Origin of the sequence: Caulobacter endophyticus (genome assembly GCF_003116815.1) — a bacterium.
In the GTDB taxonomy this organism is placed as follows: Bacteria; Pseudomonadota; Alphaproteobacteria; order Caulobacterales; family Caulobacteraceae; genus Caulobacter; species Caulobacter endophyticus.
This window is the reverse complement of sequence record NZ_QDKQ01000018.1, coordinates 1-56,861: the sequence shown is the minus strand read 5'-3', so window position 1 is coordinate 56,861 and position 56,861 is coordinate 1. Positions and strand designations below refer to the sequence as shown.

At 68.5% G+C, this 56,861-nt stretch carries 47 protein-coding genes and 1 pseudogene (1 of these 48 running past the window's edge); 30 read left to right on the top strand and 18 right to left on the bottom strand.

All coding sequences use genetic code 11. From position 1 onward, the window contains the following. The 3 genes from proC to DDF67_RS03450 all read right to left on the bottom strand — a co-directional run. Positions 1-59: the 5' portion of a pyrroline-5-carboxylate reductase gene (gene proC / locus DDF67_RS03460; protein ID WP_109099549.1), read on the bottom strand. The gene continues 724 nt to the left of window position 1, outside the view; the window shows 59 of its 783 coding nt (coding positions 1-59); its start codon is at positions 57-59; its stop codon lies off the left edge, out of view. A 161-nt stretch (positions 60-220) separates the two neighbouring features. Beyond that, entirely contained in the window at positions 221-724 is a 504-nt protein-coding gene (locus DDF67_RS03455; protein ID WP_058350607.1) for a type III secretion system chaperone family protein, read from the bottom strand. A gap of 130 nt (positions 725-854) precedes the next feature. Continuing rightward, on the bottom strand, positions 855-1,145 hold the full coding sequence (locus DDF67_RS03450; RefSeq protein WP_109099548.1) for an accessory factor UbiK family protein: 291 nt from the start codon (positions 1,143-1,145) through the stop codon (positions 855-857). Between the two features lie 115 nt (positions 1,146-1,260). Between DDF67_RS03450 and lgt the strand changes: the two genes are divergently transcribed. The 7 genes from lgt to pth all read left to right on the top strand — a co-directional run bounded on the left by lgt (position 1,261) and on the right by pth (position 8,141). Next, positions 1,261-2,166, top strand: coding sequence for a prolipoprotein diacylglyceryl transferase (lgt, locus tag DDF67_RS03445; RefSeq protein ID WP_109099547.1), 906 nt, complete (start codon positions 1,261-1,263; stop codon positions 2,164-2,166). Then, positions 2,163-3,347, top strand: a complete 1,185-nt coding sequence (locus DDF67_RS03440) for a class I SAM-dependent methyltransferase (RefSeq protein WP_233247532.1) — start codon at positions 2,163-2,165, stop codon at positions 3,345-3,347. The genes lgt and DDF67_RS03440 overlap by 4 nt, the downstream gene beginning before the upstream one ends. After that, positions 3,344-4,129 (top strand): peptidoglycan editing factor PgeF, encoded by a 786-nt coding sequence (gene pgeF, locus DDF67_RS03435; RefSeq protein ID WP_109099546.1) that lies wholly within the window; start codon positions 3,344-3,346, stop codon positions 4,127-4,129. The genes DDF67_RS03440 and pgeF overlap by 4 nt, the downstream gene beginning before the upstream one ends. Positions 4,130-4,284: 155 nt before the next feature. Next, positions 4,285-5,223 carry a ribose-phosphate pyrophosphokinase gene (locus DDF67_RS03430; protein ID WP_109099545.1) on the top strand — a complete coding sequence of 313 codons (939 nt, stop codon included), beginning with the start codon at positions 4,285-4,287 and terminating at the stop codon, positions 5,221-5,223. A 336-nt stretch (positions 5,224-5,559) separates the two neighbouring features. Beyond that, entirely contained in the window at positions 5,560-6,678 is a 1,119-nt protein-coding gene (locus DDF67_RS03425) for a hypothetical protein (protein WP_109099544.1), read from the top strand. 160 nt (positions 6,679-6,838) lie between these two features. Beyond that, on the top strand, positions 6,839-7,438 hold the full coding sequence (locus DDF67_RS03420; protein WP_109099543.1) for a 50S ribosomal protein L25/general stress protein Ctc: 600 nt from the start codon (positions 6,839-6,841) through the stop codon (positions 7,436-7,438). Positions 7,439-7,529: 91 nt separating this feature from the next. Continuing rightward, complete coding sequence (pth, locus tag DDF67_RS03415) at positions 7,530-8,141, top strand: aminoacyl-tRNA hydrolase (RefSeq protein ID WP_109099542.1); 612 nt, start codon at positions 7,530-7,532, stop codon at positions 8,139-8,141. A gap of 1,110 nt (positions 8,142-9,251) precedes the next feature. On the opposite strand, the gene DDF67_RS03405 is transcribed toward pth, so the two are convergent. Next, a complete protein-coding gene (locus tag DDF67_RS03405) occupies positions 9,252-12,104 on the bottom strand; it encodes a TonB-dependent receptor (protein ID WP_233247531.1) in 2,853 nt (950 codons plus the stop codon). 351 nt (positions 12,105-12,455) lie between these two features. On the opposite strand from DDF67_RS03405, the gene DDF67_RS03400 reads away from it, so the two are divergent. After that, a complete protein-coding gene (locus tag DDF67_RS03400) occupies positions 12,456-13,193 on the top strand; it encodes a tetratricopeptide repeat protein (protein WP_109099539.1) in 738 nt (245 codons plus the stop codon). A 137-nt stretch (positions 13,194-13,330) separates the two neighbouring features. Here the strand turns inward: DDF67_RS03400 and DDF67_RS03395 are convergent, their stop codons facing one another. Further along, positions 13,331-14,128 carry a DUF72 domain-containing protein gene (locus DDF67_RS03395; protein ID WP_109099538.1) on the bottom strand — a complete coding sequence of 266 codons (798 nt, stop codon included), beginning with the start codon at positions 14,126-14,128 and terminating at the stop codon, positions 13,331-13,333. Positions 14,129-14,301: 173 nt separating this feature from the next. Beyond that, the gene (gene rpsU / locus DDF67_RS03390) at positions 14,302-14,535 is read right to left on the bottom strand and encodes a 30S ribosomal protein S21 (protein ID WP_081612876.1); all 234 of its coding nucleotides are present in this window, start codon (positions 14,533-14,535) and stop codon (positions 14,302-14,304) included. Positions 14,536-14,717: 182 nt separating this feature from the next. Between rpsU and DDF67_RS03385 the strand changes: the two genes are divergently transcribed. Beyond that, positions 14,718-15,377 carry a COQ9 family protein gene (locus tag DDF67_RS03385; protein WP_109099537.1) on the top strand — a complete coding sequence of 220 codons (660 nt, stop codon included), beginning with the start codon at positions 14,718-14,720 and terminating at the stop codon, positions 15,375-15,377. A gap of 135 nt (positions 15,378-15,512) precedes the next feature. Here the strand turns inward: DDF67_RS03385 and DDF67_RS03380 are convergent, their stop codons facing one another. The 3 genes from DDF67_RS03380 to purE are packed head-to-tail and all read right to left on the bottom strand — an operon-like array spanning position 15,513 to position 17,807. Then, positions 15,513-16,214 (bottom strand): aspartate/glutamate racemase family protein, encoded by a 702-nt coding sequence (locus tag DDF67_RS03380; protein WP_109099536.1) that lies wholly within the window; start codon positions 16,212-16,214, stop codon positions 15,513-15,515. Between the two features lie 2 nt (positions 16,215-16,216). After that, a complete protein-coding gene (locus tag DDF67_RS03375) occupies positions 16,217-17,311 on the bottom strand; it encodes a 5-(carboxyamino)imidazole ribonucleotide synthase (RefSeq protein ID WP_109099535.1) in 1,095 nt (364 codons plus the stop codon). 4 nt (positions 17,312-17,315) lie between these two features. Then, positions 17,316-17,807 carry a 5-(carboxyamino)imidazole ribonucleotide mutase gene (gene purE / locus DDF67_RS03370; protein ID WP_109099534.1) on the bottom strand — a complete coding sequence of 164 codons (492 nt, stop codon included), beginning with the start codon at positions 17,805-17,807 and terminating at the stop codon, positions 17,316-17,318. Between the two features lie 251 nt (positions 17,808-18,058). Here purE and DDF67_RS03365 point away from each other — a divergent pair, with 251 nt between their 5' ends. Beyond that, on the top strand, positions 18,059-18,784 hold the full coding sequence (locus tag DDF67_RS03365) for a GGDEF domain-containing protein (protein WP_109099533.1): 726 nt from the start codon (positions 18,059-18,061) through the stop codon (positions 18,782-18,784). Positions 18,785-18,928: 144 nt separating this feature from the next. Then, positions 18,929-19,381: a chemotaxis protein CheW gene (locus tag DDF67_RS03360; RefSeq protein ID WP_058348012.1), complete on the top strand. Its 453-nt coding sequence runs from the start codon at positions 18,929-18,931 to the stop codon at positions 19,379-19,381. 149 nt (positions 19,382-19,530) lie between these two features. Here the strand turns inward: DDF67_RS03360 and DDF67_RS03355 are convergent, their stop codons facing one another. Continuing rightward, positions 19,531-20,829 carry a lytic murein transglycosylase gene (locus tag DDF67_RS03355; RefSeq protein ID WP_109099532.1) on the bottom strand — a complete coding sequence of 433 codons (1,299 nt, stop codon included), beginning with the start codon at positions 20,827-20,829 and terminating at the stop codon, positions 19,531-19,533. Between the two features lie 141 nt (positions 20,830-20,970). Between DDF67_RS03355 and DDF67_RS03350 the strand changes: the two genes are divergently transcribed. From DDF67_RS03350 to DDF67_RS03335, 4 genes are all read left to right on the top strand, one after another. Continuing rightward, on the top strand, positions 20,971-21,378 hold the full coding sequence (locus DDF67_RS03350) for a DUF805 domain-containing protein (RefSeq protein ID WP_158277986.1): 408 nt from the start codon (positions 20,971-20,973) through the stop codon (positions 21,376-21,378). A 151-nt stretch (positions 21,379-21,529) separates the two neighbouring features. Then, the gene (gene ykgO / locus DDF67_RS03345; protein WP_004616427.1) at positions 21,530-21,655 is read left to right on the top strand and encodes a type B 50S ribosomal protein L36; all 126 of its coding nucleotides are present in this window, start codon (positions 21,530-21,532) and stop codon (positions 21,653-21,655) included. Positions 21,656-21,897: 242 nt separating this feature from the next. Further along, entirely contained in the window at positions 21,898-22,167 is a 270-nt protein-coding gene (gapR, locus tag DDF67_RS03340) for a nucleoid-associated protein GapR (RefSeq protein ID WP_058348015.1), read from the top strand. A gap of 51 nt (positions 22,168-22,218) precedes the next feature. Continuing rightward, positions 22,219-22,575, top strand: a complete 357-nt coding sequence (locus DDF67_RS03335) for a hypothetical protein (RefSeq protein ID WP_109099530.1) — start codon at positions 22,219-22,221, stop codon at positions 22,573-22,575. 40 nt (positions 22,576-22,615) lie between these two features. Here DDF67_RS03335 and DDF67_RS03330 read toward each other — a convergent pair whose 3' ends face one another. The 3 genes from DDF67_RS03330 to DDF67_RS03315 all read right to left on the bottom strand — a co-directional run bounded on the left by DDF67_RS03330 (position 22,616) and on the right by DDF67_RS03315 (position 26,990). Next, positions 22,616-23,086, bottom strand: a complete 471-nt coding sequence (locus DDF67_RS03330; RefSeq protein WP_233247530.1) for an SRPBCC domain-containing protein — start codon at positions 23,084-23,086, stop codon at positions 22,616-22,618. Positions 23,087-23,177: 91 nt separating this feature from the next. Then, positions 23,178-24,641, bottom strand: coding sequence for a sigma-54-dependent transcriptional regulator (locus DDF67_RS03325; RefSeq protein ID WP_109099529.1), 1,464 nt, complete (start codon positions 24,639-24,641; stop codon positions 23,178-23,180). Between the two features lie 375 nt (positions 24,642-25,016). After that, complete coding sequence (locus tag DDF67_RS03315; RefSeq protein ID WP_109099527.1) at positions 25,017-26,990, bottom strand: transglycosylase domain-containing protein; 1,974 nt, start codon at positions 26,988-26,990, stop codon at positions 25,017-25,019. A gap of 999 nt (positions 26,991-27,989) precedes the next feature. Here DDF67_RS03315 and recQ point away from each other — a divergent pair. Both recQ and DDF67_RS03305 read left to right on the top strand, forming a co-directional pair. Further along, positions 27,990-29,843, top strand: a complete 1,854-nt coding sequence (recQ, locus tag DDF67_RS03310; protein ID WP_233247529.1) for a DNA helicase RecQ — start codon at positions 27,990-27,992, stop codon at positions 29,841-29,843. Positions 29,844-30,029: 186 nt separating this feature from the next. Then, positions 30,030-30,344, top strand: a complete 315-nt coding sequence (locus DDF67_RS03305; protein WP_109099525.1) for a hypothetical protein — start codon at positions 30,030-30,032, stop codon at positions 30,342-30,344. A gap of 235 nt (positions 30,345-30,579) precedes the next feature. Here the strand turns inward: DDF67_RS03305 and DDF67_RS03300 are convergent, their stop codons facing one another. Then, entirely contained in the window at positions 30,580-38,223 is a 7,644-nt protein-coding gene (locus DDF67_RS03300; protein WP_199229142.1) for a putative Ig domain-containing protein, read from the bottom strand. Positions 38,224-38,634: 411 nt separating this feature from the next. On the opposite strand from DDF67_RS03300, the gene DDF67_RS03295 reads away from it, so the two are divergent. After that, on the top strand, positions 38,635-39,240 hold the full coding sequence (locus tag DDF67_RS03295) for a phage tail protein (RefSeq protein ID WP_199229141.1): 606 nt from the start codon (positions 38,635-38,637) through the stop codon (positions 39,238-39,240). Between the two features lie 89 nt (positions 39,241-39,329). Here the strand turns inward: DDF67_RS03295 and DDF67_RS03290 are convergent, their stop codons facing one another. Further along, the gene (locus DDF67_RS03290; protein ID WP_199229140.1) at positions 39,330-39,656 is read right to left on the bottom strand and encodes a DUF6916 family protein; all 327 of its coding nucleotides are present in this window, start codon (positions 39,654-39,656) and stop codon (positions 39,330-39,332) included. Positions 39,657-39,710: 54 nt separating this feature from the next. On the opposite strand from DDF67_RS03290, the gene DDF67_RS03285 reads away from it, so the two are divergent. After that, positions 39,711-40,235 (top strand): GNAT family N-acetyltransferase, encoded by a 525-nt coding sequence (locus tag DDF67_RS03285; protein WP_109099522.1) that lies wholly within the window; start codon positions 39,711-39,713, stop codon positions 40,233-40,235. Positions 40,236-40,982: 747 nt separating this feature from the next. Then, the gene (locus DDF67_RS03280; RefSeq protein WP_109099521.1) at positions 40,983-44,114 is read left to right on the top strand and encodes a TonB-dependent receptor; all 3,132 of its coding nucleotides are present in this window, start codon (positions 40,983-40,985) and stop codon (positions 44,112-44,114) included. A gap of 194 nt (positions 44,115-44,308) precedes the next feature. On the opposite strand, the gene divL is transcribed toward DDF67_RS03280, so the two are convergent. Next, complete coding sequence (divL, locus tag DDF67_RS03275) at positions 44,309-46,618, bottom strand: cell cycle protein kinase DivL (protein WP_109099520.1); 2,310 nt, start codon at positions 46,616-46,618, stop codon at positions 44,309-44,311. A 121-nt stretch (positions 46,619-46,739) separates the two neighbouring features. On the opposite strand from divL, the gene DDF67_RS03270 reads away from it, so the two are divergent. From DDF67_RS03270 to DDF67_RS03255, 4 genes are all read left to right on the top strand, one after another. Continuing rightward, on the top strand, positions 46,740-47,141 hold the full coding sequence (locus DDF67_RS03270) for a metallopeptidase family protein (RefSeq protein WP_109099557.1): 402 nt from the start codon (positions 46,740-46,742) through the stop codon (positions 47,139-47,141). Then, positions 47,138-47,548, top strand: a complete 411-nt coding sequence (locus DDF67_RS03265) for an SWIM zinc finger family protein (RefSeq protein WP_109099519.1) — start codon at positions 47,138-47,140, stop codon at positions 47,546-47,548. The genes DDF67_RS03270 and DDF67_RS03265 overlap by 4 nt, the downstream gene beginning before the upstream one ends. Positions 47,549-47,811: 263 nt before the next feature. Then, complete coding sequence (locus tag DDF67_RS03260) at positions 47,812-48,003, top strand: hypothetical protein (protein WP_233247528.1); 192 nt, start codon at positions 47,812-47,814, stop codon at positions 48,001-48,003. Between the two features lie 25 nt (positions 48,004-48,028). Continuing rightward, the gene (locus DDF67_RS03255) at positions 48,029-48,922 is read left to right on the top strand and encodes a LysR family transcriptional regulator (protein WP_109099517.1); all 894 of its coding nucleotides are present in this window, start codon (positions 48,029-48,031) and stop codon (positions 48,920-48,922) included. 698 nt (positions 48,923-49,620) lie between these two features. Here the strand turns inward: DDF67_RS03255 and DDF67_RS03250 are convergent. Beyond that, positions 49,621-50,325, bottom strand: a complete 705-nt coding sequence (locus DDF67_RS03250; RefSeq protein ID WP_109099516.1) for a Sir2 family NAD-dependent protein deacetylase — start codon at positions 50,323-50,325, stop codon at positions 49,621-49,623. A gap of 168 nt (positions 50,326-50,493) precedes the next feature. On the opposite strand from DDF67_RS03250, the gene DDF67_RS03245 reads away from it, so the two are divergent. From DDF67_RS03245 to DDF67_RS03220, 6 genes are all read left to right on the top strand, one after another. Further along, positions 50,494-51,618, top strand: coding sequence for a ferritin-like domain-containing protein (locus DDF67_RS03245; RefSeq protein WP_109099515.1), 1,125 nt, complete (start codon positions 50,494-50,496; stop codon positions 51,616-51,618). A 149-nt stretch (positions 51,619-51,767) separates the two neighbouring features. Continuing rightward, positions 51,768-52,292: a lipocalin family protein gene (locus tag DDF67_RS03240; protein WP_109099514.1), complete on the top strand. Its 525-nt coding sequence runs from the start codon at positions 51,768-51,770 to the stop codon at positions 52,290-52,292. Between the two features lie 2 nt (positions 52,293-52,294). After that, positions 52,295-52,849 (top strand): lipocalin family protein, encoded by a 555-nt coding sequence (locus DDF67_RS03235; RefSeq protein WP_199229139.1) that lies wholly within the window; start codon positions 52,295-52,297, stop codon positions 52,847-52,849. Between the two features lie 68 nt (positions 52,850-52,917). Then, complete coding sequence (mmcB, locus tag DDF67_RS03230) at positions 52,918-53,376, top strand: DNA repair putative endonuclease MmcB (protein WP_109099512.1); 459 nt, start codon at positions 52,918-52,920, stop codon at positions 53,374-53,376. Between the two features lie 253 nt (positions 53,377-53,629). Beyond that, positions 53,630-54,154, top strand: a complete 525-nt coding sequence (locus DDF67_RS03225) for a hypothetical protein (RefSeq protein ID WP_109099511.1) — start codon at positions 53,630-53,632, stop codon at positions 54,152-54,154. 26 nt (positions 54,155-54,180) lie between these two features. Continuing rightward, a complete protein-coding gene (locus DDF67_RS03220) occupies positions 54,181-56,208 on the top strand; it encodes a TonB-dependent receptor plug domain-containing protein (protein WP_158277985.1) in 2,028 nt (675 codons plus the stop codon). Positions 56,209-56,474: 266 nt separating this feature from the next. Here the strand turns inward: DDF67_RS03220 and DDF67_RS25465 are convergent. Then, a pseudogene (locus tag DDF67_RS25465) lies at positions 56,475-56,861 on the bottom strand (hypothetical protein); the annotation flags it as partial.

Below are 56,861 nucleotides of genomic sequence, written 5' to 3'. Positions count from 1 at the left end.
CAGCCCTCGATCAGGGCCCCGCCCATGCGGCCCGCGCCGAGAAGGAGGATGGGGGTCATGGATGCGGCTCCCGCGTGTCTGCTGTCGCAGGGCGCTTAGCGCGACGGGGAAGCGGCGTCACCTTATTGGTGTATGCCAAAAATGGAAAAGCCGCCCGCCCCGGAACCGGAGAGGACGGCTTTCGAAGATCGCAGGGGCGACAGATCCTGCGCCTGGAACCCTACGCCTGGCCCACCGTCTCGAACATGCAGGCGGCCATGGCCTCGTCCGGGGTCTTGGCGCCGTGCAGCAGGAAGTCGAAGGCCGGGTAGAAGCGGTCGGCGGCTTCCACCGCCGCATCGATCATCGAGGCCGCCTGGGCCATGGTCGGACGCTCGCCCGAGGGCAGGGCCAGGGCGTGGCGGAACACCACCTCGCCGTCGTCGGTCCAGACCTCGAAATGGCCCAGCCAGACGCGCTGGTTGATCATCGACAGCAGCTCGTAGGCGCCCGAACGCTTGGTCTTCGACGCCCGCAGGTCGAGCGAGAGGCACAGCTGCAGGCAGTCGGCCTCCGGACGCCAGGCGAACCAGAGCTCGTAATCCTTCCAGTCGCCGGTCAGGGCGAAGGCCAGATCGCCGTCTTCCGTCCGGTCGAAGGTCAGGTTTTCGGCGGCCAGCACGTGCTCGACTACCTCGAGGGGATCCAGCGCCAGCAGGACGTCGTCGTCGGGTTGGGTGTCCATCAGAACCTTTGGCCCCCAGGGGCGATGACGGGCGTGGGACCCGCCGGGTGTCGCCCACGAAAGGAGAGTCTAAGCTGCTTCGCGCGTTTGGCCACAACAGCGTTCACGCTCGGAGCGAGCAGTAAACCTTTTATTCGCCCTTTTCGGCAGGTTGATCGGCCTTCGGAGTCGCCTTCCTGGCGGCGGGCTTCGGAGCCGCGGCCTTTTCGGCCTTCAGGGCGGCGACCTCGGCCTGCAGCGCGGCCACCTGGGCCTTCAGGACCTCCAGGTCGTCGCGACGCACCAGGTCCAGCTCGGCGGCCCAGCGGTCGGCCTGGGCGCGGAACGCCGTCTTGGCTTCGTCGCCCGCGGTCTGGGCGATGCCCATGGCGGCCTGGGTGAACTTGGCGAATTCGTCGAGGAAAGGATTCTGGCTGTGCATCGTCGTTCCGGCCGGGCGCAAATCGCCCACAGGTCTTTATATGGTGAGCGGGGATGAAAGCGAACCACGAAGCAGGTATCCCTGCGACCATCTGTCCCGAACGGAGCCGCGCGGCGTGATCTTTCCCGACATCGACCCCGTCGTTCACATCGGCCCCTGGGCCCTGGAATGGGGCCCTCTGGCCCTGCGCTGGTACGCTCTGGCCTACGTCGCCGGCATCGTGCTGGGCTGGCAGTACGCCGTCCGCCTGGTGAAGTCGGCCGCCCCATGGGGCGGACACCGGCCCACGGCCACCACCGAGCAGGTCGACGACCTGGTGCTGTGGATCACGCTCGGCATCATCCTGGGCGGACGGATCGGCTACATCCTGTTCTACATGCTGGTCAACGACGGCCAGCGCGCCGACCTGGCGGCCAATCCGCTGAACGTGCTGAAGATCTGGGAAGGCGGCATGTCGTTCCACGGCGGCTTCCTGGGCGTCTGCGCGGCCGTGGTCTATTTCGCCAGGCGCAACCGCATCGACCTGCTGAAGCTGGGCGACCTGGTCGCGCCGGTGGCCCCGATCGGCCTGTTCTTCGGTCGCTGCGCCAACTTCATCAACGGCGAGCTCTGGGGCCGGGTCACCGACTCGCCGCTCGGCGTGATCTTCTGCAACGACACCATCCGCCAGGCCCACTATCCCTATGGCTGCCCGGCCGGCGAACTGCCGCGCCATCCCAGCCAGCTCTATGAAGCCGCGCTGGAAGGCGTGCTGCTGTTCGCGATCCTGCAGGTGCTGGTCTGGCGCTTCAAATGGCTGCAGCGCCGCGGCGCGCTCGTGGCGACCTTCCTGATCTGCTACGGCCTGTTCCGCTTCTCGCTGGAAGGCGTGCGCAACCCCGACCAGGGCATGCCCGAGTTCCCGCTGGGCCTGACCATGGGCATGATGCTGTCGCTGCCGATGCTGCTGATCGGCGTCTGGCTGCTGTGGAAGGCTCTGAAGACGCCGGTCGCGGCGCCGCCGGAGCCGGTCCAGCCTTGAGCCTGCGAGAACCCGCGCTGCTGGGCCGCCTCAAGGCTCAGATCGCCCAGGACGGCCCGATCAGCGTCCCTGAATACTTCACCCGCTGCCTGCATGATCCGCGCGACGGTTACTACGCCAACCGCCCGGCCCTGGGCTCGGAAGGCGATTTCATCACCGCGCCGGGCGTCAGCCAGATGTTCGGCGAGCTCATCGGCCTGTGGCTGATGGAGACCTGGGACCGCATGGGCCGCCCCGCGCCGTTCCGCCTGGTCGAGATGGGCCCCGGCGACGGGACCCTGATGAGCGACGTCCTGCGCGCCGCCCGCCTGCTGCCCGCCTTCCTGGAGGCCGCCGACCTGTGGCTGGTCGAGGTCTCGCCGGTGCTGCGCGCGGCGCAGAAGGACAAGCTGGCGGGCGTTTCGGTGAGCTGGGCCGGACGGCTAGAAGAGGTGCCGGCCGACGCCCCCCTGCTGCTGGTCGCCAACGAACTGCTCGACTGCCTGCCCGCCCGGCAGTTTGTGAAGACCGAGGGCGGCTGGGCCGAACGGGTCGTGGGCCTGGGCGAGGACGGCGAACTGGCGTTCGGGCTGCGCTCGCTTTCTCCTCCCCCTCTGGGGGAGGCGGCCCGGAGGGCCGGAGGGGGGGCGGTTTCAGCCGCCGCGTCGGACATTCTGAAGTCACTCCCCCCTCCGTCGGCTTCGCCGACACCTCCCCCATGGGGGGAGGACCTTCCCGCCGGCGCCATCCTCGAATCCTCGCCGGCCCAGGCGGCGCTGGGCTCGGAACTCGGCCATCGGCTGGCCCGTGACGGCGGGGCGGCGCTGCTGATCGACTACGGCCGGGCAGCGCCCGAGGCCGGCGACACCCTGCAGGCCTTGCGCGCCCACCAGAAGGAAGGGCCTCTCGATAACCCCGGCCAGGCCGACCTGACCGTCTGGGCCGACTTCCCTTCGGTGCTGGACGCGGCCCGGCAGGCCGGCGCCGCCGCGCCGCCGGTGATCGGCCAGGGCGACTTCCTGCGGGCGCTCGGGATCGAGGCGCGGGCCCAGGCCCTGGCCGCCGCCCGCCCCGATCGCGCCGACACCCTCGCAAGACAGCTTGATCGCCTGACCGGAGCGGCGCAGATGGGCGATCTGTTCAAGGTCGCGTGCCTGAGCGCGCCGGGGCTCAATCCCCCGCTCTTCGAGGACGAGGCATGACCAAGCCCAAGCTCCCCACCGTCCAGTCGCCCCTGCTGGCGTCCGTGCCCGGTCTGCGCCACGCCTTCTTCACCCGCAACGGCGGCGTCTCGCGGGGTCTGTACGACAGCCTCAACGTCGGGCGCGGCAGCCAGGACGAACCGGCCGACGTGATCGAGAACCGCGCCCGCGCCGCCGGCTGGTTCGGCGTCGACCGCGCAGACCTCAACACCTGCTTCCAGATCCACTCGACCATCGCCATCGTCGCCGACGGCTCATGGGGCGACGCCCGCCCACAGGGCGACGCCGTGGTCAGCAAGACGCCGGGCGTGGTCTGCGGCGCGCTGCACGCCGACTGCGCCCCGGTGCTGATCGTCGATCCGGAGGCGCGCGTGGTGGCCGCCGCCCACGCCGGCTGGCGCGGGGCTCTGGACGGGGTGGTGCAGGCCGCCGTCGATTCCATGGTCGAGCTGGGCGCCCGCCCCGAACGCATGGTCGCCGCCGTCGGCCCCTGCATCGGCCCGGACTCCTACGAAGTGGGCCTCGAGTTCTTCGCCAGGTTCGAGGCCGACTGCCCCGGCTCCAAGCGGTTCTTCAAGCCGGGCAAGAGCGACGACAAGCGCTATTTCGACCTGCCCGCCTTCGTGCTCGACCGCATCGAGACGGCCGGCATCGAACGGCGCGAATGGATCGGCCGAGACACCTGCGCCGAGGACGAGCACTTCTTCTCCAACCGCCGCGCGGTGCTGAACGGCCAGAAGGACTACGGCCGGCTGCTATCGGCGATCATGCTGGAGGGGTGAAAGAGATCCTCCCCCTGAAGGGGGAGGATCCTGAAGCTGCGGCCTGAACGACACGAAACGTTCACGAAGCGCAACCTGGGGCCTTAAGAGGATTGCCCCCGGGCGGATCGCTGCTAGAAGGCCCGGCAACGGCGTCCCCCCACCGAGAATCCAACATGAAGCTGCTGTCCGGCAACTCCAACCGTCCGCTGGCCCAGGCCATCGCGGAGTACCTCGACATGCCGCTGACCCGCGCCCAGGTGCGCCGGTTCGCCGACCTCGAGGTGTTCGTCACCATCGACGAGAACGTGCGCGGCGAGGACGTGTTCGTGATCCAGTCGACGAGCTACCCCGCCAACGACAACCTGATGGAACTGCTGATCTGCATCGATGCGCTGAAGCGCGCGTCGGGCAAGCGGATCACCGCGGTGCTGCCCTACTTCGGCTACGCCCGCCAGGACCGCAAGACCGGCGGCCGCACCCCGATCTCGGCCAAGCTGGTGGCCAACCTGATCACCCGCTCGGGCGCCGACCGCGTGCTGACGATGGACCTGCACGCCGGCCAGATCCAGGGCTTCTTCGACATCCCGACCGACAACCTGCTGCCCTCGCGCCTGCTGGCCGACGACATCATCAAGAACTACCCGCTGGGCGACGACCTGATGGTCGTCTCGCCCGACGTCGGCGGCGTGGTTCGCGCCCGCGCCCTGGCCAAGCGCCTGGACGACGCCGATCTCGCCATCGTCGACAAGCGCCGCTCGGGCCCGGGCCAGTCGGAAGTGATGAACATCATCGGCGACGTCACCGGCCGGCGCTGCATCCTGTTCGACGACATCGCCGACTCGGCCGGCACCCTGTGCAACGCCGCCCAGGCCCTGATCAATCATGGCGCCGTCTCGGTCAGCGCCTACGTCACCCATGGCGTGCTGTCGGGCGCGGCGGTCGACCGCGTCGCCAACTCGGTCCTGACCGAACTGGTGGTCACCGACTCCATCGAGGCTTCTGACCCGGCCAAGGTCTGCCCGAAAATCCGCTACGTCTCGTGCGCCCCGCTGATCGGCGAGGCCATCCGCCGCATCGCCAACGAAGAGTCGGTGTCGAAGCTGTTCGACTGATCTACTTCCTCTATCCGTAAAATCCCCGCGAAAGCGGGGACCCAGGCGTTTTATCGTCGAGCGCCGCGTGTTTCAGAAAAAGCCTAGGCCCCCGCTTTCGCGGGGGTTTTACGGTTATGGGGACCGAGCGCCCAAAACGCCCCCGCGTTAACCCCAACCGCCGCGCCGCCACATCGGCGCCACATTTTCCGTCGGCGAAATATCCAACGGAATCCGCGCTCTCGCGGAAATCGTCTCATAGCCCCGCTTGTCAAAGTCTGGTTAACGGACTGACTGTCACAATGTCGCCCGTCGGCGATGTTAAGCCGGTTCCAGTCATACGGGGATGTCGTCAGCATGCTTTTCAACCTGCGTCCGCGCGCCGCGATAACGGCCGTCGCGCTCGCCGCGGCCTCGGTCCTGGCCAGCTGCTCCACGCCTCCCGCGCCGCCCGCCCCGCCTGTCGTCCAGGCCCCGCCGGCCCCGCCGCCCATCACCCTGTCGAGCAAGATCGTCGAGCGCGCCAGCGCCTTCCGCGGCTACATGCACCGCGCCGGGGCCATCGACGCCAACTTCCAGAACGGTGAGCAGATCCAGGCCTCGCTGAAGGTCGGCGTCGGCTACGAGCAGAAGCACTTCCTCAGCGGCGCCATGTCGTACGGCGCGGTGCTGGCCCTTCAGGATCCCACGTTCGTGGCTTCGGTGCGCGCCTTCGCCGCCGATCCGGCCCAACGCCAGCAGGTGATCCACCAGCTGATCGCCGACCCGGCCTACGCCGTCGGCTTCAAGGGCAGCGACACCGCCGCCGCCCGCATCATCGACACGCTCGGCGCCGACGGCCTCAAGGTCTACCAGGCCGGCAAGAAGGTGAAGCAGTCGGCCTACGACGTGCAGCGCGTGGCGTGGTCGAAGGGCTTCGTCACCGATCGCGACGGCCGCCTGGCCTATGCCAAGACCGCCTCGGCGATCCCGGCCCTGGCCGACACCGCCGACGTGGTCCAGCTGCAGCAGGCCGCTCTGACGACGGTCGCCGCCCCGGCCGCCGCCCCCGCGCCCGCCGCCAACATCGACGCCGCCCTCGACGCGACGGCCGCCCCGGCCGGTCCGCGCTCGGCTCCGCCGCCCTACCGCCCGATGGTGATCCGCAGCCTGGCCGTGGCCGCCCTGGCCGCCCTGGGCGCCGCCGGCGACGAGAACCTGGCCACCATCGACGCCATCATGGCCGAGCCCAACAGCGCCTCGTGCCTGAACATGGCCAAGCTGAACCTCTACCAGTGCCTGGCCGTGTCCAAGCCGCACTACGAGGACATCTTCTGCCTGGGCCAGCACATCATGATCGACACCGGCGCCTGCGTCATCAAGGCCTCGGGCGCGCCGATGCCCTACGAGCCGCCGCCCCCGCCGCCGCCGGAAAAGCCGACCGCCAAGAAGAAGACGACCGCCAAGCCCGCGGCCGTGAAGAAGAAGAAAGCCTGATCCAGCCATCCCCGGCTGACAGCGAAAGGGCCGCCGGATTGCACCGGCGGCCCTCTTCGTGTATTGGGCGCCCTCCTGAAAACGTCGACCGAGCGGGGCAATCCGGTCCTGTGCGGCGATTTCGCATTCCGAGGGCATGGGCCCTCAAGAGAGAACACACATGGCCGAGATCACCCTGAAAGTCGAAATCCGTGAACGCGCCGGCACCGGCGGCGCTCGCGAAACCCGCCGCGCCGGCCTGGTCCCGGGCGTCCTGTACGGCGGCGACAAGGATCCCGTGAACGTCGCGGTGAAGTCGAACGAATTCCGCAAGGCTCTCTACACCGGCAAGCTGCTCGGCCACCTGGTCACGCTGCAGCACGGCGAAGAGAAGCAATCGGTCATCGCCAAGTCGATCCAGTTCCACCCGGTCACCGACGAGCCGATCCACTTCGACCTGTACCGCGTCAGCGAGCACCAGCTGATCAAGATCGAAGTGCCGGTGCACTTCAAGAACCACGAAACCTCGGTCGGCCTGAAGAAGGGCGGTTCGCTGGAAGTGATCCGTCACACCGTCGAGCTGGCCTGCCCGGCCGACCAGATCCCCGAAGAGCTGGTCATCGACCTGGCCTCGCACGACATCGGCGACACCATCCGCATCTCGGAAGTGAAGCTGCCGGAAGGCGTGAAGCCGGCCGTCGAGCGCGACTTCGTGATCGCGACCCTGAAGGCCTCGGCCTCGGCCCAGTCGGACGCCGGCGACACCACCGTCGAAGGCTGATCCGGGCTCGGTCTTCCGACCGAACTGATCTAGGAAGCGGGCGGGCCTTCGGGTCCGCCCGTTTTCGTTTTGAGTACGTGAGCACCGAGCGATGCTGATCCTCGCCGGCCTCGGTAACCCCGAGCCCAAGTACGAGAAGAACCGCCACAACGTCGGCTTCATGGCCGTCGACGCCATCGCGCGGAAGTGGGGCACGACGCCCTGGCGCGCGCGCTTCCAGGGGCTGGCCTGCGAGGGCCAGGTCGACACCCCGAACGGCCCGGTCAAGCTGCTGCTGCTCAAGCCCAAGACCTATTACAACGAGGCCGGCCGCGCCGTGGGCGAGGCGATGAAGTTCTTCAAGCTCACGCCGGCCGACGTCATCGTCTTCCACGACGAGATCGACATCGCGCCAGGCCGTTTCCGGATGAAGGCCGGCGGCGGGGCGGCGGGCAACAACGGCATCCGCTCGGTGACCAGCCAGATCGGCGACGCCTTCCGCCGCGGCCGCATCGGCGTGGGCCATCCCGGCGACAAGGCCATGGTCATGCACTACGTGCTGGGCGACTTCCACAAGGTCGAGCACCAGTGGCTGGACCCGCTGCTGGACGCGGTGACCGACGCCCTGCCCTTCGCCGCCGCCGGCGACGACGAGCGCTACCAGGCCGAAGTGCTGCGCCTGGCCCCCTCCCCCAAGGCCGACCCGAAGAAGCCCCGGGAGTAGGAGAGAGGGGCCCATCGCAGGCGCGGGAGGGTGCGAGGCGCACCGCGGGCCTAAGCTGGCGCCACGCGAGTTGGTCAGTCCGCGCCAAGCTGTCGGGCCCGGAGCAGCCGCTGCTTCCGGCTTCGGCGCGGGCGCCTATTTGCGCACTCGACCCATGGCGGCAATTGGTGTGCGGTGGAGCTAAGGCCCGCGCATAGGCTTAACGCGGGCGGTGCCCAAGTCCCTGGGCGCGGTCAGCATTACCCTCTGGCGCCCTTTCAGGCTTCCTCTGCCCTCCACCACACCGATGCAGTGTGGCATTGGGAAGGTCGGTTCACCACCCTTCTCTGCCGAGCCGGAGGTCTGCATCGCTGGCCGGTTCGCGCCGATTGCTGCCGCTGGCGGACCTCCAGGAAGCGGACATTTCGCCCACCCGGCCAACGGGCGAGATCGACCCGTTGCGGACATTGGAAACCTCGCCCACGATTGCGCTTCGTGAGGGCTCAAAGGTGAACGCTCGGACTATGGCATTCTGGGTCGGCTTGGCGGCGTTCGCGTTAATGGCGGTGCTAGGCCTGACGCCTCTTGTTTGGCAGTTTCAGGGGCGGCCCTCTGAGTCGTATCCCGAGCTTGTCTTTCTAGGGATAGGTTTGCCGCTGGGCGTGATCTCGCTAACGGCCGGGGCACTGCTGGCTTGGAATTCTGCGTCGCGGACAGCCAGCAACGTTTCTGGCCTCAGGCTAATGTCGCTACTCTCGCTTCTTGGGTGCGGTGGGCTGCTCGGACTTACATTTGCGCCGCCCGGTCTCGTCTCGTTTGCGTTCGCAGAGCTTGTGCTCAACGCCTTTTTCGTCGGAGCGCCCCTGCTCGGGCTAGCTACGGTCATTCTGGCGACTGGCCCCCTGATCAAGCGCAGAGCCAGAGTCTCCTAACCACCCTTCTCGGCAGTTTCCGGCGACTGCTTCGAGGTATCCAGCACCACGCCTGGGGCCGACGCAGTGCGACGGCCCTGGGTCCCCGATACGCACCAGACGCTTTCCGGAATAACGATGGAAGCGGTGAGAGGCTGTAACCTCTCACCCTCCCACCGCGGCGCGGCCCTCCCTTTCCCACAGAGGGAGGGATCGGACCCTAGAACCGATACTGAAGCCCCAGGTTAAACTGACGCCCCGTGTGGGTGTAGACGAAGGTGCTGTCGCGATCGGAGTCGATGAACTGCCGGTTGAAGCGATCGAAGATGTTCAGCCCCTCCAGCGACAGCTTCAGGCGGTCGTTGATCTGGTACGAGGCGGCCATGTCGAAGGTCAGGTTGGCGTCGTAGCCCTCGACGTCCTGCAGCGGGTTGTTGGCCGGCAGGGCGACGATCGACTTGTCGCGGTACGAGGCCGAGACGCGGGCGCTGAGCTTGCTGTCCTCGTAGTAGAGCGTGGCGTTGTAGGCGTTCTTCGACAGACCCACGAGGTCGTTGGTGGTCACCCCGCCGGCGGCCAGGAAGTAGTCGATCTGGGAGTCGACATAGGTGTAGTTCACCAGCGCGCCGGTATGGCGCAGGAAGCCCGGCAGGAAGGTGAACGTCTGCTGGTAGTTGATCTCGAAGCCCTTCAGCGGGCCGCCAGGGGTGTTGACCGGGCGGGTGACCGTGATCGGGGTGTTGTCGGGATCGACGCCCGAGGTTCCGATCAGCGACAGCGGCAGGCCGGTCTCGCGGAAGGTCATCTGCTGGGACTGGTTCTGCACGTAGGTGGCGATGTCCTTGTAGAACACGCCCACGCCCAGCACCGAGCCCGGGGCGAAGTACCACTCGGCGCCGAGGTCCACCGTCGTGGCGCGGATCGGGTCGAGGTCGGGGTTGCCCGAAGCGATCGACGGGGTGCCGGTCAGGTTCAGGCTGCCGCCGGGGGTCAGGAAGCCCAGGTCCGGACGCGACACCACCTTGGCGGCCGAGAAGCGCACCACCAGGTCGTCGCGCAGGTCGACGGCGAAGTTCAGCGACGGCAGCACGTCGTGATAGCTGTTCTCGGCGGTCACCTGCTGGGGCGTGGCGCCGATCTGGTAGCCGCGCGACGCAAGGTCGGTCTGGGCGATGCGGAAGCCCACGTCGCCGCGCACCGGCACGCCGCCGATCACCGTCCGCAGGTCGGCCTGCAGATAGGCCGAGGTCACCTTCTCCTCCACCCGGCGGATGCCGCCGTAATTGGGGATCAGGGCGTACATGCCGCTGTCGCTGTAGAGGTTCTGGCTGTCGACGAACTTGTCGTAGTCGATCGTCGCCCAGCTGGACGGGAAGACGTCCTTCTTGATGCCGTTGCCGCCAAAACCGTCGACGACCTTGGTCACCGCCTGCAGTTGGGCCGTGGTCAGGGTCGGGACCAGGAAGTTGTTGCTGCGCTGGCGGGCCGAGGTGTCGAAGGTGAACTCGTGGTGGTGGGCGCCGACCTTGATGGTCAGGTCGTCATCGACGCGCCAGGCCAGGTTCAGCTCGGCGGTCTTGTAGATGTTGGTGGTGAAGATCTGCGACAGCCGCACCTCGGCGTTGGGCGAGGCGAAGCTGTACTGGCTGGCGTCGGCGACATTGAAACCGTGGGTGATCTTCGGCTGGTCGCGGTCGTCGCGGAAGTCGATGGTCATGCTCGTATTGGGACGCTGGAACATGATCGTCGTGGTGATCGGCTGGTCGTAGTCCGACTTCGAATAGCCGACGAGGCCCGAGAGGGTGATGCTGTCGGTCAGCTCGTGCTTGCCGTTGAAGGTGTACTGCTGGAAGACGTTCTGGAACTCGTCGTGCTGGGTGTCGGACCGCACGTCGACGCCGTCGAAGCGGGCATAGGCCACGTCGTAGACCGGCAGGCCGTTGTTGACCCCGGCGGTGTGGCTGGTTCCGGCCTCGCGCAGGATCAGCTCGCGGATAGCCGTCTGCGGCTTGCCGTTCTGGCTGATGGCGCGGGCGAAGGAGAAGCCTTCCAGCCAGTTCTCCTCGCGCACCACGTCATAGTTCGAATAGAGCGCGTCGAAGCCGAACGAGGTGCGGTCGCTGGGCTTCCATTGCAGGGCCAGGGTCGCGCCCGTGCGTTCCTGGTCGTGGTGGAAGCGGCCGTAGCGCGGCAGGCGCGGGAAGAACACGGTCGAGCGGTTGCCCAGGTCGAACAGCGTATCGTTGGCGGCCGGGCGCGGCACGCCGGTGGCGCAGTTGGCCGCATCGGTGCCGTTGGCGGCGTTGAAGGCGGGGTTCGGCACCGGGCGGCCAACGGGCGTGCAGAAACCGCCGTCGACCGTGGCCGGGTTCCAGCCGCCCGAGCCCCACTGGTCCTCGAGGAACTTGCGCTTGCTCCAGGCCACCGAAGCCTGGGCCCCGAACTGGCCCCAGGCGGTGTCCCAGCGGTCGCCGACCACGGCGCTGAACTTCTTGTCCATCTTCTCGGACAGGTCGTTGTAGCCCAGCGAGCCGCCGACCACGACGGTGCGGCCCTTCTGGTCGAGGGGCTTGGCGATGTCGAGGTCGACCGTGGCGCCCAGCGAGCCCTCGATCACCTCGGCCTGGGCGGTCTTGCGCACGGCGATGCCGCTGAACAGCTCCGAGGCGAAGGTGTTGAAGTCGAAGCCCCGGCCAAGGTTCGCGCCGCGGTCGCTGGTGGTGGCGCCGCTGGTGGCCTGCGCCTCCATGCCGTTGATGCGCACGCGGGTGAAGTTCGGCGGCAGGCCGCGCACGGTGATGGTGCGCCCCTCGCCGGCCACGCGGGTGATCGACACGCCCGGCACCCGCTGGATCGACTCGGCGAGGTTGGCGTCGGGGAAGTCGGCGATGTCCTCGGCCTTGATGGCGTCGACCACGCCCGAGGACTGGCGCTTGACGTTCAGGGCGCTCTTCAGGCTTTCGCGGAAGCCGGTGACGATCACCTCTTCCACGGCGTTCTCGGTGGTCTCGCCGGAGGGCTGCGGAGGCGTTGCCTGGGCGTTCGCCGCCCCGGCCGCCAGTGCGGCAGACATCAGGACCGCAAGCGAACAGCCCGCCCGCAGGCTGCGACCACGCGAACCATACAAGGACGACGACGACATAGGTCCCTCCTGACGGCGGCGTCTCGCTGGACCCGCCCTTATGTTTCCAACCCAAGCGCCGGTTTTCCCGGTCTGCTTATGTCAATTGCGAAATATTCCCACATATTGGAATGCGGTCTCGCAATATAACGACAATAGTCAGACACATGAGAGACACGCAAGGCCCGGCGTAACGCGGGTTCGCGGGAAACCGCCGTGACAGCTTGCCGCAGGGGGGCCGAGCGATTGACGGCGTCGCTCCTGCGCCACACATAGCCGGGACGCCGCTGGAGACCCTTTTCGATGATCCCCGTCATTGGCCTGTCGCTGATCTTCTCGATCGCCCTCTGCGTCCACGTGGTGCGCACGGGGCAGGCGATGTACTGGCTGCTCATCATCCTGATGTTTCAGCCGCTGGGCGGGATCGTCTACCTGCTGGCCATCGTCGCGCCGGAGTTCATGGGCGGGTCCAAGGCCCAGCAGATGAAGGCCGCCGCTCGCCAGGCTCTGGATCCGCAGCGCGAATACCGCGAGGCCGGCCGCGACGCCGAGGACGCCCCGACCGTCACCAACCTCTCGCGCCTGGCCGCGGCCGCCAGCGGCCTTGGCAGGCACGAGGAGGCCGAGCGGATCTACGCCCAGGCGCTGCAGGGCCACTATGCCCACGACCCGGCCTTGATGCTGGCCCGCGCCAACAGCCTGATCGAGCTTGGCCGCGCCGCCGAGGCCCTGCCGCTGCTGGAAGCCCTGGGCGAGCAGGGCGAGAAGAGCCGCACGCCGCAGACCGCCCTGGCGCTCGGCCGCGCCCAGGCGGCGCTGGGCCGCAACGACGAGGCCGACGTCTCCCTGCGCTGGGCCGCCGCCCACCTGCCCGGCTTCGAGGGCATGGCCCGCTATGCGGTGTTCCTGGGGCAGACCGGCCGCAAGACCGAGGCCCGCGAGGCCCTGGCCGAACTCGACAAGCGGCTCTCCAAGACGCATCCGCGCTTCCGCAAGGAAGCCCGTCCGTGGCGGGACATGGCGGCCGCGGCTGCGGGTTAAAGACCCTCCCCCTCCTGGGGGAGGTGGCCCGGAGGGCCGGAGGGGGGCCGTTCTCAGCTTCCGCTGGGGCCGCCGGCTTCGCAGCCCCTTCCCTCTCCGTCAGCTTCGCTGACACCTCTCCCTTCAGGGAGAGGGTCTCATTTCACCTTCCCGATCAGCGCCATCGCCCCATGGGGCGCGTTGACCTTGCCCTCGTGGATGATGAAGGCGAAGACGTCGCGCTTGTCGGCCACGGGGGCCGAGGCCTTGTCGATGCGCGGCAGGTCGCCGGGGCGCTCGCCGCGCGACCAGGTCTTCAGACGGTCGGCCCACTGGTCGAGCTCGGGCTCGGGATAGGCTGTGGCCACCGCGTCCGAGCCTGTCTGCAGGCGCGCATAGACGAAGTCGGCGGCCTCGTCGGCGAACTCCGGATAGTCGAAGTGCTTGGCGTAGACGCCGGCCACGCCGTGCTCGCGCAGCAGCGCCGGGAAGGCCGGGGTCATGAAGGTGTCGTTGCGCACCTCGACCGCGTGGCGCAGGCGCACCCCGTCCTTCTCCTTGGGCAGCAAGCCTAGGAAGGCTCCGAAATCGGCCTCGTCGAACTTCTTGGTCGGCATGAACTGCCAGAGGATGGGGCCCAGCTTGTCGCCCAGTTCCGTCAGCCCCTGGTCGAGGAACTTGCCCACCGACTCACCGCCCTCGGCCAGCACCTTGCGGTTGGTGGTGAAGCGCGAGGCCTTCACCGCGAACACGAAGTCGTCGGGCGTCTCGTCGCGCCACTTCCTCCAGCTGTCGGGCTTGAAGCTGGAATAGTAGGTGCCGTTGATCTCGATCGCCGTCAGCTGGCGGCTGGCATAGGCCAGCTCTTCCTTCTGCTTCAGGTCGGACGGATAGAAGTGGCCCCGCCAGGGCTCGAAGGTCCAGCCGCCGATGCCGATGCGAATGTCGCCGCCCATGCGCGTTCCCTTCTTGTTCCGCGCGAACCTAGGCGAGGTCCGGCGATCCGTCGAGGGGCAGTTTGCGGCCTTGCGGCCAAAACAAAACCCGCGCCGGTCGCCCGGCGCGGGTTTCGTCTGTTTTCGGGTGCGTGAAACGCGGAGGCGCGAGAGACCGCGCCTCGACGGCGTTCTTAACGCGAAGCCTTCTTCGGCATCGGCAGCAGGCCTTCGCGCTGAGCGCGCTTGCGGGCCAGCTTGCGGGCGCGACGGACGGCTTCGGCCTTTTGACGGGCGCGCTTTTCCGAGGGCTTTTCGTAGTGGACGTGGCGCTTCATCTCGCGGAACGAGCCTTCGCGCTGCATCTTCTTCTTGAGGGCCTTCAGGGCTTGATCGACGTTGTTGTCGCGGACGAAAATCTGGACCAGGGGTGACTCTCCATTCGACGGCCCGACCAATTTCCCAAGTCCCTCTTGAGGGGCCGGGCGGGCGAATAAAAACCTTACGCCCTGGAAGGGGTGCTTCCGGGCGACGAGGGGCGGCAGATAGCAGAGCGAAGGGCGCGTGTCCATGCGCGACGAGCGCTAAACACCGGTGTAGACTCGGATTCATGAGCCAGACCGCCGCCGAAGCAACGCAGGATTGGGCCGACAAGGCCGAACAACGGGTTTTGGACGAGGCCCTGCGCCTGTCGCCGCGCCTGGGCTGGAACGCCGGCCTGGTCCGCGCGGCCGCCGCCGCGGCCCAGCTTTCGCCCGGCGAGACCGACCTGCTGCTGCCCCAGGGCCCGCGTGATCTGGCCGCCATCCTGGCCCGCCGCCACGACGCCAAGGCGATGGAATCGCTGGCCAAGCTCGATCCGGCGGCCCTGAAGATCCGCCAGAAGATCCGCGAGGGCGTCGTCGCCCGCATCGACGCAGCCGCCCACGACAGCGAGGCCGTGCGGCGCTGGGCCGCCTTCCTGGCCTTTCCGACCAACTTGCCGCTGGCGCTGTCTCTCTTGTGGGAAAGCGCCGACCAGCTGTGGCGCTGGGCCGGCGACGTGGCCACCGACGAGAACCACTATTCCAAGCGCGCCATCCTGTCGGGAATCCTGGTCTCGACCCTGGCGGTCGACCTGGCCTCGGGCCGCGAGTCGGCCCTCAAGCACCTGGACGCGCGCATCGAGGGCGTGATGGCCTTCGAAAAGTGGAAGGCCGGCGTGAAGGCCCCCAACCTGGCGGCGGAGTTCCTGACCGCCCTGGCGAAGATGCGGTACGCGCGGGGCTAAAGACCCTCTCCCTGTGGGAGAGGTGTCGCCAAAGGCGACGGAGAGGGGAGTGGCGCGGAAGCCGGTCATCACCCCGGAAGCTGAAAACGCCCCCCTCCGGCCCTCCGGGCCACCTCCCCCAGAGGGGGAGGATCTTCAGGCCAAAGCCCGGTCCACCGCCGCCAGCGCGTGCAGGGTCGTGGTGTCGAACACCGGCACGGGGCTGTCGGCCTGGCCGACGAGCAGCATGATCTCGGTGCAGCCCAGTATGATCCCCTCGGCGCCGTCCTCGACCAGTCGGGCGATGACCTCGCGATAGGCCTGGCGGGACTCGTCCCGCACCATGCCTGCCACCAGCTCCTCGTAGATGACACGATGCACCAGGGCGCGGTCGGCCTCACCGGGGACGGCCACTTCCAGCCCGAACCGCTCTTCCAGCCGGCCTCTATAGAAGGCGTGCTCCATGGTGAACGCGGTGCCCAAGAGGCCCACCTTGCGCAGGCCGGCCCCCACGATCGCCTGGCCCGTAGGGTCGGCGATATGCAGCAGCGGCAAGTCGACGGCCGCCTGCAGCTCGCCGGCCAGACGGTGCATGGTGTTGGTGCACAGCACCAGGAAATCGGCCCCGCCCCGCTCCAGAGCCTTGCCGGCGTCGGCCAGGCGGTCGGCCAGATCGCCCCAGCGGCCGGCGTGCTGCAGGGCCTCGATCTCGGAAAAATCGAACGACCACATCAGGCATCGCGCGGACGCGGTCGGTCCGCGCCGCGCGCGCACCGTCTCGTTGATCAGCCGATAGTAATGCGCCGAGCTTTCCCAGCTCATGCCGCCGATCAGGCCGATGGTCGCCTGACCGTCCATCCTCAGCCTTCCAGCGGCCGCAGGCGGTTGACGTGACCCATCTTGCGTCCCGCGCGGGCCTCGCCCTTGCCGTAGAGGTGGATGCGGGTCTCCGGCTCGGCGGCCAGCTTCTTCCAGGCGTCGGCCTCTGGACCGAGCAGGTTGGTCATCTCGACCCGGGCCAGCGGCGCGGTGGGGCCCAGCGGCCAGCCGGCGACGGCGCGGATGTGCTGCTCGAACTGGTCGACCTCGCAGCCGTCCTGGGTCCAGTGGCCGGTGTTGTGGACGCGCGGGGCGAATTCGTTGACCAGCAGCTTGCCGCCGGCCAGCTCGAACAGCTCCACCCCGATCACGCCCACATAGTCCAGGGCGGTGAGGATCTTGGCGGCGATGGCCTCGGCCTGGTCGCGTTCGCCGGGCGTGGCCTTGGCCGGCGCGATCGTGCGGCGCAGGACGCCGCCCTCGTGGTGGTTGTCCGACAGCGGATAGCAGACGATCTCGCCGTTGCGGCCGCGCGCGGCGATCACCGACAGCTCGCGGCCGAAGTCGGCCGGGGCCTCTAGGATGGCCGGCTGGCGGCCGATCTTCTCGAAGGCGGCGATCGCGTCGCCCGGACGCTGGATCCAGGCCTGGCCCTTGCCGTCATAGCCCTCGCGGCGGGTCTTCAGCAGGCTGGGCGCGCCGATCCTGGCCACGGCGGCCAGCAGGCTTTCCTCGTCGTCGACCGGGGCGAAGGCCACGGTGGGCACGCCGATCTCGGCCAGGAATGTCTTTTCGGCCACGCGATCCTGGGCGGCGGCCAGGGCGCGGGCGCCGGGGGCGACCTCGCAGCCCAGGGCCGTCAGCTCGGCCACGGTCTCGGCCGGGACGTTCTCGAACTCGTAGGTGACGACGTGGCAGGCCTCGGCCAGGCGCTTGAGCGCCCAGCGGTCGTCATAGGCGCCGACGATCTGGCGGGCGGCGACGCGGCCGGCCGGGCTGTTTTCCTCGGGATCGAGGATCACCACGTCGAAGCCCAGGCGCGAGGCGGCCTGGGCCAGCATCCGGCCCAGTTGCCCGCCGCCGAGGATCCCGAGGGTGGAGCCGGGGGGCAGAGGAAGAGCCGGAGAGGCGGTCATGGTCTTAGTCCTCGACGCTTTCGGCGACACTATCGGTCTGGGCCGCGCGCTGGGCGTCCAGCCGCTGGGCCAGGGCCGGGTCGGCCAGGGACAGGATCTGGGCGGCCAGCAGGCCGGCGTTCCTGGCCCCGGCCTCGCCGATGGCGAGGGTGGCCACGGGGACGCCGCCCGGCATCTGCACGATCGACAGCAGGGAATCCAGGCCGCTGAGGGCCTTGGACTGCACCGGCACGCCCAGCACCGGCAGCGGCGTCATCGACGCGACCATGCCCGGCAGGTGCGCCGCGCCGCCGGCCCCGGCGATGATCACCTGGTAGCCGGCCGCCTTGGCCGAAGTGGCGAACTCGACGAGGCGCTGGGGCGTGCGGTGGGCCGAGACGACCTTGGCCTCGTAGGCGACGCCCAGCTCGTCGAGGGCGTCGGCCGCCTTCTTCATCGTCGGCCAGTCTGAGCGGCTGCCCATGACGATGGCGACAGGCGGCGCGGACGTGGTCATCGGCGTCTTCCTCGAACGATAAAGCTTATACCAGGAAGCCTGGGGCGGCCCCTTGAATCGCGCGCCTTATAGCGGGTCGCCTGCCTGGGCCAAAGCCCGTTCTCGGACGTTTTCGACCGCTGTTCCGCCTGCGCCCCCTTGCCTCTCCACCTGCGGCTTATTGGCGCCGGCTTACCGCCGCCATTGTCATGGTTAACGAGAAAACGCAGATTTCCTTCCAGCTTGACCAGAAGTGATTCGCCGCCCCTCCGATGAAGATCTCAGGCGCCCGCACCGAAACCTTCTCCGCGATCCGCCGCCGGGCCCTCGCCGACGCCGCTGGCGTGTCGGCCGTCCCGCGCGGAACCGTGCCCGTCGACAAGGCCGGGTTCCTGGGCCTGGAGCCCGCCGACCTGACGCCCAAGGTGCAGGCCGCCCTGCAGACCCTGATGTCGGAGGTCGAGGACCTCCGCACCGAGGTCTCGCGCCTGAAATATCGCCTCAACGAGGCCGAGACCTTGGCCGACATGGACGTGCTGGCCCCGGTGCTGAACCGCCGCGCCTTCCTGCGCGAGGTCCGCCGCGTCTCGGCCTTCGCCCAGCGCTACGGCTCGCCCGCCAGCCTGGTGTTCTTCGACCTCGACAACTTCAAGGCCGTCAATGACCGCTTCGGCCATGCGGCCGGAGACTCGGCGCTGAAGGCCGTGGCCGAACGCCTGCAGGCCAATGTGCGCGAAAGCGACATCGTCGGCCGCATGGGCGGCGACGAGTTCGCCGTGCTGCTGGTCCAGGCCGACAAGGCCACCGCCGAGATGAAGGGCGAGAGCCTGGCCTCGGCGATCCGCGGCGTTCCGGTGCAGTTCGGCGAATGGAGCGCGCCGCTGCACGTGTCGTTCGGCGTGCGCGAGATCGAGGCCGGCGCCGAGCCGGAGACCTCGCTGGCCGAGGCGGATGCGGCGATGTTCCTCAGGAAGCGCACGCGGCTGGCCGCGGGCTAGGCGCCGACTGCCCCGCGACAATCGGTCTCGCCCTCGGAAGCGCCGGGAAACTTCAGCATTAACCGTTGTTAAACGGCGCCCGGGCTCTTGTGGCAGGCGAGCGGAGACGTCCGCGCCAGCCTTCCAGACCCCGGGGATTTCCTGATGACCGAACACGCCGAACCGGCCCTCGAGCTGATCTCGTTCTGCATCGGCGAGCAGGAGTTCTGCATCGACGTGAAGACCGTCCGCGAGATCCGCGGCTGGACCCCGGCGACCCCGATCCCGCATGCGCCCGGCTTCCTCAAGGGCGTCATCAACCTGCGCGGCGCGATCATGCCGGTCATCGACCTGCGCAACCGCCTGGGCCTGGGCGTCACCATCCCCGAGACCCGCCACGTCATCGTCGTCGTCGAGTGCCACGACCGCCTGGCCGGCATCCTGGTGGACGCCGTCTCCGAGACCTTCACCATCACCCGCGACCACCTGCAGCCGGCCCCGGACATGGGCGCCGACGAACTGCGCTTCGTGCAGGCCATCCTGTCGGTCGACACCCGCCTGATCACCTACCTGCGCATGGACGACGTGTTCCCGCCGCAGGTCAGCCAGGCGGCGTAACCGCGCATCAAGGAACGTCCCCCTGTGGGGAGGTGATCGCGAAGCGATCGGTGGGGGGAAGCGGTTGCTGAACCGGCCAACGCGTCGGCAGCTGAAACCGCCCCCCCACCGGCCTTCGGCCGCCTCCCCCACAGGGGGAGGTTCTTTTCCTACGAAATCGCCGCCTGAGCCTTCAGCTTCACGACCATGTCCGAGGACAGGTAGCCGTCGGCAGGCAGCTGGCGGCTCTGCTGCCAGGCGCGCAGGGCCTTGCGGGTGCCCGCGCCGATGACGCCGTCGGCCGGGCCGGGATCGAAGCCCAGGCGCGAGAGCGCGATCTGGGCGGCCATGCGGTCGGCCAGCGACAGCGGCTGCTCCACCGGCCAGGACGCCACCAGCGGCCCGCCGCCGCCGAAGCGGTCGGCCAGCAGGCCGATGCCCAGGGCGTAGGAGGTGGAGTTGTTGTACTTGCGGATCGCGAAGTGGTTGGGCAGGGCCAGGAAGGCCGGACCGGCCGCGCCGGCGGGCAGGATCAGCCCGGCCGGAGACGCCGCATCCGCGGCCGTCCAGGGCAGGCCGTCGGCCCGCTTCACGCCCTTGGCTTCCCACCACGAGGGAACTTCGCGCGGCCCCTCGGCCAGGCTGTAGTCGAAGCCCGCCGGCAGGATCACTTCCCTGGCCCAGCCCACGCCGGGCTTCCAGCCGCCCTTGGCCAGCAGGTTTGCGGCCGAGGCCAGGCTGTCGGCGTCGCTGCGCCAGATGTCGCGGCGGCCGTCGCCGTCGAAATCCACGGCGGTCGACAGATAGTTGGAGGGCAGGAACTGGGTCTGGCCCATGGCGCCGGCCCACGAGCCCTTCAGTTGATCGCGCGTGTCCTCGCCCGAGGCGATGATCTTCAGGGCCGCGATCAGCTCGCCCTCGGCCCAGGCGCGACGGCGGCCGTCCGCGGCCAGGCTGGCCATGGAGCGGACGACGTCGAAGTCGCCCTGGATCTTGCCGAAGGCCGATTCCATCGCCCAGACGGCCAGCAGGATGTCGCGCGGCACGCCGTAGCGCTGCTCGACCGACGGCAGGAAGGCCAGCTGGTCGCGCTTGCCGCGGCCCACGGCCACGCGGTCGTCGCTGATCACGCCCTTGATGTAGTCGCCCACCGGCTTGGAGAATTCCGGCTGGCGGCCGTCCAGCGAGATGACGCGCGGATTGGGCGTCAGGCCGTTCAGCTCGCGGTCGACCACCGCCTGTGGCACGCCGGCGGCCACGGCCTTGGGCTTGAACTGCTCCAGCCAGGCGTTGAAGGCGGCGACCTGGCCGCCGGTCTCGGGCGCGGTGACCGCCGACGGCGGGGTCGGGGCGGCGGGCGTCGAGACGGCGGGCGGCGGCGCGACCGGGGTCGACGGCGCCAGCGGCGCGTTGACGGTCGTGTCGGCGCAACCGGCCAGCAGCAGAACGAGGAATACGCGTTTGTCCATGCGGGCAGGCTACCGGGGTTCGTGCGAAAGCTTCAATCACAAGGACGCCAGGACAAAGTGAGTTCCCGGTTCGCATCGCCTCTCCACAAGCTTTGCTCTAAGAAGCTGGGACCAAATCGAAGTCGGGACGCGAGGTTCGACGTGCATCTTCTGAAAGCCCGCCTAAACCGCGCCAGCTACTGGGTGATCGTCGGGGTGGCGATCCTGGCCACCCTGGTCTCGGCCCTGGTGTTCATGCGCCCCCTGCCGGCGGCCCTGGTGGTGATGCTGATCGCCGCCATCCCGCGCCTGCACGACCTTGGCCGCACCGGTTGGTGGGCCGGCGGGGTGTTCCTGGCGCTGATGGCGCTGTTCTTCGGCGGCCAGTATGTCCTGCCCCGCCAAGCCCTCCAGAACGCCCTGGGCGTGGCGGTGCTGGTGCTGCCGGGCCTGCTGGTCTGCCTGGGCGCCCTGCCCGGCCAGAAGGCCGAAAACGCCTTTGGCTCGCCGCCGCCCAAGGGCCTGTCGTTCAAGCCCCCGCCCCCGCCCGCTCCCCAGACGGAGGCATAGGCGCCACAGGGCGCGGCGGCTGCGCGCAACGCGGCCTTGGCCGATTGACTCATGGCCCCGTCTTGCCTATACGCACGCCCTCCGAAACATCCGGATGTTCCGGCGAGCTCTAAGGCGCGCCCGAACCTCTCCGCTGACAACAGAGACGGTCATGAAGGTTCGCAGCTCGCTGAAGTCGCTGAAGGGTCGCCACCGCGACTGCAAGATGGTGCGTCGCAAGGGCGTCATCTACATCATCAACAAGACCGACCCGCGCTTCAAGGCCAAGCAAGGCTGATGACGCGCGCCCGGGGCTCTGCTCCGGGACGTCCGCGACGTTGAAGCCGCGGCCCCGCCGGCCGCGCTCCACGCGAAGGTCTTCGAAAGAACCGGTCGATCTCGGCCGGTTCTTTTCGCATGTCTGGACCACAGGTTTCGAAGGCCTCCGCGGCTTGGCGCTCGGAATCGGCTTTCCCTCCGGGCGCGTCCGAACTAGTTTCCGCGCCTCCGGTTTTCAGCCCTTTTTCGCGAGAGATCTCCATGGCCGACGACGCCATCCCGCACGCCGACGTTCTGAACTCCACCGCCCAGGGCCAGCTGAAGTCGATCATCGAGCGCGTCGAGCGCCTCGAGGTCGAGAAGGCCGAGATCATGGAGCAGATCAAGGAAGTCTACCTCGAAGCCAAGGGCAACGGCTTCGACGTCAAGGTGCTCAAGAAGGTGGTCCGCCTGCGCAAGACCGACCGCGCCAAGCGCCAGGAAGAGGACGCCATCCTCGATCTCTACCTCTCGGCCATCGGCGAGATCTGATTTTGAAAAGGCCCTCTCCCCGGAGAGGGCCTTTTTGCTAGGCTGGTCGTCATGCGCGCCAAGCCGCCCGATCGCAAAGCCCCAGATCCGCGGGCCCAGGCCAGGAAGGCCGCGCTGAGCGCCCTCAAGAAGGCCAGGCGGATGGCCGACAAGGGCGGGGTCGAGCTCTCCGACTGGGAGGGCGAATTCCTGGGCTCCGTGGCCCAGCGCATCGAGACCTATGGAAGGGCTTTCGGCGACCCGGAAAAGGGCGGCGCCGGCCAGGCCCTGTCGGTCAACCAGACCATCAAGCTCAAGGAAATCACCGCCAAGGCCAAGGGCGAGCGCAAGCCGATGAAGCGCGGCAAGGGCTTCACGCGGAAGGGGCGACCGGAGACGGCGGCGGAAGAGATCGAGGACGAAGGGTAGCCGCCTCTTTGGCCTCCCCCTCTTTCACAGAGAGGGTTTTCTAGAACGCCCCGCCTTCGCGCAGGTTGATGCCGTATTCCAGATAGGCCTTCATCGCGGCCATCATGTGCATCCAGCCGCCGGCGTTGCCGTGCGAGGCCTTCAGGCCCTCGGGGCTGTTGGGCCAGCCGGACTCGCTGATCCTGACCATGGTGTTTTGCGGATCGAGCGCCACGAAGGTCATCACCACCCGGGTGTCGGGATCGCCGGCGATGGCCGAGCCCCACTCCATCACGATGCGCTCGGGCGCGACCACCTCGCGCACCACCACCGGATAGCGCTCCTCGAATTCGGGGAACTGCCACAGCACGGTGGCGCCAGCGACCAGCGGTCCGCTGCCTTCGCGCAGGAAGTAGCCGCTGAGCTTTCTCGGATCGACGACGGCGTCGAACACCTGAGCTACCGGTTTGCGGATCTTCAGCTGCACCTCGAAGGCCAGCGGGATTTTATTGGATTGGGCGTCGCTGGACATGGCGGTCCTCCCTTGGCGATCGCCGCCATGTAGGGCCGGAACATCGTCGCGTTGCAAGCCCTCGAGGCCGGCCGGGCCGGCCCCTCGCCGCCTAGGAGGCTTCCTTGACGTCGACGTCGATGCCCTGCTCGCGGACCTTGCGATAGAGGGTCGAGCGGCCGATGCCCAGGCGGCGGGCGACCTCGCTCATGTGGCCGGCATAGACCTCGATGGCGTGCTGGATGAGGTCGCGCTCGATCTCCTCCAGGGTCCGCAGGTGGCCGTGGCCATCGAGGATGCGCACCGGGGCCTCGCCCGCCGCGCCGGTCTCGGCGTGGGCGGCGGCGGCCTGGATCATCACCGGCAGCGGCTCCATCGGCGACGGCTCCAGCGGCGGGGCCACGACGCCCGAGATGGCCGGGAAGTCGTAGGGCTGCAGATAGGGCGCGTCGGCCAGCACGATGGCGCGATAGACCGCGTTCTCCAGCTGGCGCACGTTGCCGGGCCAGTCGAAGGCGCAGAGGATCTGCAGGGTCTGCGGCGACGCCCCGACCACGCGCTTGCCTTCCTCGACGTTGAAGCGGCGCACGAAGGCCTCGACCAGGGCCGGAATGTCCTCGCGGCGCTCGCGCAGGGACGGCGCCTCCACCGGGAAGACGTTCAGGCGGTAATAGAGGTCCTCGCGGAACAGACCCTGCGCCACCGCGGCCGACAGGTCGCGGTTGGTGGCCGAGACGATGCGGACGTCGACCTTGACCGAGCGCTTGGAGCCGATCGGGTCGATCTCGCCCTCCTGCAGGGCGCGCAGCAGCTTGACCTGGACGTCGAGGGGCAGCTCGCCGACCTCGTCGAGGAACAGGGTGCCGCCGTCGGCTTCCTTGAACTTGCCCGAATGCTTGTCGGAGGCGCCGGTGAAGGATCCCTTCTCGTGGCCGAACAGGATCGACTCGACGAGGTTTTCCGGGATGGCGCCGCAGTTGACGGCCACGAACGGCTTGCCGGCGCGATCCGAAGAGCCGTGCACGGCGCGGGCGATCAGCTCCTTGCCGACGCCGCTCTCGCCGGTGATCAGCACGGGGATGGCGCTCTTGGCGGCGCGCTCGCCGATGCGCTTGACCATGGTCATGGCCGGAGAGGTTCCGATCAGGTCGGAGAAGGTGGTGCGGCCGGCGACGCGCTTGTTCAGGCGGTCGACCTCGCCCTTGAGGTCGCCCATGGAGAGGGCGTTGCGGATCGACACGGTGATCCGCTCGGGGCTGGCGGGCTTGATGAAGAAGTCGGTGGCGCCGGCCTGCATGGCCTTGACCACGGTGTCGACGCCGCCGCTGGCGGTCAGCACGATCACCGGCTGGGCGTAGCCGCGCGCGCGCATCTCCTTCAGCGCCTCCTGGCCCGGCAGGCCCGGCATGACGAGGTCCAGCAGGATCACGTCGGCCGGCGCGCCGGCGGCCAGGTGCGCCATGGCCGCATCGCCGTTCTCGGCGTGGCAGACCGCGAAGCCTTCGCGCTCCAGCACCGCCTGGATCAGTCGACGTTGGGTCGGATCGTCGTCGACGACGAGCACCGTCTTGGTCATTGAAGGCCATCCACCAGAACCGGCCGCGCCCACGTGGAGAGCGACTCTTGTTGGTTCAGAGTGATACAGGCAGGGGGTAAACACCGGCTTTCGGAGAGGTGTCGCAGACCTTAACAGTGAGCCTTAACAACGGTTTACGCTGTTGGCCGGATTGAGGGCGGACGAGGCCTTGAGCACCTCTCCTCCCCCGCTTGCGGGGGAGGGGGACCACGAAGTGGTGGAGGGGGCGAGACTGGGCTCCGTGCCGGCGGTCGCCCCCTCCGTCACGTCGCCGATGGCGCCGCTCCACCTCCCCCGTTGCACGGGGGAGGAGAAAGGGCGCTCTCCGGAAACCAGACGCCCCGGACGTCGGGACGTCCGGGGCGATGGGCTTTTCTAGTAAGGCAGTTCCGGCGACGTCTGGGCCGGCGGGGTTCCGGCCGGGGGCGGGGCGGCGCCGGGGTCGGCGGTCGGGGTCTCGCCGCCGCCCAGGATGTCGCCAATCGGGTCCTCGACGGGCGCGGGCACCTCGGCGACGCCGCCGGGGATCGGGGTGGCCTTCAGGCGCGGCAGGGCCGAGCTCATGAACACCTTCCAGATCTCGGCCGGCGGGCCGCCGCCGCTGACGCGCTTCATGGCGGTGTTGTCGTCCTTGCCGGTCCACACCGCGGCGACGAAGCCGCCGGTGTAGCCGACGAACCAGGCGTCCTTGTAGTCGCTGGTGGTGCCGGTCTTGCCGGCGATGTCGTAGCCGGCGACCTTGGCGCGGCCGCCCGTGCCGCCGTTCACCACCTGGCGCATCATCTGGTTCATGTACTGCAGCGACGGCGAGCCGATCACCGACGGGCGCGGCTGCCTGTCGACGCTGTGGTCGTAGAGGACCTTGCCCGAGGCGGTGCGGATGCGCTCGATGCCGTAGCCCTTGGCCAGGAAGCCGCCATTGGCGAACGGGGCGTAGGCCTGGGCCATCTCCAGCGGGCTGACCTCGACGGCCCCCAGCGCCATCGACGGGTCGAGCTGGATCTTGCTGGTGATGCCCAGGCGACGGGCGGTGGCCGCCACGTTGCTGGTGCCGACCTCGTTGGCCAGGCGCGCGGCGACCGTGTTGATCGACTGGGCGAGAGCCGTCTGCAGGGTCATGGGGCCCAGGAAGGTGTTGGTGTAGTTGCGCGGCTCCCAGTTGCCGATCTTCACCGGCTCGTCGACCACCATGACGCTGGGATTGCGGCCCTGGTCCATGGCGGTGAGATAGACGAACGGCTTGAAGGCCGAGCCGGCCTGGCGACGGGCGCTGGTGGCGCGGTCGAACTGGCTCTGGCCGTAGTCCTCGCCGCCGACATAGGCGCGGATGCGGCCCTCGCCGTCGATGGCCACCAGGGCGGCCTGCTGGACGCCCTGCTTGATGTGGCCCTCGACGCCCAACTGCACGGCGCGCTCGGCCGCGACCTGGATCGGCAGGTCGAGCGTGGTCTCGACGACCAGGTCTTCGGTGGGTTCGCCGACCAGCGAGCGGACCTGGGCGTCGACATAGTCGGTGAAGTACTGGGCGCGCTGGTTGGCCAGGGTGGCCGACACCTGCACCGGCGTCTTGAAGGCCTCGTCGCGCTGCTCGGGCGTGATGGCCTTGAGGCGCACCATCTCGTCGAGCACGACGGTGGCGCGGCGGGCGGCGCGCTCGCTGGCGCTGACCGGCGAATAGCGGGCCGGACCCTTCATCATGCCGGCCAGCAGCGCGGCCTCGCCGATGGTCAGGTCTTTCGCCGGCTTGTTGAAGTAGCGCTGCGAGGCGGCCTCGATGCCGTAGGCGCCGGCGCCGAAATAGACCCGGTTCATGTAGAGGGCCAGGATCTGCTTCTTGCTGAACTTCAGCTCCAGCCAGACGGCCAGGATCAGCTCCTGGGCCTTGCGCTTGTAGTTCTGGGCCGGGCTGAGGAACAGGTTGCGGGCCAGCTGCTGGGTGATGGTCGAGCCGCCGCGCTGGGGGCCGCCATCGTGGGTGATGTTCCAGATCAGCGAGCGGGCGATGCCCCAGGGATTGAACCCGAAGTGGTGGTAGAACTGGCGGTCCTCGATGGCGACGAAGGCGGCCGGCACGTATTCGGGAAGGGCGTCGATGTCGACCGGCGGCGCATACTGGCTGCCGCGCACGGCCAGCAGCGCGCCCGAGCGATCCAGGTAGTTGATCGAGGGCTGGCGGGTGACGTCGTACAGCTTGGAGGTGTCGGGCAGGTCGCGCGCGAACACCGCGAAGAAGGTGACCACGAAGATCAGCCCCCACACGCCCAGAACCGTCACCCAGTACAGCAACGCCTGAAGGGGCGTGCGTTGAGTCTTCGCCGGCTTGTTTCCGCCGAAGGCGCCGTTAGCCATCTGTAACCCTAGGTCTCGTTAGCCCCGCCCGCGTGGCGGTGTCATAGCTCACAGCGACCAAACACGCGACAAGATTGACGACAGGTGAACGCGGTTTAACCAAGCGGGGGAGAACCCGCGTCGAGGCGGGCTTGAGGATAAACTCCACCGGCTGAGGGAAGGGAGGGCCGCCTCATCAGATGCTTTCCCCTCCAGCCCTCCGGGCTGCCTCTTCCTTCAGGGAGAGGGTCTTGGCTGGAGCCTTTGCGTCCTTCGAGGCCCGCTGCGCGGGCGCCTCAGGAAGGACGCACGGCTTCTCAGCCTCTCGCGCGATTGCGCAGAGCTTGTGGAGAGGGCGCGGGGCGTCCGGGCCTCGCCCGGATGTGTGAGTTCTAAGTACCGTTTCGACGAAGCAGAACGCCCCGCGCGATCGTTTGTCCCTCAGGCCGGGGCGCGCGGGCCTCTTCCGCCCTGTGCCCCTTCCCCATGCAGTGCGCCCCGTTTCTTGGCGGCCAGGCGTGCATGGCGGCGCGAACCCTTGGACGGGCGGGAGCCTAGTCAGGCAAGCTCCCGATGGATGGGTTTACGTCCCCCATCCTCATTTAAGCCTGGCCCGGTCCTGCTCACGCAGCTCCGGCGGCCCCGCTCGATCGCATCCACGTCGCCGCTTCGGGCCGGATCCTTGCGCCCTCTCCCTGCGACGGGACCCAATGATTATGCGGCGGGTTTTCAGCGCGTCTGATCCAGGCGCATGAGAAAGTTGCAAGCGGTTGATCGCGTTCAGGACTTTTCGCCGAGCGCCGGGGATCCACGCTGCTCTATCCCCATAACCAGGAACCTCCCCCTGTGGGGGAGGCGATCGCGGAGCGATCGGTGGGGGCGGTGGGAAACCGGCCAATGCCTCGAAAGCTGACAACTTCCCCCACCGGCCTTCGGCCGCCTGCCCCTCCTGGGGAAGGATCTGAAAAATCCGCCGTTTCCGGCCTTGGCGCGGAGTCGCGCCCCTGCCAAAAGAGCGCCGTGTCCACCGCCCTCGCCTCCCCGCCCTCGCTAGACGCCGCGCGCGATGTCCTGCGCCGCACCTTCGGCCACCAGGATTTCCGCGGCCTGCAGGCCCAGGTGGTCGGCGAGCTGCTGGAGGGGCGCAGCGCCCTGGCCGTGCTGCCCACCGGCGGCGGCAAGAGCCTGTGCTACCAGATCCCGGCCCTGGTCCGGCCGGGCCTTGGCCTGGTGGTCTCGCCGCTGATCGCGCTGATGGCCGACCAGGTGGCCGGCCTGCAGCAGGCCGGGGTCGCCGCCGAGCGCCTGGACTCAAACACCCTGCCCGAGGAGCGCGCCGAAATCTGGCGGCGCATCGAGGCAGGGCGGCTCGATTTGCTCTACCTGTCGCCCGAAGGCCTGATGCAGGGCTGGATGCTGGAGCGGCTGTCGCGCCTTGACCTGTCGCTGGTCGCCGTCGACGAGGCCCACTGCGTCAGCCAGTGGGGCCACGACTTCCGGCCCGAGTACCGGATGCTGGGCCGCATCGCCGAGGTGTTCCCGAACGTCCCGCGCCTGGCGGTCACCGCCACCGCCGACGCCCGCACCCGTGACGACATCCGCGCCGAACTGCGCCTGCAGGGCGCGGCCGAGTTCGTCGACAGCTTCGCCCGCCCGGAACTGGCGCTCAACGCCGAGCGCAAGCGCGGCAAGGGCCACGACCGGGTCATCGAGCTGGTCACCGAGCGCCCCGGCCGCGCCGGCGTCGTCTATGCCGGCAGCCGGGATTCGACCGAGAAGCTGGCCCAGATGCTGATAGACAACGGCGTGCCCGCCCTGGCCTATCACGCCGGCCTCGACAAGACCGTGCGCGCCCGCCGGCTGGAGCAGTTCCTCGAGGCCGACGAGGCGGTGATGGTGGCCACCATCGCCTTCGGCATGGGGGTCGACAAGCCCGACGTCCGCTTCGTGATCCATGCCGATCCGCCGGCCGCCATCGAGGCCTACTGGCAGGAGATCGGCCGCGCCGGGCGCGACGGCCAGCCGGCCGAGGGCATCACCCTCTACAGCAGCGCCGACCTGGCCTGGGCCGGCCGCCGCATCGACGCCCGCGAGGCTCCCGACGAGGTCAAGCAGGTGCAGAGCCGCAAGCTGCGGCAATTCTACGCCATGCTGGAAGGCATGACCTGCCGCGCCGCCGCCGTCCGCCGCTATTTCGGCGAGGAGGGGGTCGAGCGCTGCGGAACCTGCGACATCTGCATCTCGCCGCCGACCGGCGTCGACGCCACGCAAGCCGCCCAGAAGGCCCTGTCGGCCGCCCATCGCCTGGGCGGCCGCTTCGGGCGCGGCCGCCTGATCGACCACCTGCTGGGCAAGACCAAGGATGTCAGCCAGCAGGAAGCCCAGATGTCGACCTTCGGCATCGGCAGGGAATTCAGCCCGCAAGGCTGGCGCGACCTGCTCGACACCCTGGTCTTCGAGGGCCTGCTGCGCGAGGACCCCAACGAGGGCCGGCCGCTGATCGGCCTGGGCGACGGCGAGGGCGTGCGGGCGGTCTATCGCGGCGAGCGGCAGGTGTCGCTGCGCCAGGCCCCGGGCGGCGACGCCGGCGGCAAGGGCGGTTCGGGGTCAGGCGGCAAGAGCCTGCGACGGCGCCAGGCCCTGACCGTGCCGCCGGGCGACCAGGTGCTGTTCGAGGCCCTGCGCGCCTGGCGCAAGGACCAGGCCCAGGCCCAGCATGTGCCGCCCTACGTGATCTTCCACGACGCCACCCTGGCCGAGATCGCCGCGGCCCGTCCGCTGACCCTGGCGGCCCTGGGCAAGTCCGGGGGCGTGGGCCAAGGCAAGCTCGATCGCTATGGCGAGGCGGTGCTGAAGGTCGTGCGCGACAACTAGGCCAGAGCAGCGCCCCGGGCGCCCCGACGGGAATCCGGCCCGAGCAGAAGGATCGATACGCGCAAAACGCGTGCGAACGCCTCTTGCCCGAACCAAACCGGCTCGCCAGGTGTTAGTCTCCAGACGCCTGGCGGCGCGTTGCGTTGCGCCCCGGGAGCACGCCCCTTTCCATACCGGGAGACGCCGATGACCGACGCCACCATCAAGACCGACCTCGCCGGCGGCGCCGGCTCGGCGAAAGCCAGCGCCAGGAAGACCGCCGCCAAGGCCGCCACCGCGGTCAAGAAGGCCGCCGCCACCGTCGCCGAGACGGCCGTCGAGAAGACCCAGGTCGCCCGCGAATACGTGCACGACAAGACCGACGCCGCCGTCGCCTGGTCCAAGCCCAAGGCCGAGGCCGCCCACAAGGCCGCCGAGGAGCATCCGCTGGCCCTGGCCCTGGGCACCTTCGTGGCCGGCGCGGTGTTCGGCTTCCTGCTGGCCCGCAACTTCGACCGCTGAGGTCCCGGCGCGCACGCCGCGCCCCTTGAGCTAGAAACGGCAAACGCCCGGCGGGACCAACCCGACGGGCGTTTTCCTTTTTGGGGCTGGCCTCTCCTCCCCCCGTGTGCGGTGGAGGGGCGACCGCCGCAAGGCGCTCTGTCCCTCGCTCCCCTCCGAGGAGGAGCTATCTGAAAAGGAAAAGGGCGGCGCCGTGGCCGGCGCCGCCCTCCTTAGTTCGCTTCTTCGCCTTCGGTCAGAAGGGCGACTGGATCGAGAGCCTGACGCCCTGACTGTCGCTGTCCTTCGTGACCATGTTGTCGAAGTCCAGGCCGAACCGGATGCCGTTCCTGATGGTCAGGTCGGCCCCGAGCTCCAGCCGCAGCTGGTCGCGGTCGATCGGATCCACCGTCAGGCGGTAGGTCGGCCCGCCCACCCAGTCGGTGTAGCTGAGCAGGGCGTCGTTGGCCTTCTCGAAGTCGTGCGAGTACTCGACCCGGAAGCGCGGAGCCAGCAGGCCGGCCGCCGTCTTGCGGATGAACTCGCCGCGCAGGCCGAGCGTGCCGGTGAGGCTTTGCACGGTCTGGGCGTGGTAGGTCAGGCCGTAGGGCCCGCCGCCCGTTTCCGAGAACGCATCCAGCTGCGAGCGGCTGTAGGCGACCCGGCCGTAAGGCGAGAGCAGGCTGGTCGGGGTGCGGTGCTCCATCCCGAAGGTCAGAGCGCCGAACACCTGATCGCCGTCACGCTGGCCGTTCACCAGCTCGCCCGTCGAGGTGACGTAGCGGCGGGTGTCGAAGTCGAGCGTGCCGTAGCCGAGGACCCCGTCGATGAAGGTCTTCTCGCCCGTCTTCAGGCTGGCGTAGAGGCCGGCGCTGTAGCTTTCGGCCTTGCTCTTGGTGCCCGACTTGCCGACCCGGCTGGAGTCTCGGCCGTAGCCGACACCCAGGCCGAAGGCGAAGTCGGGGTTGACCCGGTAGTCGACGCCGCCGGTGAGGCCGTCGGTGGTGAAGCGGAAGCCGCTTTGCGACCCGACCGCGTCACGCATGCCGAAGTCCGCCGAACCGGCCGCCCAGACGCCCCAGCGCTTGGGACCGGCCTGGCCGTCTTCGCCGTCGTCCTTGGCCGTGTAACCGGCCTCGGTCTCGGGCAGCAGCGGGCTGGACGGATCGGCCGCGTCGTTCATGCCGAGGCTGGCGTACTTGCGGAACCGCTCGCGCGCTTCCAGGCCGTCCTCACGCTCGGTGACGCCGCCGCTGACGCTGACCCCGAACCCGCGACCCGCGCCGCCGCCGTTGTGCAGCTGCTCGAGGCGACGGTTGAAGTTGCTGATCTGGGCCTCGGCGAAGCGGATGGCCGCCGCGTCCTGGGCCGCGATCAGACCCTTCACCTCCGGATCCTGCGACGGGTCCGGGCGAGCCTTGACGATCACGTTGATCCGGCCGGGGGCCGAAGTCGCGAAGGCGTTGCTCAGGGTGTAGGTCACCACCGCCGTGCCCGCGAAGGCGTTGTCGGGGGTGTAGGTCAGGGTGTAGGCGCCCGACGCGGGGTTGGTCACCACGGCCGCGCCGGAATTGGCGGGCGTGATCGACACCACCGCCGCGCCGGTGAACGGCCCGCCGCTGGCCCCGGTCACCAGATTAACGACCGCCTTCTGGCCGGCGAGGATCTCGACGGTGATCGGCGGCGCCGTCAGCGGCGCGGGGTTGACGGTGACGGTCACCGGAACCGGGGCGGACGAACCGAACGGATTGTTGATCCGGTAGGTGAAGCTGTCCGAACCGGAGAAGCCGGTGGCCGGGGTGTAGACGATGGTCTCGCCGTTGACGACGGCCGTGCCCTTGGTCGGGGCCGTGCCCACCGCCACGCCCGTGAACGGGCTGCCGGTCGCGCCTTGCGTCGCCGCCAGGGTGACCGACTGGCCGGCCAGGACGGTGAGCGTCTGGGCCGACTGGGTCGGGACCGCCAGCGGGTTGACGGTGACGGTGACCGTCGCCGGACCGCTGACGCCGCCGTCGCCGGTCGCCGTGTAGGTGAAGGTGTCCGTACCGAAGAAGTTCTCGGTCGGGACATAGGTGACGTCGAGGCCCGAAACCGTCGCCGTGCCGTTGGCCGGAGCCGAGGCGACCGCGATGGTCGAGATCGGGCCGGTGTCGTTGGCGGTCACCGGGATGACCACCAACGCATTGGCGTTGACGGTCGCGGCGTCGTTGACGACGACCGGAGCCGGGGCGGCGACGGCCACGCTGATCGCGGCCGGCGACGACGTGCCTCCCGGACCCGAGGCCGCGTAGGTGAAGCTGTCCGTACCGTAGTAGCCCGGGTTCGGGGTGTAGGTGATGGTCACCGTGCCCGAACCGCTCTGCGAGCGCATTCGCGAGGCCGAACTGTTGACGACGGCCGTCCCGTTCTGCGGCGGATCGACGATGACCACCGAGTCGTAGAACCCGTCGATCAGGTTCGAGACGTCGATCGTCGTCGGCGAGCCGGCCGGCGTCGTGGTGCTGGTCGGATCGGCCACCGGAGGCGCGGCCTGGTTGATCGTCAGGGTGACGTTGACGCTGGTCGAGTACGGGCCGGTGCCAGTAGCCGAGTCGGTGGCCGTGACCGTCAGCGGGAAGCTGCCGGCCTCGGTCGGCGTGCCCGAGAGCTCGCCGGTCGAAGCATTCAGCGTCACGCCGGTCGGAAGCGCGCCGGCCACCGTATAGGTGTAGGGCAGCGCCCCGCCCGAAGCCTGGAAGGTCTGGCTATAGGCGACCCCGTAGTCGCCGACCGGCAGGCTGGTCGGCGTCAGGGACATGGTCGGGCTGGCGATGGTGATCGGGAACGTGGCCGAACCCTGGGCGCCGTAGGCGTCGGTCGCCGTGATCACCGCGTTGAACGTGCCGCCCGCGGTCGGGATCCCCGAGAGGACGCCGGCCGTGTTGAGCACCAGGCCAGGCGGCAGGGCGGTCCCGCTGAAGGTGTAGGGAACCGTGCCGGTCGAGGCGCTGAAGGTCGCGTTCGTATAGAGCACGCCCACAGTGCCGCCGCCGGGCGCGCCGGTGACCACGAGGGTCGGCGCCGTGACGGTGATCGTGACCGTGGCCGGAGCCGAGGTCCCGCCGGCGTTGGAGGCGGTGTAGGTGAAGGTGTCCGTGCCCGAGAAGCCGGCCGTCGGCGCGTAGTCGAAGGCCATGCCGTTGACGGTCGCCGTGCCGTGGGTCGGCTGGTCAACGATATTGACCGCCGTGGCCGGCACGCCGCTGAGCGACGGGTTGATCACATTGCCGGTGCTGTTGGCGGCCACGGTCACGGAGACCGCGCCCGGCGTCGGCGGAGCCGGCACGTTCACCACCAGGCTGTAGGGCTGGTCGACGAAGTGCGTGGCGCCGGCCGTGGCGTCCTGGACACGGACACTGAAGTTGAACGTGCCGTTGACGGTCGGCGTGCCCGAGAGCTCGCCGGTGGTCGGGTTGAGCGTCAAGCCGGCCGGAAGCGATCCGATCGTCGTGAAGCCGTAGGGCGCCGTGCCGCCGGTGGCGGTGATGGTCTGGCTGTAGGCGGCCTGTTGCGTCGCCGCCGGCAGGGCCGACGGGCTGACCACCAGAACCGGACCAGCAACCGTGACGCTGAAAGGCTGCGCCGGGCTGAAGAACGGCGCGCCGGTCCCCGTGGTGGAGTCCTGGGCCCGGATCGAGAAGTTGAAGGTTCCCGAGGCCGTCGGCGTGCCGCTGATCTGGCCGTTGGCAGCCAGGGTCAGGCCCGCCGGCAGCGAGGCCGGGGCGGTCGTCAGTTCGTACTGGTACGGAGCCGTACCGCCGCTGGCGGCGAGGGTGGCCGTGTAGGGCGCACCGGCCGTCATGGGAGGCAGGCTGGTCGTGGTCACCGACAGGCTCGGCGCGGCGATCGTGATCGTGAAGGCCGCGCTGCCCAGGAACGAGCCGCCCGCCGTCGAGTCCGTGGCCGAGATCGTGACGTTGAAGGTCCCCGCTTCCGTCGGCGTGCCCGAGAGCGTGCCGGTCGGCGAAAGGGCCAGGCCGGCGGGCAGGTTGCCCGAGTCGGCGAAGGTGTAGGGCGCGGTGCCGCCGCTGGCGGTCAGCGTGTGGCTGCCATAAGCGACGCCGGACTGGCCATTGGGCAGGGAGCCCGAAACCGTGATCACCGGCGCGCCGATGTTCAGGGTGTAGGTGCGCTGGCCCGTATAGGGACCCGCGCCCGTGCTGGAGTCCTGCGCGGTGATGGTGAAGGTGTAGGCGCCCACGGCGGTGGCCGTGCCCGTCAGGCTGTCGCCCGACAGGGTGACGCCCGGAGGCAGGCCCGCGCCGACCGAGTAGGTGTAGGGACCCACGCCGTCGGCCGCGGTGAACTGGGTGTTCACCGGCACGCCCGCCGCGACCGGCGTCAGGACCGGGTTGGTCGGCGAGACGACGATCGTCGGCGCATTGACGACCAGGGTGTAGCTGCGCGTACCGGTGAACGGCGCGCCCGCGCCCGCGGAGCTGTCGGTGGCGGTGACGTCGAAGTTGAAGCTGCCGCTCGCCGTCGGCGTGCCCGAGACGACGCCGCTGGCGGCGTTGATCGTCAGGCCGGCCGGGAGGCCGGTGGCCGTGTAGCTATAGGGGGCCGTGCCGCCAGTGGCGGTGATCGGCGCGCCGCTCGCGCTATAGGCTTGAGCGATCGTCGCGTTCGGCAGCGAGGTCGACGACAGGCTGATCGTCGGTGCGTTGACGACCAGGGTGTAGGGCTGAGTGGCGGAATAGACGCCGCCAGCGGTCGAGTCCGTGACCCGGATCGTGATCGGGAACGAACCCGCCTGCGTCGGCGTGCCGGAAATCTTGCCGTTGGCGGTGTTCAAGTTCACGCCGCCCGGCAGGACGCCGGTGTCGAGAGCGAAGGTATAGGGCGTGTTGCCGCCGGTGGCGGTCACGTCGTTGTCGTAGGCGACCCCGACCTCGCCCGGAGGCAGCGGCGTCGTCGTCGGAATGATCGTCGGCGCGGCGACGGTGATGCTGTAGGCGGCCGAGCCGCTATAGGCGTTGCCGCTGCTGTCCGTGCCAGTGACGGTGAAGTTGAACGTGCCCGTCGCCGTCGGCGTGCCGGAAAGGCCGCCGCCGCTCAGGGTGAGGCCCGGAGGCGTGGCGCCGGCCGTCACGGCGAAGGTGATCGGCGCGACGCCGCCCGTGCTGGTGAAAGTCTGGCTGTAGGCGACGCCCGCCTGGCCGCCCGGCAGGGCGCCCGAGGCCGGCGACAGGGTGATGGTCGGCGCGGCGATGGTCAGCGTGGCCGAGGCCGTGCTGGTGTAGCTGCCGCTGCCGCTCGAACTGTCGGTGACGGTGACCACGACCGTGGCGGTGGTCGCCGTGGTCGGGACGCCGCTGATGACGCCCGAGCTGTTCATCGTCAGGCCGGCGGGCAGGCCCGTGGCCGAGAAGTTGGAGTACGGAGCATTGCCGCCGCTCATGGTGATCGAGCCGCTGTAGGGCACGCCCACCGTGCCGGTGGGGGCCGACAGCGTGGCCGAGAACACCGGGTTGTTCACCGGCACGGTGACCGTGGCCGAGGCCGATGGGCCGCCGGCGTTGGAAGCAGTGAAGGTGAAGCTGTCGTTGCCGCGGTAACCGACCGCCGGCGTGTAGGTGACGAGGCCGGCGGCGTCGATGCTGACGCTGCCGTTTCCGGCCGTGGTGGCCGAGCCGACGGCGTAGCTGGTCGGGCTTTCGGTGGCGTGGCCGGCGACGCTGATGGGCGTCCCCGTCGCCGAACCACTGTTGTAGGCCACGGCCGAGGCGGTGAAGGACGAGGCCACCGGGGCCGGCGGCAGGCCGACTGTCAGGGTCGCCGTGGTGTTGACGTTGTAGGAACCAGCGCCCAGCGAGCTGTCGGTGACGTTGACGGTAACGGTGAAGGTCCCGCTGGCCGCCGGCGTGCCGCTGATGACGCCGCCGCCGGCGTCGGTCAGGCCCGAGGGCAGGCCGCTGATGCTGTTGACGGTGTAGGGCGCGCGGCCGCCCGAGAGGGTCACGGGGGTGTTGCCGGCGTTGTAGACCCGTTCGACCGTGGCCGTGGGAGACGGCAGGGTCACCATGATCGTCGGATTGCCGATCGTGACGGTGACCACGCCCGGCGCCGAAGTGCCGCCGAGGTTGGTCGCCGTGTAGGTGAAGCTGTCGTTGGCGTTGCGATAGCCGACGGGCGGCGTGTAGGTCGCGATGCCGCTGCTGTTGACGCTCACCGAGCCGCCCTGGGCCGTGGTGGCCGAGCCGACAGCGTAGCTGGTCGGCGTACCGCCCCCGGTAATATAGAGCGACAGGTCGATGTTGGTCGTCAGGTTCCCGCCGTCGTTATAGTCGATGATCGACCCATAGGTCGGCGAGCTGGAGACCGGCGGCGCGACGAAGGTGAACTGGTCGGCCGCGCTGGTGGCGCTGGTCCCGCCGGGCGTGGTGACCCGGACGTCCACGGTGCCCGTACCGGCCGGCGAAGTCGCCGTGATCTGGGTCGCGCTGTCGAAGACGAAGCCCGTCGCGGCCGTGCCGCCGAACGTCACGGCCGAAACGCCCGTGAAGTTCGTGCCGGTGATGACCACGGTCGTGCCGCCCCCTGTCGGGCCCGCCGTCGGCGAGATCGAGGTCACGGTCGGAGCGTTGACATAGGTGAACTGGTCAGAGGCGCTGGTGGCGCTGGTTCCCCCAATCGTCGTCACCGTGATGTCGTAGGTGCCGGCCGAGTTGGCGGGCGAGGTCGCGGTGATCTGGGTGTCGCTGTCGACCGTGTAGCCGGTCGCGTTGGTCGCGCCGAACCGCACGCCGCTCGCGCCGGAGGTGGTGGTGAAGCCCGTACCGGTGATGATGACGCTGGTGCCGCCGCTCGTCGGACCGGCGGTCGGCGAGACCGAGGTCACCGTCGGCGCGGCGATATAGGTGTATTGGTCGGCGGCGCTGGCGGCGCTAGTGCCGCCCACGGTGGTGACGGTGATATCGTAGGTGCCGGCCGCGTTGGCGGGCGAGGTCGCGGTGATCTGGGTGTCGCTGTTGACCGTGTAGGTGGTCGCGTTGGTCGCGCCGAACTTCACGCCGCCCGGGCCGGACGCGTTAGTGAAGCCCGTACCGGTGATGACGACGCTCGTGCCGCCGATCGTCGGGCCGGCCGTCGGCGATACGGAGGTCACCGTGGGAGGCGCCACATAGGTGAAGTTCGACGACGCCGTGCCGCCGGCCGTGGTTACGACCACCGCGACGAGGCCGGCCGCGTGGGCCGGCGTGGTGAAGGTGATGCCGGTGTCGGTATGGACGGTCGGGGTCACGGTGGCGCCGTCGATCGTCACGGTCGCGCCCGTGAAGTTCTGGCCGGTCAGGGACACGGCCGTGCCGCCGGAGGTCGGCCCGTTGACAGGCGAGAGGTTGCTGATCGACGGCGGGGCCACGACGCAGCTGGCGGTCATCGAGACCGTGCCGGTGCCCGACGAGGCCTGCAGCAGGCGCGCGTCGAAGGCGTACTCCGGGCTGACGACCGTGTAGGTGAACGTGCCGGAGGTGGTCAGATTGTTGATCTGGATGCCCACGGTCGTGGAGGAGCCACCTCGGAACAGCGCCGCGCGCAAGGTTCCCGATGTGGTGTTGACCGTGGCGTTGACGGTAATCGTCTCGCCGGCCGTGAAGCTGTAGAGCTGCCCGCCGTTATACCATCGACTGGCCGTGGTCGCCCCCGTCCAGTTGTTGGTGATGATGCCGTTGTAGGTTGTCGACCCGATCGTCTCGCGGGCGTTCGTCGACTGGACGGCGCCGGCGTTGTAGGTCGTGGACTGGTCGAAGGCGCCCGCGTTGACCGCGTCGCAGCCCGGCGAGGCCAGGGCCAGGGTCGGCGCTCCAACCATCAGGATCGCGAACAGCGCCATCAGCAGGCTTCGCAGCCGCGTGGCCATCGCTTCACGCCGAACAGACACGGCTTCGCCACGAGCGACAGCCGCCGTACCCCGCAGAACGCGGTCAACCCAGCCCTGGAACATCAGTTTCCCCAAACCCCAATATACGCGCGACGGCGCCGCCCCCGGGGCTCATCGTCCGCGCGCATTACCTCACAGATACACGTATCCGTACTTTATGCACAGCCCCCAGGCCGTGGCCGTGTGTTTTGTCACATCGCGCGCGCCACGTGTGTCCCAAGTTGGGGATACCGACGTGAAGAGCCGGTTTCAGGGGATTCCGGCGCTTGGGACGACGCCTCGTCGGCGCCAGCACATGCACGCAGAAATGAGCGTCTTGCGCGCTACGGGCGTCGATGTGTAGCTTGGCAACTCAACATTGTGGGAGGGCCTGACGCCATGGACTTCTATATGGCTATGATTGTGCAGTTCGCGGGCAACTTCGCCCCGCGCAACTTCATGTACACCAACGGACAACTGATCAGCATCGCGCAGAACACCGCGCTGTTCTCGCTTCTGGGAACGACCTTCGGCGGCAACGGCCAGACCACCTTCGGCCTGCCCGACCTGCGCGGCCGCACCATGGTCGGCCCGGGCCAGGGCCCCGGCCTGCCCAGCTACGTCCAGGGCGAGGTGGCCGGTTCGCCGACCACCACCCTGAACATCCTCAACATGCCGATGCACAACCACCCGGCCACGTTCACTCCGGCCGGCTCGCCCTCGGCCGCCATCTCGGCCCTAAGCGGCGTGGCCGACGGCCAGCAGGCCGGCGTTCCGACCGCCGGCGCGCAGCTGGCGAACACCTACGAGGGCAGCAGCTTCACCTCGCCGGGCATCTATGCGCCGACCGGCACCGCGGGCACCCCGGTCAACCTGGCCAGCGCCCCGGTCACGGGCGTCGGCGGCTCCGTCGCCGTCGGCATCACCGGCGGCAGCCAACCGTTCGCCAACATGCAGCCGTACCTGGGCCTGCAGTCGATCATCTGCGTCTCGGGCATCTTCCCCTCGCGCAACTGATCGACGGAAATGAAAGACGCCGGCCCGTGGCTGTCCACGGGCCGGCGTTCTCTATTTCGGATCATGCTTTTCCGGCCAGGCCGGCGGCCTCAGTTGAAGACGGCCTGGTAGACCCGCGCGCCCGGCAGCGGCTTCAGCTGGGTGATCACGATCGTATGCGGGCCGCCCTTGCCGCAGTCGAACTCGTAGGCCCCGTCGATCAGGTTGATGTTCATCGGCGCCTCGAACATCAGCGAGAAGGGCTCGCGGATGTCGTGCGCGAACCCCGGACGGAAGATGGCCGCCAGAGTGATCTCCACCGGATGCGGAATGGTCGCCACCCGCACCTGCTTGCCCACCCAGGCTTCGAAATCTTCCGGCTTCAGCAGCAGCATGGCGCCCCCCTCGTCGCTCTTGAACTCATCTTGGCGGGTCACGCGCGGAGCGCAACCTATGCGTCGATCTAGCCCATTCACCCGCGAGTCGTCGCGATGAAATCACCGTCCGACATGCCGCCCCTGCCCGCGGGCCTTCAGGCCCGCGACGTCGCGGTCCGCCCGATCGAGGACGGCGATGCGCCGCTGGTGGCGCGATGGCACGCCGAGTTCCGCGGCGCGTCCTTCCTGGCCATGGGCTGGCCCCGCGAGCAGGTCGCCGCGATGATGGCCGACCAGTTGCGCCTGCAGCAGGTCCATGTCGCCGGCGCCTATCCCAGGGCGGATCGCTGGCTGGTGCTGGCGGGCGAGGTCCCGGCCGGCCAGCTGCTGCTGGACCGCGCGCGCGCCGACTGGCGGCTGATCGACCTTCTGCTGGCGCCGGAGGCTCAAGGCCTGGGCCTCGGCTCTGGCCTGATGGCATGGATTCAGGACGCGGCCGCCAGGGCCGGCGCCGCATCGATCACCCTGGACGTCGGGTTCGACAACGCCCCGGCCCAGGCGCTCTATCGCAAGGCCGGCTTCGTCGAAGAGGCCTCCGAGACCGAGATCGCCGTGGCCATGCGCTGGCGCCCGGGCTGAGCCGACCAGGCCCGCCCCAACGCAGTCTTCCGTGGCGCACAAACACAAACCGCCACCTGCAGTTCAATCCTGCTTCCGTGAAGTCCGCCGGCGCCGCCGCGCGCGCCCTGGCGCGCCGTGCGAGGCCGATGATCCTGGTCCTCCCGCTTCCCCTTCCCAGACAGGCCCGCCTCGCGATCGGAACCTGCCGCCTGGCTCAGGCCACTAGGCGCGCAACACCGTTCTGGCAAGCCAAATCCCGCTTCCTGCAATGTAGTTCCACAAGTTGAGAATAGCTTGTATCAATATTTTCAAAATAGAAACAATTCGAAATCAAAACAACTTGTCAGCCTTCATTACTGAAAAGATCGTCGAATACATGGTTATGTTGTCAAAACTCGGACAACAGAGATTGACAACAGCGCCTTTCCGATAAGATTTTTGACGCCGCCGCAGAGATCAAGAGATCCGCGGCGACCGTGAAGACCGCTCTACATCCGCGACGGCGCGAAACCCCCGCCCGGTCGCGACACGCCGAAGCCCGCCGCCGCACATCCGGCGAACGGCCAGCGCTCCGACGCCCGCCGCGTCGCCCGAGCCCCGGCGTCCACGCAAGCCCGCATCGACATCCGCTTCGTCGCGCCCTGCCGGTCGCGCCGCCGGGCTCGCCGCGCCTTGCCTCCAGCCATCCACCAACACGCCGCAGGGCCGCACGGCCTGACGGCGAAAGAAGGCGGGTCACCGCCAGTCTCTCATCGGAGGAAACCCATGAAACACCAACTGCTGGCGACCACGGGCATGGCCCTCGCCATCGCCGGGATCGGCGCGAGCGCCGCCCTGGCCCAGACCGCCCCGCTGACCGCCGCCCCCACCGCCCCCACCGCCACGGTCGAGAACAAGGTCGACGAGATCGTGGTCGTCGGCACCCGCGCCAGCCTGCAGTCGGCCATGGGCCGCAAGAAGCGCGCGGGCACGATTTCGGATTCCATCGTCGCCGAGGACATCAGCCAGTTCCCCGACAAGAACGTCGGCGAGGCGCTTGGCCGGGTGACCGGCGTGCAGCTGGCCCGCGACTTCGGCGAAGGCAACGCGGTGTCGATCCGTGGCGTCGAGCCCGACCTGAACCGGGTCGAGATCAACGGCATGAGCACCCTGTCGACAGCCGGCAACCTGCAGGTCTATGGCGGCGGCGGCCGCTCCAACGACTTCCGCGAACTGGCCTCGGAGCTGGTCAAGTCGATCGACGTCTTCAAGGGCTTCACCGCCGACATGACCGAAGGCGGCGTCGGCGGGACGGTCAGCGTCACAACCCGCAAGCCGCTGGACTTCAAGAAGCCGACCCTGTCGTTCACCGGCTCGATGCAGAACCTCGACACGGTCAAGAACTGGAAGCCGCGCGGCAACATCTTCGCCGCCACCCAGTTGCTGGACGGACGCCTGGGCCTGATGGCCAACGTCACCTACGACAAGGTCGACACCCGCGGCGACTACGTCCGCAACTCGTCCTGGGGCCGCTTCGCCGACTTCGACAACTCGGCCGACAAGACGGTCGACTACTATTCGACCGCCTACAGCCAGGACATCGTCGACATGGCGTCGGGCGTCGACACCTATGCCGGCTGCGCCTCGCTGGTGACGCCCGACGCCACCCAGATTTCGACCAGCAACCTGCGCACCGCCTGCCAGAGCCAATGGTACGACTACGCCCCGCGCGTGGCCCGCTATGGCGTGTGGACCCGCACCGACGAGCGGATCTCGGCCGAGTTCACGGCCCAGTACAGGTTCACCGACAAGATCGACGCCTGGGTCAGCTACAACCGCAATGAGCGCAGCCAGCGGCTGAACGACATCAACTATGGCACCGACTTCACCTCGGCCACCAGGCTGCGCAACACCGCCGCCAACGGCACGTCGTGCTCCAGCACCGACACCACGGCCGGCTCGGTGGTCACCGACGCCAACCACAACGTCATCCAGTACACCCTGGGCAACTGCCTCACGACCTCGGGCGCCGGCGGCTACAACGGCTTTGGCATCAGCGCCCGCGACTTCGCCTACGAGTCGACCAGCGACTACTACAATATCGGCGCCAACTACCGCGGCGACCGCCTGCAGATCGAGTTCCAGGCCTCCAGCGCCGAGACCTCGACCGTCTCGCAGACCAACAATGTCAGCGTCAGCTTCGACACCCCCGGCATGACGGTGACGCTGGACCCGTCGACCGGCAATCCATCCTTCACCTTTGCATCCGGTTACAGCCCCTCGGACGCCTCGGCGATCCGCCAGTGGCAGATCCAGTACCGGCCCTCGAACTCGCAGTCGGAAGAGAAGCAGTACAAGATCGACTTCGACTACGAGATCGACCTGCCGTTCCTGAAGAAGATCGAGTTCGGCGGCCGCGCCACCGACTTCTCGACCTCGGGCTACGGCTATGGCGGCTACATCATCGACGGCGGCGCCAACGCCTATTCGACCACTGACGACACCGTCATCTACAGCAATGCGGTGAACTCGACGGCGACGATCCTGGCCAGCCAGACGGCCGACCAGACCAGCGCCACCAACGCCTCGGCCGCCTACACCACCGGCTACTGGTCGACGAGTGAGACCTGGTCGCGGGCCTTCTCCAACGCCGTCTTCGCCCAGGCCATGACCCAGCTGCCCAGCGCCTTCTACTTCGGCGGCGGCAACCTGCCCTCGACCTGGCTGTACCCCGACTTCAACAAGGTCGCCCAGTACCTCGACACGTCGCACTTCAACCTGAACAACCTGACGACCACGACGGGCAACGACGGCAATACCTACGAGCAGATCCCCTACCGGATCCAGGAACAGACCGACGCCCAGTACATCAAGTTCAACTACGCCTTCCCGCTGCTGGGCTACGACGTGAACGGCAACTTCGGCTGGCGTCGGGTCCACACAAAGACCCAGGGCACGGGGGCCCAGACCCGCAGCGAGACCTATGCGGCGACCAACGGCGGAACCTCGACCACCTATGTGCTGAGCAACAGCATCGCCACCATGACCAAGGACTACACGGTGTGGCTGCCCAGCTTCAACGTGGGCCTGTGGCTGGCCCCCAACAAGCTGGCGGCCCGCGCCGGCTTCGCCCAGCTGATGGCCCGGCCGCGCATGGACTACCTGATGCCGACGGTCAGTTGCACCACCGACAATTCGCCCGACGCCAACGGCGAGTTCGACGAACCCGGCTGCACGGCCGGCAATCCGGAGCTGAAGCCCTACCGCGCCAACCAGTACGACCTGTCGTTCGAATACTATCCCAACAGCGACACCCAGATCTCGCTGGGCTTGTTCTACAAGGACATCAAGTCGTTCTACGTCTCGTCGCGCACCCTGATCGGCAAGGTCGACTACTACGGTGACGGGGTCCTCTATAACTACAGCACCTACATCAACGGCGACGGGGCCAAGATCTCGGGCCTGGAACTGACCGGCAAGACGGCCTTCACCTGGCTGCCCGGGGCGCTGTCGGGCCTGGGCGTCGACGCCAACTACACCTACCAGGAAGCCAAGGACGTCGAGCTCTATTCGACGCTGGACGGCTCGCCCCTGCCCTTCCCGGGCCTGTCCAAGAGCAGCGCCAACTTCACGGTCTGGTATGACAAGGGCCCGATCAACGCGCGCCTGGCCTACAACTACCGCTCCAAGTACCTGGTCTCGGCCGCCGACACCTCGGGCCAGCCGGTGTTCCGCGATCCGACCGGCTACCTGGACGGCAAGATCACCTGGAAGCCGGGCCCCAAGGGCCTGTCGCTCTTCGTGGAAGGCAAGAACCTGACCAAGGAGGAGGAACGCTCCACGGCCGGCGATATCCGCCTGACCGAGCTGGGCTACTTCGGCCGCCGGTTCTTCATGGGCTTCACCTACAAGTACTGAGACTTGCGAGGCTGCCGGGCGACCGGGAGCCTCGCCGGACATGGAAAGGGCCTCCCGAGGATCTCGGGAGGCCCTTTTTGTTGCTGCGCGTCCCCGCCCTTCGACAAGCTCAGGATGAGGGACGAATGCCGCCGCCTGAATGATCTCACCCTGAGCCTGTCGAAGGGCGAAGATCACGTACGGCGGCAGCGCTCCTAGAACCCGAACTCCGGCTGGGCCGCGCCGGGGTGCTGGGTCTCGGGCAGGTGGCAGGTGAAGGTCGAGCCGGCGCCCGGCTCGCTCTCCAGGGCCACCCAGCCGCCGTGCAGCTCGACCAGCGCCTTGACCAGCGCCAGGCCCAGGCCCGGGCCGCCGCGGTCGCGGCCAACGAAGCGGTCGAAGATATGGGCCTGGACGTGGAAGGGAACGCCACGGCCGGTGTCGCGGACGTGCAGCTTGACCTCGCCGAGGGCGCGCTGGGCCGAGATCGTCACCTTGCCGCCCGGCGGGGTCTGGCGCAGGGCGTTCTCAACAAGATGGTCGACGGTCTGGTTCAGGCGCTTGGCGTCGCCGCGGATCAGCCCGACGTCGTCGTCACAGATCACCTCCAGCGTCACCCCGCCGATCTCGGCGTCCTTGCCGCCGCGATCATAGGCGCCCTGCAGCAGGTCGACGACGCGGATGTCCTCGATCTCCAGCGCCATCTCTCCAGCGTCGATCTGGGCCATGTCCAGCACGTCGTCGATCGAGCGGGCCAGCTGGGTGGCGGCGGCGCGCACGGCGGCCACGTGGCCCTTGCCGCGCTCGTGCAGGCCCTCGGCCCGCTCGAGCAGTTCGGAATAGCCGATGATCGTCGTCAGCGGCGTGCGCAGCTCGTAGGAGACGTTGCCGACGAAGTCGCGCTTCAGCCGCTCGGCCTCGGCCAGGGCCGCCGAGCGATCGGCGAGAGCGCTTTCCAGGTGACGGGTGTCGGTGACGTCGGCGAAGGCGATCAGGGTCGCGCCGTCGGGCAACGGCCGGCTCTGGTAGACGACGATGCGGCCGTCCGAGGTGCGCACCTCGCCCGAGGTCGGGGCGCGCATCTGCGGATCCGGATCGGCGACCCGGCCCTTGAGCTCGCGCCAGAAGGAAAGGTCATGCAGGCGGCGCACGCACAGTTCGACCACGCCCTCGAAGTCGCCGGCGGCCTGCAGGGCCTGGGGCGTGACGTTCCAGAAGGTCTCGAAGGCCTCGTTGTGCAGGCGCAGGCGGCCGTCCGAGCCGAACACGGCCACGGCGTCGTTCAGCTTGTCGAGCGTGGCCTGCTGCACCTGGATCAGGGCGTTGTACTGGGCCTTGAGGCGCAGCTCGCCGGTGATGTCGGAATAGAGCAGCAGCATGCCGCCCAGCGGGTGGGGCTGGCGCACGACTTTCAGGGTCCGCCCGTCGGGCAGGTCCCACAGTTCGTCGGCCTGGGGGCCCAGGTCCTCGTAGCGGGCGAGTTCGGCCGCCTTCCACCGCGCATAGTCGACCGTTTCGGGGAGCCTGCGGCGCTGGCGCAGGCGGTCCAGCACCTCGCCGTGGGTCGGGCGCTCGGCCAGCCAGGCCGGCTCCAGGCCCCAGAGGTCGGCGAAGGCGGTGTTGTGGAACGACAGGCGGCGGCTGGCGCTGAAGATCGCCACGCCGTCGGCGATGTGGTTGAGGGTCTCGTCGTGGGCGGCGACGTGGTTCTTCAGCGTCTCGCGAACATCCTCGACCTCGGTGACGTCGGCGCTGAACACGCCCGCCCCGCCGCCGTCCAGCGGCTTGACGGTGAAGCGGAACGCTCGCCTGCGGCCGTCGATCGGCGTCCAGCGCACGGTCTCGCGGCGCTCGACCTTGGCGGCGGCTTCCACCGCCAGGGCGTCGACGGCGCGATCGAAGGTCTTGCCGGCGAGCGCGGCCTGCGGCGCGTTGTCGACACCCACGGCGCGCAGATAGGCGGCGTTGGCCCAGGTCGGCGCGCCGTCGGCGGCGGCGATCCAGGCCGGCTCGGACAGGCCGTCGACGAAGGCGGCGAAGCGGGCGGCGCTGGGCAGGCCAAGGTCGCCGGTCTGGGCGGCCAGGCGCAGCCAGGCCAGGGCGCCGGCCGCGCGCCCCTCGACGATGACCCGGCCGCCGGGACCGCGCGCCTCGAAGGCGCAGGCCTCGCCGCGCTCGAACAGGGCCCTCAGGCGGGCGGCGTGGTCGGGATCGCCGGAGACCAGGGCCTCCACCAGGGCGTCGGGCGTGGCCTCGACGTTCAGCACCTGGGCGCAGGCGTGCAGGCTGTCGTCGCCCGACACCAGCCGGGCCGCGCCGTCCTCGACCGCCACCAGGGCGTTGTCGAAGGCTTCAGCCGAGGCCTGGGCGGCCACCGAGCCGCTTTCGAGGGCGTCGAGGCGCAGCCTCATGCCGGCCAGGCGGGCGTCGAAGGCGCGCCGCTGGGCGAGCGCCCACAGGGTGGCGCAGATCGCCAGGCAGACCGCGCCGGCCGCCGCGGCCAGGATCAGATCGAGCGATGTCATCCGGCGTGTCGCTAAGCCCCAAAGGCATAAGGGTCGAATCAGATTTGGCAGCTTAGACCGCGCGTGGCGAGAGCGCGATCTGGCCCCTTCCGCCAAGCGCGGATCGCGTTATGTGAAGTTCATGACCTGGTCCGACCGCCTCGCCCCCTCGCTTGACGACTTCGCCGCCCTGGCCAAGGCCGCCTTCGACGCCTTGCCCGAGGAGTTCCGCCGCCTGACCGGCGACGTCGTCTTCCGCATCGACGACTTCGCGACCGACGAGGTGCTCGACAGCCTGGGCATAGAAGACCCGTTCGAGCTGACCGGCCTCTACCAGGGCGTGGACCTGTCGCGCCGCTCGGTGCTGGATTCCAACACCCAGCCCTCGATGGTCTTCCTCTATCGCCGGCCGATCCTGGACGAATGGTGCGAACGCGGCGATGTGGCCCTGGGCGAGCTGATCGAGCACGTGCTGGTCCACGAGATCGGTCACCATTTCGGGCTGTCGGACGACGACATCCACCGCATCGAGGACGAGGCATGAGCCTTTTCGACACCGAAACCTGGCGCGAGCGCATGGACGAGCGCTGGTTCGAAAGCGGCGTAGCCATCGCCGACAAGGGCGACGTCGACCTGGTGGCGATCGAGGACGACGCGGTGACCGCCCACGTCACCGGCAGCGCCGGCGACCTCTATGTCGTCGAACTGCGCAGCCCGGCCGGCGAAGGCCGCTGCGACTGCCCGGGGTTCGAGAAGTTCGGCGCCTGCAAGCACCAGGCGGCCGTGGTCGTGGCGGCCAATGCGCTGGACGAAGCCGGCGTGCAAGCCGTGCGCGACCGTATGGCCAGGCTTCGAGACGGCCTGGCGCTCGACAGCCGCGAGGCGCTGGTCGAACGACTGGTGGATCTGGCCCGCCGCGACCCCAAAGTGCTCGCCTCGCTCGAAGGCTGATCATCGATACTCAAAAGATATGGACCAATACTTTCCAGATATACCTGGAGCGCCGTCCATATTTTGCCTCAAAATTCGCGCAACGAGCGGTGCGTAAATACACAATATCCCCCGTCGCGGGAGTTTGCGATTGAATATTACGGATTCTGCGCAATACTTCCCGCAGATTCGTCAGAGGTCGATGCAACACCGCTGACGACTGGCCTGACCGCGCTCGCTCGCCGTGCGCAGTCTTGCCAGCCGCGTTGCGAGAGATTGCGTCAGTGTCCATCCCGCGCCCCAAGGCCAGCAAGCCGGAGAACAAGGCCCTCGTGGTCGCGTTGTCCGTACTGCAACTGACGGTCGTTGTTCTGGTATGGTTGGTTGCGCTGATCCCGGCGGCGTTGGCGGCCTTGGCCGTCCTGCTCTGGAAAAGCGCCCGCCCGTCCGTTCGTGGCAAGTTTCCGCCTGCCTGAAGCCCGCCGAGTCCCGCGCCACCCCATGGAACTGCGCCACGTCCGCTACTTCGTCGCCCTCGCGGAAGAGCTGAACTTCACGCGGGCGGCCGCGCGCCTGGGCATCGGCCAGCCGCCGCTCAGCCAGCAGATCCGGGACCTGGAGACCGAGATCGGCTATCCGCTGTTCCTGCGCCGCCCGCACGGCGCGGAGCTGACCGAGGCGGGCCGGGCCTTCCTGGCCGAGGCCCGCCAGATCCTGGAGCAAGCCGAACGCGCCAAGGAGGCCGCCCGCCGGGCCGGGGGCGGACATGTGGGCGCGCTGCGGGTGGGCTTCACCTCGTCGGCCAACTTCCACCCGGCGGTGACCGAGGCCTTCGCGGTCTTTCACTGGAAGTATCCGGACGCCAGCCTGATCGTCGAGGAAAGCCACTCGGCGCGCCTGGCCGAACGCCTGCTGCATTCGGAGCTGGACGCGGCCTTCGTGCGCCCCGGCAATGTCGCGATCGAGGGCCTGGATCTGCTGCCCCTGGGCGAGGAGCCGCTGATCCTGGCCCTGCCGGCCGGCCATCGCCTGGCCGCCCAGGCCCGCGTGCCGGTGGCGGCCCTGGCGCACGAGCCGTTCGTGATCTTCTCGCAGGGGATCGGCCGCACGTTCCTGGGCCTCATCCGCGAGGCCTGCGCCCACGAGGGTTTCGAGCCGACCATCGGCCAGGAGACCCCGCACATCGTGGCGATGATCAACATGGTCGCCGCCGGCCTGGGCGTGGCCATGGCCCCCGGCTCGATCGCCCAGCTGGCCGTCCGCGGCGTCGTCTACCGCCCTCTGGACGGGGCCGTGCCCAGGGTGCCGCTCGCGATCGCCACCCGCGCCGGCGACGCCTCGCCCCTGGTGCGCAACTTCCTGGCCCTGATCCCGCCGCCGGCGTTGGAGGACTAGGTTCTGCCGGCGCTCGGCAGCGCTTCTGCGCCCCCACCTCAAGGGTGGGCACTAGGCAAGACCGACACTTGCTCACGACGATATCCTGATCGTCAGTAATGAGCGACTGCGCCAACTGCGGTTCGCGACCCGTTGCCGACCTTCAGGGAATAGGGCTTGTTGCCATCTTAGATATGGAAAGCGCAGCACGGGGTCTCGCGGACCACTTGCAAGCCTGCTCCCTTAGACACGGCAGGGGGAACATTGATTCAAAGCTGCCGCATTGTTGCGGCGCGCCGGTCTCCCCTCAGGAGGCGCGCCCATCTAATTCGCGGGAGGTTCGGCGACGAATACGGGGAACTAACTCTTGAAGACCTGCAATTTGGATACCATCCAATGAAGAAATATATATGGCTCGCACAGCCGTTTATATCTTTTGTTGTTTTATCTCTACTTGGGGCAGTCGTTACAAAAAAGATGCTATTTGACATTCCTGGAGATGTCGGTGACGTTAATGCTAGAATTCTTGTAGTTTTCTTGTATTGGGTATCTTCTTTAACTGCAGTGATTAATATTACTATCATGCGATATAAGGACCGCATTGGGCTTTAGGCGAAATCGATGCCCCCCCCGCTTTGCAAGGAGACTGCGGACAGCTGCGCGTTTAACGCCCCCGTTTCAAGGGCGGATGACGGGAAGAAAGGCGCATTGGCCGCCCCCTACTGCAGCAGATCCTCCACCCAGCGCGGCACCACCTCGCTGGCGGGGCCATACAGCCGCTCGTCGAAGGCGCGGGCGTTGTCGGAGGGCTCCAGGTTGATCTCGCAGGTGCGGATTCCCATTCGCTGGGCCTCGGTCACGAAGCCGGCGGCCGGATAGACCGATCCCGAGGTGCCGATGGCGACGAAGAGGTCTGCCTCCTCCAGCGCCTCGAAGATCTCGTCCATGAACAGCGGGACCTCGCCGAACCACACCACGTGCGGCCGCGCCATGCCGGCCGCCCCGCAGGCGGCGCAGACCGCCTGCGCGTCGAGCGGACCAGGATCGGGACGCGTGGCGTCGCAGGCGTGGCAGCGGGTGACGGCCAGCTCGCCGTGCATATGGACGACGGCGGTCGAGCCGGCCTTCTCGTGCAGGTCGTCGACGTTCTGGGTGCAGAGGAAAAGGCGCCCGCCCCGCGCCGCCAGTTCGCGCTGCAGCCGCGCCAGGGCGAAGTGGGCGGCGTTGGGCGCGGCGGCCGCCAGGTTGGCCCGGCGGGCGTCATAGAAGGCCCGCACCTTGGCCGGATCGCGGGCGAAGCCCTCGGGCGTGGCGACCTCGGCGAGATCGTACTGCGTCCATACCCCGCCTTCGTCGCGGAAGGTGCCAAGGCCGCTCTCGGCCGACACCCCCGCGCCCGTCAGTACGAAGACATTCAAGCCCATGGCGGCGTTTCCCATTCTGGTTCAGGCGGCTGCGGCAAAGGTGACGCCATCGTCATTTTTAATTTGACCGTACCGGAAGTTTGAGTGGACAGTGTTCACTCGACGAGAGGCCCGCGACAGACGGGTCCTTTTCGAGCAGCCGAGAGGCCTAGAGGAGAGGAGCCGACCGTGACGGACAAGAACATCACCAAGGACGCCATGTACGATGCGGTGGCGCCCGACGACTTCGAGTCCATGCTCGAACTCGATCGATACGGAAACCGATCGAGCGCCTTCGACAAGATCATCTCGGCCACCCACGACCATTTCTGGGACCCGCTCGACAAGGCCTATATCGATTTCGACGAGCCGTTCGACATGGAGAACCAGCCGCTGGTTCCCGAGGACCTCGTCATCGCCCTGTCGACCGAATACGTCTCCAACCACCTCTCCGATCCCAAGCAGCGCACCCGCTTCATCAACCAGTCGGTGCTGCGCAGCTTCTCGTCGATACTGCACGGCGAGCAGGGCGCGCTGAACCTGTCGGCCAGCCTGTGCCACGTGCTGAAGGACCAGGGCGCGCAGGAATACGCCGCCAACCAGACCCGCGAAGAGGCGCGCCACGTCACCGCCTTCGCCAAGTACATCAAGGCCCGCTGGGGCAAGCCGGTCGAGTGCGGCCCGGCCCTCAAGAGCCTGCTGGTCGAGATCATCGCCGCTCCCGAGGTCTACAAGAAGATCATCGGCATGCAGATGCTGGTCGAGGGCCTGGCCATGGGCGCCTTCGCCACCTTCTTCAAGGAAATCCACGATCCGCTCGGCAAGAAGCTGCTGCAGCTGGTGATGACCGACGAGGCCTTCCACCACAAGTTCGGGAAGATTTGGGCCGACCGCACGGTGCCCAAGCTGACGGCCGAGGAACATGCGATCATCGAGGACTGGGCCGCGCACTGCTTCCAGACCCTGCTGTTCAACCTCGTTTCGCCGCACCAGCAGCTGGATCTCTATCGCGAGTTCGGCCTGGATCCCGACAAGGTGGTCGAGGAGTACGGGCAGATCATGACCGACGACCTGCGTCGCGAGCACATGAAGGAACAGACCAACATCTTCCGGGTGCTGGTCAAGACCCTGCTCAACGCCGGCATCATCACCGACCGCACCAAGGCCTTCTACGCCATGTATGTCGACCTCGAGGAACTGAAGGCCGAGGGCGACCGGATGGTCGGCGACGACATCGCCGAGGAGGGCATCCGCCACCTGCAGGCCATCAACTTCAAGGACCGCGCAGCGCCGGTGACCATCGCGGCGGAGTAGGACCGCCGCCGAACCTGCCTTTGTCGGGAACACGACCCGCCGGGAACACCGGCGGGTCGCCTTGCGTTTTGCTCAGCTCGGGGGATGACTAGGCCGGGGCGCGACCAGCGCCTCCCTGGCGGTCCCCACCCGTAGAGCAAGGTGTCGGCATGCGCGTAAGCCTGATCCTATCCCTGGCCGCGAGCTTGGCCGCGGTCCCCGTCGCGGCCCTGGCCGGCGCCCAGCCGCCGTCCAAGCCGGTGGCGGCGGCCTTCTACAGCGGCAAGTGGTACGAGATCGCCCGTACCCCCAATTCCGGCCAGCGCAACTGCGAGGCCCCGACCACCGAGTTCACGGCCAAGACCGCCGAAACCTTCGCCGTGCGTCAGGTCTGCCGGCGCGACAGCGCCACCGGCAAGGCCAAGACCTTCAACACCAGCGGCAAGATTCTCGCCGGGTCCGAGAACGCCAAGTTTTCGATGAACTTCCTGGGCGGCCTGAAGAAGCAGGAATACTGGGTGCTCGACCGGGCCGAGGACGAGAGCTGGGCGATCATGGCCACGCCCGGCGGCAACTTCGTCTGGCTGCTGTCGCGCAAGCCGGTGATGGACGAGGCCGCCAAGGCCGCCGCCCTCTCCCGCGTGAAGGCCCTGGGCTACGAGAAGCTGATCTTCCCGCAGCAGCCGGAGGCGTGAGCGTGCGCGCCCTCCGCCTCGCCGTCGCCGGCGCCTTCGGCGTCGCCCTGCTGGCCCTGGCCGCTTGCGCCGGCGCCGGCCCGCCCGGCAATCCCAAGCCCCCGCAGCCGGCCAAGCCCGTCGAACTGAGCAAGTACTTGGGCCTGTGGTACGAGGCCGCTCGCTACGACTTCCGCTTCGAGAAGGGCTGCGACGGCGTGACCGCCGAATATTCCCTGCGCCCCGACGGCCTGGTTGAGGTTCGCAACACCTGCCGCAAGGGCGGTCCCGAAGGCATCGAGAAGGTCAGCCTGGGCAAGGCCAAGGTGGTCGACAAGGCCACCGGAGCCAAGCTGAAGGTGTCGTTCTTCGGTCCGTTCTTCCTGGGCGACTACTGGGTGCTGGACCACGCCGACGACTACAGCTGGGCGATCGTCGGCGAGGGCTCGGGCCGCTATCTGTGGCTGCTGACCCGCGACAAGCCCACCCCTGGCCTGACCCAGAACCTCACCGCCCGGGCCAAGGCCATGGGCTACGACGTTTCGCGCCTTCGAGTGACCAGGCACGCGCGGGGATAAAGGGCCTGCCCTGGCGATCGCCCGCCGCCCCGCTTGCACAGCGAACAAAGATGGAACATGCTGGCGGCATGGACGTCGTCGTCGACATCAGACTTACCCGCCCCGAGACCACCCTCGCCGTCACCCGCGGCGCAGCGCGACTGCTGGTCGATCTGGGTTATGCGCCGCTGGCCGAGGTGACCCTGCCCAACGGCCGCCGCGCCGACCTGATGGCCCTGGGTCCCAAGGGCGACATCGTCATCGTCGAGGTGAAGTCGGGGCTGGATGACTATCGCGTCGACCGCAAGTGGGGCGAGTACGGCCCCTATTGCGACGCCTTCCACTTCGCCGTCGCTCCCCACTTCCCGGACGGGATCCTGCCGGAGGAGCCGGGCCTGATCGTCGCCGACGGCTTCGGCGGCGCGGTGGTTCGGGCCGCCCCCGTCACGCCGCTGGCGGGCGCCCGCCGCAAGGCCCTGACCCTGGCCTTCGCCCGCCTGGCGGCCCTGCGCGCGGCCGGCGTCGCCGCCGAGCGTCTCTCGATCTGAATATCCGGCGATCTGAAAATAAATTCACGACTGCGACATTCTGTCCGAACACAACTCAGATGACGCCAGAACAGGCCCATGCCTGCCCCTGCCGCAGGGTCAGGCGTAGACCAGAAGTTGTCTGACGGTCGGCTAGCCGACCACTGCAAATGTTTGCATCGGGCCGAAGCTCTTCCTGCGTTACGTCTTCTTTACATCCGCCGCGCCATTACCCCGCCCACAAGCCCAACAAAGGGCAGGGGATTTCAACAGAATGTCGAAGAAAAAACCCGTCGTGGCGCTGGCCGCGGCGCTCCTCGCCGTCGCGCCGATCAGCGCCCACGCCGACGCCGCCAAGGACGTGCAGATCGCCGGCCGCGCGCTGACCTTCCTGGAGAACGGTCCCACCGGCAAGGCCGTGCTGGGCGTCGTGTTCGATCCGTCCAAGCCGGCCTCGGTGGCCGAAAAGAACGCCGTCATCGCCGCCATCGGCGGCGGCCTCAACACCGGCGCGCTGACCCTGACGGCCAAGCCGGTCGAAGCGGGCGCCGTCTCGGGCGTCAGCGGCGTGGCCGCCCTCTACGTCACCACCGGCGTCAACGCCGGTCCGGTGGGCGCGGCCGCCAAGGCCAAGAAGATCATCACCATCGGTTCGGACGCGTCCTGCGCCGCCAGCGGGGCCTGCGTCATGAGCGTGTCGGCCGATCCCAAGGTCGAGATCATCGTCAACCGCGGCGCCGCCGCGGCCGTGGGCGCGGTCTTCAAGTCCGCCTTCCGCATGATGATCCGCGAAGTCTGATCGCCGCCAGCACAAGAGACATGACCATGAAGAAGACTCTCCTGGCCGGCGTTTCCGCGGGCCTCCTCGTCGCCGCCGCCTCGGCCGCCCACGCCCAGTCCATCGACTACGGCTCGCTCGAGCAGCTGTTCAACGAACCCGTCACCACCAGCGCCACCGGCGCCCCGCAGCGCTCGACCGAAGCGCCGGTGGACATGACCATCATCTCGGCCGCCGACATCACCCGCTCGGGCGCCGTCGACCTGCCGACCATCCTCTCGCGCGTGGCCGGCCTGGACGTCACCACCTGGGGCGCCGGCGCCGCCGACGTCAGCGTTCGCGGCTACAACCAGGCCATGTCGCCGCGCCTGCTGGTGCTGATCAACGGCCGCCAGGTCTATCTCGACCACTATGGCTACACCGCCTGGGCCACCCTGCCGGTGCAGCTGTCGGAGATCCGCCAGATCGAGGTCGTGAAGGGCCCCAACAGCGCCCTGTTCGGCTTCAACGCCGTCAGCGGCGTGGTCAACATCATCACGGTCAATCCTAAGTTCGACGACGCCGGCGACATCACCGTGCGCGGCGGCAACTTCGGCTACGGCGAGGTTTCGCTGGCCAAGACCTTCAAGCTGGGCGAGCGCTTCAGCGCTCGTGTCTCGGCCGGCGCCAGCCAGAGCGACGAGTTCAAGAACACCGTCGCGGGCGTGGCCAGGAGCCAGCTGAACGACCCGGCCAAGGTCTCGGCCAACATCGACACCGTGACCCAGCTGACCGACAAGGCCGAGCTGCGCGTCGAGGGTTCGTACTCGAACGTCCAGGTCAGCGACATGCTGTCCAACTACGCCTACTCGCCCAGCAAGTACCTGACGAGCTCGCTGAAGGGCACGCTGACGGCTGACACCCAGGTGGGCCAGCTGCAGCTTTCCGCCTACCAGAACGACCTGACCGCCAAGCACCTGATCCTTGGCCAGAAGGCGCGCTTCGAGAACAAGATCACGGTCGTCTCGGCCCAGGACCTGTTCAAGATCGGCGCGAAGCACACGATCCGCGTCGGCGGCGAATACCGTCATAACGAGGTCAACACCGCCCCGATCGGCGGCGCCGAAGTCAGCTACGACGTGCTGTCGGCGTCGGCGATGTGGAACTGGGCGATCAGCGACAAGCTCGCCTTCACGGCGGCCGGCCGCTACGACAGCCTGGACCTGTCGCGCGACGGCGCCTTCCCGGCCGGCTCGCCGCCGCTGGGCAACGGCTACTGGGACCGCAAGATCGAGGAGCCGTCGTGGAACCTGGGCCTGGTGTGGCGCGCCACCGCCGCCGACACCTTCAAGGCCAGCGCCGCCCGCGGCGTGCAGGTGCCGACCCTGGTCGACCTGGGCGCCCTGCAGGCCCGCGTCAGCGTCGGTCCCTACACCCTGGGCCTGGCCGGCAACCCGACCCTGGAACCGGCGATCGTCACCAACTACCAGCTGACCTATGAGCGCGCCCTGCCGGCCATCAAGGCCCAGGTCAGCGCCAAGGCCTTCATCCAGAAGACCGAGGACGTGAAGGGCCAGCCGACCTCGGCCCAGATCGACGTGCCCGCCTCGCCGGTCAGCCTGCCGGTTCTCAGCTACCGCAACATCGGCGAGAGCAAGATGAACGGCTTCGAGCTGGCCGCCTCGGGCGAGTTCGGCGCCGGCTTCCGCTGGAGCGCCGACTGGACCCACACCGAAGTGGACGACGAGCCGCTGGCCGGCTTCTCGCCGCTCCTGCGCTCGGCCGCCTTCGGCGCGACCACGCCGGAGAACCGCGGCAACGCCTCGCTGGGCTGGACCGGCGGCGCCTGGACGGCCGACGGCTTCGTCACCCTGGTGGGCGACCACGAAGCCTATGCGCTCTACGCCGTCGGCGCCAATCCGCGCCTGGTGAAGATCGACAGCTACGCCGCCATCGGCGGCCGCGTGGCCCGCAGCTTCGACCACGGCGTGACCGTGGCGATCAGCGGCCAGAACCTCGGCGACAACCGCCAGCGCCAGAGCGCCGGCCTGGAAGTCGAGCGCCGCCTGTTCCTGAGCGTCAGCAAGAGCTGGTAGGCTCGGGGTTCAGGTTCGAACACGGAAAGGGCGGCTCGCAAGGGCCGCCCTTTTTCGTTCGAAGATCCTCCCCCTCTGGGGGAGGTGTCGGCGAAGCCGACGGAGGGGGAAGTGGCGGACGACTTCCAACCGCCGCAGAAGCTGAAAACGTCCCCCCTCCGGCCCTTCGGGCCACCTCCCCCAGAGGGGGAGAATCCTGGCCGCCGCCGCGCCCTCTAGATGCTCCCCGTCTGGGGGAGCTGTCGCGGAGCGACTGAGGGCGCCAGTCACCACTCGCTCTTTTTCTTCTTCATCAGGGCCAGCAGGCCCGGATACGGCCCCTGCCCGGTGCGGTAGAGGCACCACTCGTCGTCCTTCTTGCAGGCGCCGTCGAAGAAGTCCTTCTTGGCCTGGTCGATCACCGCGTACATCGGCGCGTCGCGGGACTTGATACCCAGCTTGTCGTCGCAGGCCGCCCGCTCGGCCTTGGTCAGGCGATAGAGGTCGGCGTGATTGCAGCCGCCGCCCTGGCGGGCCGCCGTGCGAAGGTCATCGCCGCCAGGCGTGGGCATTCCCTTCGACTTGAAGCCGGGCGGGGCCGTCGCGGCGCGGGGCGTCTCGGGCGCGGCGGGCGCCGGGGCCGGAGCGGGGGCGGTCGCGACCTGGGCCGGCGG

Excerpts from the sequence above, each read along its gene's own strand:
- DDF67_RS03455 (WP_058350607.1), bottom strand. The coding sequence starts at position 724 with ATGGACACCCAACCCGACGACGACGTCCTGCTGGCGCTGGATCCCCTC.
- DDF67_RS03450 (WP_109099548.1), bottom strand. The coding sequence starts at position 1,145 with ATGCACAGCCAGAATCCTTTCCTCGACGAATTCGCCAAGTTCACCCAG.
- pgeF (WP_109099546.1), top strand. The coding sequence starts at position 3,344 with ATGACCAAGCCCAAGCTCCCCACCGTCCAGTCGCCCCTGCTGGCGTCC.
- DDF67_RS03430 (WP_109099545.1), top strand. The coding sequence starts at position 4,285 with ATGAAGCTGCTGTCCGGCAACTCCAACCGTCCGCTGGCCCAGGCCATC.
- DDF67_RS03425 (WP_109099544.1), top strand. The coding sequence starts at position 5,560 with ATGCTTTTCAACCTGCGTCCGCGCGCCGCGATAACGGCCGTCGCGCTC.
- DDF67_RS03420 (WP_109099543.1), top strand. The coding sequence starts at position 6,839 with ATGGCCGAGATCACCCTGAAAGTCGAAATCCGTGAACGCGCCGGCACC.
- pth (WP_109099542.1), top strand. The coding sequence starts at position 7,530 with ATGCTGATCCTCGCCGGCCTCGGTAACCCCGAGCCCAAGTACGAGAAG.
- DDF67_RS03405 (WP_233247531.1), bottom strand. The coding sequence starts at position 12,104 with ATGTCTGCCGCACTGGCGGCCGGGGCGGCGAACGCCCAGGCAACGCCT.
- DDF67_RS03400 (WP_109099539.1), top strand. The coding sequence starts at position 12,456 with ATGATCCCCGTCATTGGCCTGTCGCTGATCTTCTCGATCGCCCTCTGC.
- DDF67_RS03395 (WP_109099538.1), bottom strand. The coding sequence starts at position 14,128 with ATGGGCGGCGACATTCGCATCGGCATCGGCGGCTGGACCTTCGAGCCC.
- DDF67_RS03385 (WP_109099537.1), top strand. The coding sequence starts at position 14,718 with ATGAGCCAGACCGCCGCCGAAGCAACGCAGGATTGGGCCGACAAGGCC.
- DDF67_RS03380 (WP_109099536.1), bottom strand. The coding sequence starts at position 16,214 with ATGGACGGTCAGGCGACCATCGGCCTGATCGGCGGCATGAGCTGGGAA.
- DDF67_RS03375 (WP_109099535.1), bottom strand. The coding sequence starts at position 17,311 with ATGACCGCCTCTCCGGCTCTTCCTCTGCCCCCCGGCTCCACCCTCGGG.
- purE (WP_109099534.1), bottom strand. The coding sequence starts at position 17,807 with ATGACCACGTCCGCGCCGCCTGTCGCCATCGTCATGGGCAGCCGCTCA.
- DDF67_RS03365 (WP_109099533.1), top strand. The coding sequence starts at position 18,059 with ATGAAGATCTCAGGCGCCCGCACCGAAACCTTCTCCGCGATCCGCCGC.
- DDF67_RS03360 (WP_058348012.1), top strand. The coding sequence starts at position 18,929 with ATGACCGAACACGCCGAACCGGCCCTCGAGCTGATCTCGTTCTGCATC.
- DDF67_RS03355 (WP_109099532.1), bottom strand. The coding sequence starts at position 20,829 with ATGGACAAACGCGTATTCCTCGTTCTGCTGCTGGCCGGTTGCGCCGAC.
- ykgO (WP_004616427.1), top strand. The coding sequence starts at position 21,530 with ATGAAGGTTCGCAGCTCGCTGAAGTCGCTGAAGGGTCGCCACCGCGAC.
- gapR (WP_058348015.1), top strand. The coding sequence starts at position 21,898 with ATGGCCGACGACGCCATCCCGCACGCCGACGTTCTGAACTCCACCGCC.
- DDF67_RS03335 (WP_109099530.1), top strand. The coding sequence starts at position 22,219 with ATGCGCGCCAAGCCGCCCGATCGCAAAGCCCCAGATCCGCGGGCCCAG.
- DDF67_RS03330 (WP_233247530.1), bottom strand. The coding sequence starts at position 23,086 with ATGTCCAGCGACGCCCAATCCAATAAAATCCCGCTGGCCTTCGAGGTG.
- DDF67_RS03325 (WP_109099529.1), bottom strand. The coding sequence starts at position 24,641 with ATGACCAAGACGGTGCTCGTCGTCGACGACGATCCGACCCAACGTCGA.
- DDF67_RS03315 (WP_109099527.1), bottom strand. The coding sequence starts at position 26,990 with ATGGCTAACGGCGCCTTCGGCGGAAACAAGCCGGCGAAGACTCAACGC.
- DDF67_RS03305 (WP_109099525.1), top strand. The coding sequence starts at position 30,030 with ATGACCGACGCCACCATCAAGACCGACCTCGCCGGCGGCGCCGGCTCG.
- DDF67_RS03300 (WP_199229142.1), bottom strand. The coding sequence starts at position 38,223 with ATGGCCACGCGGCTGCGAAGCCTGCTGATGGCGCTGTTCGCGATCCTG.
- DDF67_RS03295 (WP_199229141.1), top strand. The coding sequence starts at position 38,635 with ATGGCTATGATTGTGCAGTTCGCGGGCAACTTCGCCCCGCGCAACTTC.
- DDF67_RS03285 (WP_109099522.1), top strand. The coding sequence starts at position 39,711 with ATGAAATCACCGTCCGACATGCCGCCCCTGCCCGCGGGCCTTCAGGCC.
- DDF67_RS03280 (WP_109099521.1), top strand. The coding sequence starts at position 40,983 with ATGAAACACCAACTGCTGGCGACCACGGGCATGGCCCTCGCCATCGCC.
- divL (WP_109099520.1), bottom strand. The coding sequence starts at position 46,618 with ATGACATCGCTCGATCTGATCCTGGCCGCGGCGGCCGGCGCGGTCTGC.
- DDF67_RS03270 (WP_109099557.1), top strand. The coding sequence starts at position 46,740 with ATGACCTGGTCCGACCGCCTCGCCCCCTCGCTTGACGACTTCGCCGCC.
- DDF67_RS03265 (WP_109099519.1), top strand. The coding sequence starts at position 47,138 with ATGAGCCTTTTCGACACCGAAACCTGGCGCGAGCGCATGGACGAGCGC.
- DDF67_RS03255 (WP_109099517.1), top strand. The coding sequence starts at position 48,029 with ATGGAACTGCGCCACGTCCGCTACTTCGTCGCCCTCGCGGAAGAGCTG.
- DDF67_RS03250 (WP_109099516.1), bottom strand. The coding sequence starts at position 50,325 with ATGGGCTTGAATGTCTTCGTACTGACGGGCGCGGGGGTGTCGGCCGAG.
- DDF67_RS03240 (WP_109099514.1), top strand. The coding sequence starts at position 51,768 with ATGCGCGTAAGCCTGATCCTATCCCTGGCCGCGAGCTTGGCCGCGGTC.
- mmcB (WP_109099512.1), top strand. The coding sequence starts at position 52,918 with ATGGACGTCGTCGTCGACATCAGACTTACCCGCCCCGAGACCACCCTC.
- DDF67_RS03225 (WP_109099511.1), top strand. The coding sequence starts at position 53,630 with ATGTCGAAGAAAAAACCCGTCGTGGCGCTGGCCGCGGCGCTCCTCGCC.
- DDF67_RS03220 (WP_158277985.1), top strand. The coding sequence starts at position 54,181 with ATGAAGAAGACTCTCCTGGCCGGCGTTTCCGCGGGCCTCCTCGTCGCC.